General features: G+C 42.8%; 54 protein-coding genes (2 of these 54 cut by a window edge). 42 read left to right on the top strand and 12 right to left on the bottom strand.

What is annotated here, in order from left to right:
* Positions 1-909 carry the 3' portion of an assimilatory sulfite reductase (NADPH) hemoprotein subunit gene (cysI, locus tag MHI25_RS20625; protein WP_340394138.1) on the top strand. It extends 816 nt beyond the left edge of the window, so the window shows 909 of its 1725 coding nt (coding positions 817-1725); the start codon falls outside the window, past its left edge; the stop codon is at positions 907-909.
* A 1402-nt stretch (positions 910-2311) separates the two neighbouring features.
* Here cysI and MHI25_RS20620 read toward each other — a convergent pair.
* Positions 2312-3997, bottom strand: coding sequence for a cellulase family glycosylhydrolase (locus MHI25_RS20620; protein WP_340394136.1), 1686 nt, complete (start codon positions 3995-3997; stop codon positions 2312-2314).
* 399 nt (positions 3998-4396) lie between these two features.
* Here MHI25_RS20620 and map point away from each other — a divergent pair, with 399 nt between their 5' ends.
* Complete coding sequence (map, locus tag MHI25_RS20615) at positions 4397-5143, top strand: type I methionyl aminopeptidase (RefSeq protein WP_036685786.1); 747 nt, start codon at positions 4397-4399, stop codon at positions 5141-5143.
* Positions 5144-5197: 54 nt separating this feature from the next.
* On the opposite strand, the gene MHI25_RS20610 is transcribed toward map, so the two are convergent.
* The gene (locus tag MHI25_RS20610) at positions 5198-5602 is read right to left on the bottom strand and encodes a CBS domain-containing protein (RefSeq protein ID WP_038572361.1); all 405 of its coding nucleotides are present in this window, start codon (positions 5600-5602) and stop codon (positions 5198-5200) included.
* 178 nt (positions 5603-5780) lie between these two features.
* On the opposite strand from MHI25_RS20610, the gene MHI25_RS20605 reads away from it, so the two are divergent.
* From MHI25_RS20605 to MHI25_RS20580, 6 genes are all read left to right on the top strand, one after another.
* Positions 5781-7889: a methyl-accepting chemotaxis protein gene (locus tag MHI25_RS20605; protein WP_076129908.1), complete on the top strand. Its 2109-nt coding sequence runs from the start codon at positions 5781-5783 to the stop codon at positions 7887-7889.
* A gap of 682 nt (positions 7890-8571) precedes the next feature.
* Complete coding sequence (locus MHI25_RS20600) at positions 8572-8772, top strand: cold-shock protein (RefSeq protein WP_036685790.1); 201 nt, start codon at positions 8572-8574, stop codon at positions 8770-8772.
* Between the two features lie 64 nt (positions 8773-8836).
* On the top strand, positions 8837-9064 hold the full coding sequence (locus tag MHI25_RS20595) for a hypothetical protein (protein ID WP_038572358.1): 228 nt from the start codon (positions 8837-8839) through the stop codon (positions 9062-9064).
* A 208-nt stretch (positions 9065-9272) separates the two neighbouring features.
* On the top strand, positions 9273-10082 hold the full coding sequence (locus MHI25_RS20590) for a GNAT family N-acetyltransferase (protein ID WP_340394133.1): 810 nt from the start codon (positions 9273-9275) through the stop codon (positions 10080-10082).
* 8 nt (positions 10083-10090) lie between these two features.
* Positions 10091-11194, top strand: a complete 1104-nt coding sequence (locus MHI25_RS20585) for an LCP family protein (protein WP_340394131.1) — start codon at positions 10091-10093, stop codon at positions 11192-11194.
* 28 nt (positions 11195-11222) lie between these two features.
* The gene (locus MHI25_RS20580; protein ID WP_076307624.1) at positions 11223-11714 is read left to right on the top strand and encodes a DinB family protein; all 492 of its coding nucleotides are present in this window, start codon (positions 11223-11225) and stop codon (positions 11712-11714) included.
* Here MHI25_RS20580 and MHI25_RS20575 read toward each other — a convergent pair.
* Complete coding sequence (locus tag MHI25_RS20575; RefSeq protein WP_076100132.1) at positions 11711-11920, bottom strand: hypothetical protein; 210 nt, start codon at positions 11918-11920, stop codon at positions 11711-11713. The genes MHI25_RS20580 and MHI25_RS20575 overlap by 4 nt on opposite strands.
* 279 nt (positions 11921-12199) lie before the next feature.
* Between MHI25_RS20575 and MHI25_RS20570 the strand changes: the two genes are divergently transcribed.
* Positions 12200-12559, top strand: a complete 360-nt coding sequence (locus MHI25_RS20570) for a hypothetical protein (RefSeq protein WP_076129905.1) — start codon at positions 12200-12202, stop codon at positions 12557-12559.
* A 39-nt stretch (positions 12560-12598) separates the two neighbouring features.
* Here MHI25_RS20570 and MHI25_RS20565 read toward each other — a convergent pair whose 3' ends face one another.
* The gene (locus tag MHI25_RS20565) at positions 12599-13870 is read right to left on the bottom strand and encodes a serine hydrolase domain-containing protein (protein WP_340394130.1); all 1272 of its coding nucleotides are present in this window, start codon (positions 13868-13870) and stop codon (positions 12599-12601) included.
* 66 nt (positions 13871-13936) lie between these two features.
* Here MHI25_RS20565 and MHI25_RS20560 point away from each other — a divergent pair, with 66 nt between their 5' ends.
* The 4 genes from MHI25_RS20560 (at position 13937) to MHI25_RS20545 (ending at position 19174) form a co-directional block, all read left to right on the top strand.
* A complete protein-coding gene (locus tag MHI25_RS20560) occupies positions 13937-14620 on the top strand; it encodes a response regulator transcription factor (RefSeq protein ID WP_076301764.1) in 684 nt (227 codons plus the stop codon).
* A 2-nt stretch (positions 14621-14622) separates the two neighbouring features.
* Positions 14623-15897: a HAMP domain-containing sensor histidine kinase gene (locus MHI25_RS20555; RefSeq protein WP_076301763.1), complete on the top strand. Its 1275-nt coding sequence runs from the start codon at positions 14623-14625 to the stop codon at positions 15895-15897.
* 158 nt (positions 15898-16055) lie between these two features.
* Positions 16056-16829 (top strand): ABC transporter ATP-binding protein, encoded by a 774-nt coding sequence (locus tag MHI25_RS20550; protein WP_076183127.1) that lies wholly within the window; start codon positions 16056-16058, stop codon positions 16827-16829.
* A gap of 2 nt (positions 16830-16831) precedes the next feature.
* On the top strand, positions 16832-19174 hold the full coding sequence (locus tag MHI25_RS20545) for an ABC transporter permease (RefSeq protein ID WP_076301762.1): 2343 nt from the start codon (positions 16832-16834) through the stop codon (positions 19172-19174).
* Between the two features lie 64 nt (positions 19175-19238).
* On the opposite strand, the gene MHI25_RS20540 is transcribed toward MHI25_RS20545, so the two are convergent.
* The gene (locus MHI25_RS20540; protein WP_076183122.1) at positions 19239-19667 is read right to left on the bottom strand and encodes a VOC family protein; all 429 of its coding nucleotides are present in this window, start codon (positions 19665-19667) and stop codon (positions 19239-19241) included.
* A gap of 453 nt (positions 19668-20120) precedes the next feature.
* Here MHI25_RS20540 and MHI25_RS20535 point away from each other — a divergent pair, with 453 nt between their 5' ends.
* A complete protein-coding gene (locus MHI25_RS20535) occupies positions 20121-22769 on the top strand; it encodes a glycoside hydrolase family 6 protein (RefSeq protein ID WP_340395697.1) in 2649 nt (882 codons plus the stop codon).
* Between the two features lie 57 nt (positions 22770-22826).
* Here the strand turns inward: MHI25_RS20535 and MHI25_RS20530 are convergent, their stop codons facing one another.
* Positions 22827-23222, bottom strand: a complete 396-nt coding sequence (locus tag MHI25_RS20530) for a DUF2871 domain-containing protein (RefSeq protein WP_076129897.1) — start codon at positions 23220-23222, stop codon at positions 22827-22829.
* A 128-nt stretch (positions 23223-23350) separates the two neighbouring features.
* On the opposite strand from MHI25_RS20530, the gene MHI25_RS20525 reads away from it, so the two are divergent.
* The 13 genes from MHI25_RS20525 (at position 23351) to MHI25_RS20465 (ending at position 37589) form a co-directional block, all read left to right on the top strand.
* Positions 23351-23905: a GNAT family protein gene (locus MHI25_RS20525; protein ID WP_340394126.1), complete on the top strand. Its 555-nt coding sequence runs from the start codon at positions 23351-23353 to the stop codon at positions 23903-23905.
* Positions 23906-24030: 125 nt separating this feature from the next.
* The gene (locus MHI25_RS20520) at positions 24031-24714 is read left to right on the top strand and encodes an MgtC/SapB family protein (protein ID WP_244886359.1); all 684 of its coding nucleotides are present in this window, start codon (positions 24031-24033) and stop codon (positions 24712-24714) included.
* Positions 24715-25181: 467 nt separating this feature from the next.
* Positions 25182-26339 carry an ROK family transcriptional regulator gene (locus MHI25_RS20515; RefSeq protein ID WP_340394124.1) on the top strand — a complete coding sequence of 386 codons (1158 nt, stop codon included), beginning with the start codon at positions 25182-25184 and terminating at the stop codon, positions 26337-26339.
* Between the two features lie 28 nt (positions 26340-26367).
* A complete protein-coding gene (locus MHI25_RS20510) occupies positions 26368-27372 on the top strand; it encodes an asparaginase (RefSeq protein ID WP_339187756.1) in 1005 nt (334 codons plus the stop codon).
* A gap of 89 nt (positions 27373-27461) precedes the next feature.
* Positions 27462-29066 carry a glutathione ABC transporter substrate-binding protein gene (locus MHI25_RS20505; protein WP_076129894.1) on the top strand — a complete coding sequence of 535 codons (1605 nt, stop codon included), beginning with the start codon at positions 27462-27464 and terminating at the stop codon, positions 29064-29066.
* A 112-nt stretch (positions 29067-29178) separates the two neighbouring features.
* The gene (locus MHI25_RS20500) at positions 29179-30102 is read left to right on the top strand and encodes an ABC transporter permease subunit (protein ID WP_036689023.1); all 924 of its coding nucleotides are present in this window, start codon (positions 29179-29181) and stop codon (positions 30100-30102) included.
* A 66-nt stretch (positions 30103-30168) separates the two neighbouring features.
* Positions 30169-31080, top strand: coding sequence for an ABC transporter permease subunit (locus tag MHI25_RS20495; RefSeq protein ID WP_038572342.1), 912 nt, complete (start codon positions 30169-30171; stop codon positions 31078-31080).
* A 13-nt stretch (positions 31081-31093) separates the two neighbouring features.
* On the top strand, positions 31094-32095 hold the full coding sequence (locus MHI25_RS20490; RefSeq protein WP_076278748.1) for an ABC transporter ATP-binding protein: 1002 nt from the start codon (positions 31094-31096) through the stop codon (positions 32093-32095).
* Positions 32092-33084 (top strand): dipeptide ABC transporter ATP-binding protein, encoded by a 993-nt coding sequence (locus MHI25_RS20485; RefSeq protein WP_339187750.1) that lies wholly within the window; start codon positions 32092-32094, stop codon positions 33082-33084. Before MHI25_RS20490 ends, MHI25_RS20485 begins: the two co-directional genes overlap by 4 nt.
* Before the next feature lie 41 nt (positions 33085-33125).
* Positions 33126-34565 (top strand): leucyl aminopeptidase family protein, encoded by a 1440-nt coding sequence (locus MHI25_RS20480; protein ID WP_340394121.1) that lies wholly within the window; start codon positions 33126-33128, stop codon positions 34563-34565.
* 24 nt (positions 34566-34589) lie between these two features.
* A complete protein-coding gene (locus MHI25_RS20475) occupies positions 34590-35282 on the top strand; it encodes a copper homeostasis protein CutC (protein ID WP_340394119.1) in 693 nt (230 codons plus the stop codon).
* Positions 35283-35310: 28 nt separating this feature from the next.
* A complete protein-coding gene (locus MHI25_RS20470; protein ID WP_076190554.1) occupies positions 35311-36261 on the top strand; it encodes an ROK family protein in 951 nt (316 codons plus the stop codon).
* Between the two features lie 50 nt (positions 36262-36311).
* Positions 36312-37589 (top strand): alpha-L-fucosidase, encoded by a 1278-nt coding sequence (locus tag MHI25_RS20465; RefSeq protein ID WP_076190556.1) that lies wholly within the window; start codon positions 36312-36314, stop codon positions 37587-37589.
* 389 nt (positions 37590-37978) lie between these two features.
* Here the strand turns inward: MHI25_RS20465 and MHI25_RS20460 are convergent, their stop codons facing one another.
* Positions 37979-38974, bottom strand: coding sequence for a hypothetical protein (locus MHI25_RS20460; protein ID WP_076190558.1), 996 nt, complete (start codon positions 38972-38974; stop codon positions 37979-37981).
* Positions 38961-39308: a PadR family transcriptional regulator gene (locus tag MHI25_RS20455; protein ID WP_076301754.1), complete on the bottom strand. Its 348-nt coding sequence runs from the start codon at positions 39306-39308 to the stop codon at positions 38961-38963. Before MHI25_RS20455 ends, MHI25_RS20460 begins: the two co-directional genes overlap by 14 nt.
* 258 nt (positions 39309-39566) lie before the next feature.
* Here MHI25_RS20455 and MHI25_RS20450 point away from each other — a divergent pair, with 258 nt between their 5' ends.
* The 8 genes from MHI25_RS20450 to MHI25_RS20415 all read left to right on the top strand — a co-directional run bounded on the left by MHI25_RS20450 (position 39567) and on the right by MHI25_RS20415 (position 46649).
* Positions 39567-39716 carry a hypothetical protein gene (locus MHI25_RS20450; RefSeq protein ID WP_179089375.1) on the top strand — a complete coding sequence of 50 codons (150 nt, stop codon included), beginning with the start codon at positions 39567-39569 and terminating at the stop codon, positions 39714-39716.
* Between the two features lie 203 nt (positions 39717-39919).
* A complete protein-coding gene (locus MHI25_RS20445; RefSeq protein ID WP_076281473.1) occupies positions 39920-40615 on the top strand; it encodes a response regulator transcription factor in 696 nt (231 codons plus the stop codon).
* A gap of 1 nt (position 40616) precedes the next feature.
* Positions 40617-41957 carry a HAMP domain-containing sensor histidine kinase gene (locus MHI25_RS20440; protein WP_076183110.1) on the top strand — a complete coding sequence of 447 codons (1341 nt, stop codon included), beginning with the start codon at positions 40617-40619 and terminating at the stop codon, positions 41955-41957.
* A 98-nt stretch (positions 41958-42055) separates the two neighbouring features.
* Positions 42056-42769: a type II CAAX endopeptidase family protein gene (locus tag MHI25_RS20435; protein ID WP_340394116.1), complete on the top strand. Its 714-nt coding sequence runs from the start codon at positions 42056-42058 to the stop codon at positions 42767-42769.
* An 80-nt stretch (positions 42770-42849) separates the two neighbouring features.
* Positions 42850-43317 (top strand): MarR family transcriptional regulator, encoded by a 468-nt coding sequence (locus tag MHI25_RS20430; RefSeq protein WP_076129882.1) that lies wholly within the window; start codon positions 42850-42852, stop codon positions 43315-43317.
* Positions 43318-43404: 87 nt separating this feature from the next.
* Positions 43405-44376, top strand: a complete 972-nt coding sequence (locus MHI25_RS20425; RefSeq protein ID WP_076190569.1) for a ring-cleaving dioxygenase — start codon at positions 43405-43407, stop codon at positions 44374-44376.
* A gap of 26 nt (positions 44377-44402) precedes the next feature.
* On the top strand, positions 44403-45464 hold the full coding sequence (locus MHI25_RS20420) for an LLM class flavin-dependent oxidoreductase (RefSeq protein ID WP_340394113.1): 1062 nt from the start codon (positions 44403-44405) through the stop codon (positions 45462-45464).
* 90 nt (positions 45465-45554) lie between these two features.
* The gene (locus MHI25_RS20415; protein ID WP_339168675.1) at positions 45555-46649 is read left to right on the top strand and encodes a winged helix DNA-binding domain-containing protein; all 1095 of its coding nucleotides are present in this window, start codon (positions 45555-45557) and stop codon (positions 46647-46649) included.
* Between the two features lie 443 nt (positions 46650-47092).
* Here MHI25_RS20415 and MHI25_RS20410 read toward each other — a convergent pair whose 3' ends face one another.
* Positions 47093-49018 (bottom strand): FAD-dependent oxidoreductase, encoded by a 1926-nt coding sequence (locus MHI25_RS20410; protein ID WP_340394109.1) that lies wholly within the window; start codon positions 49016-49018, stop codon positions 47093-47095.
* 181 nt (positions 49019-49199) lie between these two features.
* Here MHI25_RS20410 and MHI25_RS20405 point away from each other — a divergent pair, with 181 nt between their 5' ends.
* Positions 49200-49721, top strand: a complete 522-nt coding sequence (locus MHI25_RS20405) for a PadR family transcriptional regulator (RefSeq protein ID WP_036688994.1) — start codon at positions 49200-49202, stop codon at positions 49719-49721.
* A 212-nt stretch (positions 49722-49933) separates the two neighbouring features.
* On the top strand, positions 49934-50185 hold the full coding sequence (locus MHI25_RS20400) for a hypothetical protein (protein ID WP_340394108.1): 252 nt from the start codon (positions 49934-49936) through the stop codon (positions 50183-50185).
* A gap of 237 nt (positions 50186-50422) precedes the next feature.
* Here MHI25_RS20400 and MHI25_RS20395 read toward each other — a convergent pair whose 3' ends face one another.
* Positions 50423-51691: an alkaline phosphatase gene (locus MHI25_RS20395; RefSeq protein ID WP_340394107.1), complete on the bottom strand. Its 1269-nt coding sequence runs from the start codon at positions 51689-51691 to the stop codon at positions 50423-50425.
* A 127-nt stretch (positions 51692-51818) separates the two neighbouring features.
* Complete coding sequence (locus MHI25_RS20390; protein WP_076129877.1) at positions 51819-52427, bottom strand: isoprenylcysteine carboxylmethyltransferase family protein; 609 nt, start codon at positions 52425-52427, stop codon at positions 51819-51821.
* Positions 52428-52534: 107 nt separating this feature from the next.
* On the opposite strand from MHI25_RS20390, the gene MHI25_RS20385 reads away from it, so the two are divergent.
* Positions 52535-53065, top strand: a complete 531-nt coding sequence (locus MHI25_RS20385) for a hypothetical protein (protein WP_076129876.1) — start codon at positions 52535-52537, stop codon at positions 53063-53065.
* On the opposite strand, the gene MHI25_RS20380 is transcribed toward MHI25_RS20385, so the two are convergent.
* Entirely contained in the window at positions 53035-53583 is a 549-nt protein-coding gene (locus tag MHI25_RS20380; protein ID WP_076190581.1) for a MepB family protein, read from the bottom strand. The two genes, MHI25_RS20385 and MHI25_RS20380, sit on opposite strands and share 31 nt — an antisense overlap.
* Positions 53584-53836: 253 nt before the next feature.
* Between MHI25_RS20380 and MHI25_RS20375 the strand changes: the two genes are divergently transcribed.
* The 4 genes from MHI25_RS20375 to MHI25_RS20360 all read left to right on the top strand — a co-directional run.
* Positions 53837-54028 (top strand): cysteine-rich CWC family protein, encoded by a 192-nt coding sequence (locus MHI25_RS20375; protein ID WP_076129911.1) that lies wholly within the window; start codon positions 53837-53839, stop codon positions 54026-54028.
* An 85-nt stretch (positions 54029-54113) separates the two neighbouring features.
* Positions 54114-54683: a hypothetical protein gene (locus MHI25_RS20370; protein ID WP_076129874.1), complete on the top strand. Its 570-nt coding sequence runs from the start codon at positions 54114-54116 to the stop codon at positions 54681-54683.
* 219 nt (positions 54684-54902) lie between these two features.
* The gene (locus MHI25_RS20365) at positions 54903-56603 is read left to right on the top strand and encodes a molecular chaperone HscC (RefSeq protein ID WP_076219594.1); all 1701 of its coding nucleotides are present in this window, start codon (positions 54903-54905) and stop codon (positions 56601-56603) included.
* Positions 56600-57671, top strand: the 5' portion of a protein-coding gene (locus tag MHI25_RS20360) for a J domain-containing protein (RefSeq protein ID WP_340394104.1). It continues 413 nt past the right edge of the window; 1072 of the gene's 1485 nt are visible here — the first part of the coding sequence; its start codon is at positions 56600-56602; its stop codon lies off the right edge, out of view. Before MHI25_RS20365 ends, MHI25_RS20360 begins: the two co-directional genes overlap by 4 nt.

Genomic DNA, 57671 nt, shown 5'->3' with positions numbered 1-57671 from the left:
TTGGGACGTATAATTGGTTTTTGCCGTCCGGAACAGTTGATTGATGTGGCAGAAAAGACCGTAACAATCCAGCGGGATTATGGCAATCGCTCTGTCCGCAAAAATGCACGGTTCAAATATACAATTGACCGCCATGGTCTGGAATGGTTCGTAGACGAACTGCATGAAAGACTCGGATGGCAGCTTGAAGCAGTACGTGATTATCATTTTGATCACAATGGAGACCGTTACGGCTGGGTGAAGGGTACCAACGGAAAATGGAATCTGACACTTTATATCCAAAGCGGACGGATTCATGACCAAGAAGGATACACCTTGATGACTGGCTTGCGGGAGATTGCTAAGATTCATACTGGAGATTTCCGTCTAACGCCGAATCAGAATCTAACGATTGCCAACGTCACTACTGCCAAAAAACGCAAAGTAGCTGAGCTGGCTAAACAGCATGGTCTAACAGATGGAGCACATCTTTCTGCATTGCGGCGCAGCTCCATGTCCTGTGTAGCACTGCCAACCTGCGGACTTGCGATGGCTGAAGCGGAACGGTACCTGCCTTCGTTGATAGATAAGCTGGAGCTTGTTATAGATAAGGCTGGTTTGCGTGACGAGGAAATTGTGATCCGAATGACCGGCTGCCCTAATGGATGTGCTAGACCGGCGCTGGGTGAAATCTCGTTTATCGGCAAGGCTCCTGGCAGATACAATATGTATTTAGGAGCAGGCTTTACGGGTGATCGCCTCAATAAAATGTATAAAGAAAACATAGATGAGAAGGAGATCCTAGAGACGCTTGAACCTATTCTTCACCGATATGCCAAAGAACGTCAACAAGGCGAGCATTTTGGAGATTTCGTGATCCGTGCAGACTATGTTAAAGCCGTTACCTCTGGACTTAATTTCCATGACTAAATGAAAGTAGATTTAAAAAATGTCCCGGGGCCAGTTGATGGCTGCCGGGATTTTTGTGGTTTGGTCGTAGTTAGATGCGCGGAGTGTCGTGTCGTAATGCTCCAGAGGTAAAGAACGGTAGGTGAGCGCAGACGAGCGCAGACGAATAGAAGATGAGTAGTAGATGAGGGGCAGATGAGTAGTAGATGAGTAGTAGATGAGGGGCAGATGAGTAGTAGATGAGTAGTAGATGAGTAGTAGATGAGTAGTAGATGAGTAGTAGATGAGCAGCAGATGAGGGGCAGATGAGTAGTAGATGAGCGCTGACGAGCGGCAGTAGACTAACAAGGTGACGGACTCAGGAGCCCTTATTTCCTGAAATCTTGCCAATTTGCCGAGTATTCGGACACCAGCGCCGTTATGGGGATGAAAAGAGGCCAAAATAGGCTTTTTTCAGAGGAATAGCGCCTCTCCAGTCCGAAAGTTGCTCAAAACGGCTCAAATCGCACAAATAGCGTCATCTGAGTCCGAAAATCATAACAGAGTGCTCCAAAGGTAAAGAACGGCAGATGAACAGTAGATGAGCATAGACGAGCGGCAGTAGACTAACAAGGTGACGGACTCAGGAGCCCTTATTTCCTGAAATCTTGCCAATTTGCCGAGTATTCGGACACCAGCGCCGTTATGGGGATGAAAAGAGACAGGAACAGGCCTTTTTCAGAAGAATAGCGCCTCTCCAGTCCGAAAGTTGCTCAAAACGGCTCAAATCGCACAAATAGCGTCATCTGAGTCCGAAAATCACGACAAAAGCGCTCCAAAGGTAAAGAACGGCAGATGAGCGCAGACGAGCGGCAGTAGACTAACATCAGAGTAGTAAAAGGGTCATATTAGATAGTGGGACAGAGTGATATTAGCGCAGTAGGAGCAATTGTAGAGTAATACGCAGAACAGCAGGAGCAATAGTGAAGTAACGCAGAACAGCCAAACAAAAGAGCAGTAACCGACTAGCGGCACAATAAACGAGCGGCAGTAGACTAACATCAGAGTGGTGAAAGGGTCGAATTAAATCGATAGTAAAATAACATTAGATGGTGAAATAGTAAAATTAGATTAGCTCAGCAGTAGCAATAGTGGAGTAGTACGCAGAACAGCCAAATAAAAGAGAAGCAACCGACTAGCGGAACAATAGACGATCGACAGTAGACTAACATCAAAGTAGTAACAGTCCAGCGGTAGACTAACATCAGAGTAGTAACATTCCGGGAGCAGGCTAACAGCAGTAGATCACCGTTGACTGACAAATCTAGCAACAGCCTTCATTTGATCTACAATAATCTAGTAAGATCCCAACATCTGCGCTACAACAGATTCAATTTAAAAACCAGCAAGTCTCCAATTCCGGGAGGCTCGCTGGTTTATGTGTTTAAGGAGCGATACCGGAGATCAGTACATCGTTTTGATACAGGGTTACTTTGTTCCAAGTGCTGAAGGAAACTTTGGTTGGATCGAACGAATAGTCATTTGCTTCATTGAAGTTAGACCAGTCGCTTTTGTGCACGCGTAATTGGATTTCTCCTGATTGTCCACCGGCAGGTATGGAGCCCGCGCTAGTATTGAAAGTAAGCTCAACGTAAGAGTCGGCGTTCGTCCCACTTGTGGACCCGAGGGCAACCGATATATTAGAAGCACCGACCTGCGCCCAATCGATTACTCCATTGAGAGATGCGCTTCCATCTTTAGTAAAGTAATAACGAATTTTCAGTCCATTTAAATTGACTGCCGTTGTTCCGTTGTTATAGATGTTGAAGTAGGGCTTGATTGAGTTATCGGTAGCATTGGTATCTGCTGCACGGTAGTAAAGTGCCAGATTACTGGATGGCGAGCCGGTAGGAGTGGCTGTAGGTGTTACTGTAGGTGTAGGTGAAGGTGTAGCTGTTGGTGTAGCTGTTGGTGTTGGTGTTGGTGTAGCTGTTGGTGTTGGTGTTGGTGTAGGTGTTGGTGTTGGTGTAGGTGTTGGTGTTGGTGTTGGTGTTGGTGTTGGTGTTGGTGTTGGTGTTGGTGTTGGTGTAGTGCCACCATCCGGCACAGGTTGGTAACCAGGTGTTGTGTAAATTTTATTAAGCACGGAGGTTGCTAAGGTTCCGTTTGCTCCATTAACGACTGTATTTCCCCAGTTGCTGAGTGTTCCTGCTGGACCGCTGGCTAGATCCAGATATTCAACGCCTCCGCCATTACCATACCAGGACCAGGCGAGCCAGCCCACCTTTTTTTCCTTCGTGTAGCTCATAATGGTGGCTTCATCGACATCTCCACCCGTGTGCTTGTCACCGAATTCGCCGATAATCACAGGGGCTCCAATAGCCAAGGCACTATCGATATTACTCTTGACTGTAGCAGCATTACCTCCAGCATATTCGTACATATGAATTGAGAAAATAGTGTTTTTTAAGGTATCTGAATTAAATAGAGCCTGACCACTAGTGAAAATAGATTGTGGGTATTGACCCCATCCCGCTGCATCTACAACTAAAGTGTTCTTAATGCCCGCATTTCTTAACGCAGGAATTGCCGCTTGGTATCCACTGGCCCATGTTGCAGTGTTCCAAGAACCGTACCATTCATTAGCAATATTCACAATGACACGATCTTCTTTACCGATCAAAGCATCCTTGATGCTTATCCAATAGTTTACTGCAGCGTTAAGGTCAGAGGTGTTGTCTGAGCCCGTAGCATCATGCACTTCCAGCATGGCAATCATTTTATACTGATCACAAAGCTTTAGAATATTTTGGACATCAGCTAAAGTATCGAGAGACCACTTGCTGCCATTAGAAAGTACAATTCTGACGGTATTGGAGCCAGTCGCTGCGATGGCCGGTATTGCAGTACCCAGATCGTTTTTGTACCAAGTGTGTGCATGATTCACCCCACGCATTACAAAAGGACTGCCGGTGGCATCGTATAAAGTGGTACCGCTTACATAAAAACCTTTAACAGAAGTGTTTGCTGCCGCTGCCTGCTGTTGAGGTAAAGAAATAGAAAGAGTAAGGATACTAATTAATACTAACAAACTGATTTTCCGGAACGAAAAATGCTTTCTGAATTTCATCAACATTTCCTCCTTAATCAAATAGGGTTGCTTCTTTGATTATGCGTATGCTCCAGGTGGTTGCAGTAAATGCACTCAATTACAGGCATGTATCACCTCCTCAGTTATTTTGAATATAACATATAAAGGAATTTTTAGGAATAATAAATAATTTAACGATAACAATAACTTTATGTTTTATTAGAAAGATAAGAGAAATTGCTGATAAGGCACTCGTCTTTCATCTAACATTCTCAAAAAAAATGATGTTATTTTTAGATTCAGGAAGGAAAATATAATTTTTTTTGCCTAATGATTTGGATTTCTCGCGATTTTCTTTCATAATATAAAGGGTAAACTAAATACAAAAGAAGAACCGTTGCCCGAGAGCGATGTGTTCTGTACAGAAGAGGCGATATTATGATTATCATGAAAACGATGGAAGAGATCGAAAAAATGCGTGCGGCGGGAAAAATTCTCGCTGAATGTCATCGTCAAATTGCGCAAATTTTGCAGCCTGGTATTACGACCTGGGAAATTGATGAATTTGCAGAAAAATTTATATTGTCTCAAGGAGCTACTCCTGAGCAAAAAGGATATAATGGGTACCCGTACGCAACCTGTGCATCTGTAAATGATGTAATATGCCACGGATTCCCGAAAAAAGAGCCGCTAAAAGACGGGGATATCGTAACCATTGACATGGTTGTTAACTTAAACGGCTGGTTGGCAGATTCGGCCTGGTCTTACGGGATTGGCAATATTAGTGAACAGGCGACCAAACTTCTAGACACTACTAAGGAATCTTTATTCCGTGGAATCGAGCAGGCGGTTGCAGGCAACCGTATTGGCGATGTTGCGCATGCCATCCAAGTTTATGCAGAGTCTAACGGGTTTTCTGTAGTGCGTGATTTTATTGGCCACGGGATCGGTTCAGAAATGCATGAAGCTCCGGAAGTACCTCACTATGGTCCAGCAGGGAGAGGGCCTCGTCTTAAAGAGGGGATGGTATTTACCATTGAGCCCATGCTGAACACAGGCAGTTACAGAACAAAAATTGATGCGGATGGTTGGACTGCGCGTACCATTGACGGCGGATTGTCAGCACAATATGAGCATACTTTAGCGATTACCCCACAAGGAACGATTATCCTGACTGAACTGTAATTTTGATGAAAAATAAAATGACCAGTCTCCGTAATGGAGATTGGTCATTTTTTATTAATCTGTAATGTTGCGAGTGTAATATTCAATGATATCTTTTCTCCTAATAATTCCAACAAATACACCCTCATTATCAATCACAGGAACGAAATTCTGATCCGCAGCAAGCGTCAGCATATCCTCCATTTCTGCATTAATGAGAACACTTTCGTTATGAACATGCTTTTGGATGTCGCTTACTGGAACTTCCCCTATATTGTCAAAGGTTAAATCTGCTGTGTTTTTCAGCTTCCACAATAGATCACCCTCCGAAAGTGTTCCTACATATTTTCCTTCATTATCAATAATAGGGATAGCCGTGTAATGGTGCTGTTCTAATTGTTCTAAGGCTTCCAGCATGGATAGTGAGTTAGTGATATAGGCGACTTGATCTTTTGGCAACAAAAAAGAGGATATTTCCATCGGCATGAACTCCTTTATATTAAGTTATTTTTTGATTAGGCTACTTTTATTTAAACATACTTTTGGAATGGATAGAATTTTAAATTTTCACCCCTTGAATTATAGGTAATAAGTCCTATTGAATAGAGGTCGTATTTTGTCGATTAAAGATATATTATCCTAGAGTGGAGTTGTTCAGATGGCATTGTATCGAAGGCTTTCATTAACGTTTAAATTTGTTATGGTGGTAAGTTTAGTAATTATTGTGATCTTTTTCTTTAGTTTAGTCGCAAACCTGGCTAATCTGCGTAGTGTGAGCATATCCAACGGTGAACTTCAGGCAGAGGTCGCAGGAAAAAGTTATGCGGAGACCATTCAGAATAGAATGATAGACATTCAGTCGACGGGTGAAGCGCTCGCTGAAGTACTCCTTGAATCAAGAGAACGTCAAACCTTGGACCGTGAAGATGTTGTTTCTACAATGAAAACTATGCTTGAGCACAGACCAGAAATTTTTGGGATGAGCATATTATGGGAACCCAATGCTTTTGATCAGAACGATCAGGCTAATATAAATAAGATGCCATATGATGATGGTACGGGGCGTTTTATTCCTTATGTCTTTAGAAATCAAGGTGCAATAAAGGTTGAACCCTTAAAGAATTATGATGTAGAAGGTGCGGGTGATTATTACCTTTTACCAAAAAAAGAGAAAAAACCGGTCTATATTGAACCCTACTCCTATGAGACGACTGGTGGAGCTATAGAGATGATTTCGGTCATGCTGCCAATTTTGGATAAAACGGGTGCATTTCTGGGGACTGTAGGGTTCGATGTTTCGTTAACCCAATTGCAGGAAGAAGCCGTTAACTATAAACCTCTGGGAGGTTATGTTTCTTTAATCACTGGTAATGGCAAATATGCAGCCAACCCAAATGATCCTCAAAGTGTACTCAAAGAATTCGGTGATACAGAAGATAAAACAGTACTGTGGAAGCGTGTGAAGAATGGGGAGGCCAAACTGGGATACACGATAAATTCCAAGGGAGAAGACGTGCTGCGGACTTTTGTTCCGATACCAATGCCTGGAAGTGACCAGGTCTGGTACACACAGACAGCGATCTCTAAGGATGTTATCATGGCTGATTATGAACAAGCTAAAACAGAATTTTTTATCATTATGATTATTGGGATTTTGATTTTAGCTGTTATTGTTGGTCTTCAACTATGGTTGATGGTAGTTAAACCGCTTCGTTTGTTATCTGAGAAATTGCAGCTGATGTCTCAGGGGGATTTGACTCAAACCCTGCAGGTTCGAAATGATGATGAATTCGGCAAAATGGCTACACATTTTAATCATATGACCCATAAGCTTCGAGAAATGTTTGGACTTGTCGCTGATCTATCAATGTCCGTGGGAGCTACCTCTGAAGAGCTGACAGCTAACGCTGAGCAGACTGGAAAAGCTGCTGAACAAATTGCTGTGGCAATTGGACGAGTAGCCGAAGGAGCGCAGCTGCAGAATGATTATGCGGGTGATTCTTCAATGGCGATGAGCGAGCTGAATGTTGGAGTGCAACGGATCGCTGACTCTTCGTCATCGGTGTCTGCGTCTGCAGATGAAGTTACCGATCAGACGAAAAAGGGCAGTGCCCAGCTGCAAATGGCAGTGAATCAAATGTCGGAGTTAAAGCTGTCTGTAGATGAGACAAGTCTGGCGATTGAACGTTTAGGCGAACGATCTGCTCAGATCAGCGGGATTATCGGCTTGATTTCGAACATAAGTAAACAGACCAATCTGTTGGCACTAAATGCGGCTATTGAGGCGTCCAGAGTGGGTGAACATGGCCGAGGTTTTGCGGTGGTGGCCTCAGAAATTCGCATGCTGGCAGATCAGACTAAAAAAGCTGCCGAACAAGTTACTGCTTTGGTTGAAGATGTGGTGCAAGATACTAATCAAGCTTCACAAGCGATGGCTGTCGGCAATGAAAAAGTAATTCTTGGTGTGCAGAGTGTATCTGATAGTGATCTTTTATTTACGTCGATTCTGACAGAGATGACACAGGTAACCGATCAGATCCAAGAGGTCTCAGCAGCTGCACAGCAGATGACCGCGGGAACGGAGCAAATTTCAGTTACCGTTAAACAATTAGCCGATCTTGCTTCGGAAGCTTCCTCGGACTCCCAAAGTGTGGCAGCAGCCTCTGAGGAGCAGCTTGCTTCTATGGAAGAGATCTCAGCCTCGTCGGAGTCACTCAGCTCAATGGTGCAAGACCTGTTGGATAAATTATCTTACTTTAAAATTTAGATTGCCTTTTCAAATATAGAGAAGGGCTGGCACCTAAAACTATGAAATGACTGCTGTGTCGAAAGCACATGCTTAGTCACTGGAAAATACGCTTAGTAACCTGCTAACGGACACAGTGGTCCTTAAACGTACGATTATCCGATATTTGGAATGTTATCGGACTCCAGTGCAGCTATTGGCCTAAAAAATGCTTATTATGAGCCTCTTTCCAAGGAATAGCGTCACTGGAGTCCGAAATCTAGCGGTAAAGAATTAAAACATGTAAATAACGTCTACCGAGTCCGAAAGCCCCGTAGGATAATGAATGTGTAGTCGTAGCAGGCCGCGAATGACCAAAAAACACCGAACAGCGATTCTTCGATAACAGAAGAATCGCTGTTTTGTTGATTTTAGGATTTTGAAAGTGAGGAGGTCAGTCACCGCTCGTAGAATCAATTATGGCACAGCTCCTTCTTACCTCCCATTTTCTTCATAATGCAGAAGAGTATCTATTTGGTGTTAGCTGTGTTATAATCAATCTATCGAAAGTATTTACCTGGCGAATTCACATAGCGTAGAGGGTTATTCTTTAGACGTTAATAACCTTGTACCATATGTGAATTTTTATTTTTTTAGAGATTTTGCAAGAGATTTTTTGAGGATAAGAATAACATGTAAATAAAAATAAGGTGGTAATTATATTATGCAAACAGGAACAGTGAAATGGTTTAACGCAGACAAAGGTTTTGGTTTTATCGAGGTTGAAGGTGGAGAAGATGTATTCGTACATTTCAGCGCAATTACTGGTGACGGATTCAAGTCCCTGGATGAAGGACAACGTGTAGAATTTAACGTAGTTCAAGGTAATCGTGGTCAACAAGCTGAGAATGTTGTAAAACTGTAAGTAGTAAAATGAATCCCCAAACGTATCGTTTGGGGATTTTTTTATAGAAAGGTGGCGGATGTAAATGCAGGTGTTTGAAGACTGGAATTTAAAAGTTAAGAAAACCTTTAACGCTACAAGTAACAAAGAAGTATTGACGGTGTCTGAAGCGGGAAGCTTGCTCGGGCTGTCTAAAGACCAAATGAAAAGTTATGTAGATCAGCATAAGTTGACTAAAGTTCCGATCATGAGAAGTGTCGTCAGATATCTTTTACTCAAGAGTGAGATCGATATGATTGTGAAAAAAACCTAAGATCATCATTAATAAATAGGGTAGACCAATCCTTGATAGGATATGGTCTTTTTTTGTCTCACAAATTTCTTATAAATAGAAACTTATCGACCCTAAGATCGTCTATAATAATGGGATATTTTAGGTAACAGTGTCATCCGGCAAAAAAATATCCTCACATACTGGTGGTTATCTATCAAAACATTACGTGATATCTAAGGAGAAAATTATGAAACGACTAGAGAGTAACGATTATTACAAAGCTATTGAGCCTTTAGGAAAAGTGAAAATAAATACGATGTTTGCTGAGTCAGTGGTTAAACAAGTCATACCTGGCAGCGTATATGTTGACGATATCGTTAACCCGCGTGCTTTTTACATTGCACACCCTTGTGGAATGTCTTTATTAATTGGAGAGTCGGATAATGAAGAGTTTAAGCGCGATCTTTTTGATTACATAACCAATAAAAATATGATTCGGCATCATCAAGAGTTGCTGCAGGCTGATCCAGCGGGAGGCTGGACGGAAGTTATCGCTCATTGGAGTGAACAGGAAATGCTCCATAGAAATACAAGGGTCAACTTCAGCTTTAACCGCGAGAAATATCTGAAACAGAAAGCTTCTTATCTTAACCAAGACCTTGAAGTGGTGCGAATGAACAAAGAACGGTTTTTGGCGGCAACAGGAGGTGTCAATCCTAAGGCGTTTTGGAGGAATGAAGAGCAATTTCTTGCTGAGGGGCTGGGCTTCAATATTCTTGACGCTGGGGAAATTGCCTCTACGGCATTTTCGGGTTTTGTTAATGAGCATCAACTGGAAATAGGCATAGAAACTTCAGAAGCACATCGGGGGAAGGGCTATGCCTACGCGGTCTGTTCAGCCTTAATAGAATACTGTCTAGAACATCAGCTTGAGCCGGTGTGGGCGTGTCGTCTGGATAACGAGGGTTCTTTCAACTTAGCGCATAAATTAGGCTTTGAGACAACCTACATGATTCCCTATTATCGGCTGGTAGAATCCGTCATCAGGAAGGGTTAAGGATCCGAATGAAAAATAAACAGACTACCCATTCAGCTTCTTCATTTTCTTTAAGTAGAATTGAGAAAAAAAAGGTGAAAAAGAAAACTAAGACCAGCAAGAAAAAAAAGATCTGGCTATTTACGCTTGCTATCGTACTTATTGCTGGGCTAGGATCTTATGTTTTTCGTAAAGAACTGCTGATTTTCGGATTTAATAATGTTGTGGCTCCGACTATTGAACACACGCTTGATGGATCATACGTTCCTTTGGAGAATAATGAAAACGCTGAAGCTCCCGGATTACAACCAACGGCGGATAACAAGGATCGTCCATTTTCTATCCTCCTATTGGGTACTGATCAGCGGGGAAAAGAGAACGGGCTTTCTGATTCGATTATATATACTGTGATCCGGCCACTTGATCATAAAGTATTGTTCGTGTCGATCCCTCGTGATTCCTATGCAGAAATTATCGGAGCGGAAAAGGTTAAAGGAGCTAGGAAAGAAACCAAGATTAATGCAGCTCATTCCTATGGCGGTCCTCAGATGAGTGTAGATACCGTTAAAAATTTATTAAACGCGCCTATCGAATATTACGCTACTATTAATTTTAACGGTCTTGTGGGCGTTACAGATGCTCTAGGGGGTGTTGAACTTCCGATTACCAAGGTGATTGAGAACAAGAGCCCGGATCATGAGAAATTAAGAATTGAACCGAACAAACCGATTTATTCTGGCGCTGAAGCATTAATGTATGTAAGATACCGGGAGGATTCTGATTTTAAACGAACGGAGCGGCAGCGGATCTTTTTGAAATCTGCGCTTGAACGGATGAAGAGAGTAGATAATATCCTTAATATACAGAAAATCATCGAAATAGCAGGCAGTAATTTCCAAACCAATATGAAGTCAGACTTTATTCTTGATTTGGCGAAAAGAGTAATTCTTGAAGGAGGTACTCCTGAGATCACAAGCCATATGTTGCAGGGTGAAGGCAGACGGAAGGATCAATGGTATTACATGCTTGACGAAAATGATGTGAAGCGTACTCATGAGTTGATTGAGATTTGGCTGAATCCTGACTCTAACGATACGGATCTGGCCGCAGCTTCTGCGGATGACGCAGCATAGATGTTGTGACTGAATTATTTTATTTTTCATGTGGAGGTTGATCTCTCTGGCTGCAAAAACAAATGAGCAAATGTTACTCGAATTTAAGTCCCTCATCCCGTTCGTTGAATCTTTAGGTGAAGTATCAGACAAACATTGGAATCAGCCTATTGCAGCTGGTAAATGGACTTTAAAGGATATCATCTGTCATCTCATGTTATGGGATAAATATTTTTATGAAGGTGCGATTAAGAAAATAATTCTCCGGGAACCGATCACAACCAAGCAGTTGGATTTTAACGAGTTTAATGCTAACGCTGTAGAATATGCTAAATTATTATCTGAACAAACATTAATTGAACAATTTGTACGTTATAGAACTAAAATCATAGATGTAGCTGCAGGGTTAACGGAAGAGGAATTCAATCAGGAATATAAGGATGGAGATCGCAAAAAATTCAGCGTTCGCAAGTACTTGAGAAGTTTTATCCCACATGATAAGCATCATAAAAAACAGATTGAGCAGTTCTTAAAACCTTAAAACTTGGCGCGATTTTGAACTAACTTCATGGATTGGCGTATGAGGATAGGACCAAACATGCTTCCGGCAGAGGCGGCAATTAAGGAATGGAAGGGGAATTTTATAGCAAAATAAAAGACCCATCCAGCAACAATATCAATAAGGATGAACTTCTTGATCTCGGATAATGGTATGGTCACGAAGACAATGGATTGTTTGTTTCTCACAGCAATGACCTCCTAATTTTAAGAAAACATCTTATAAATCCACTGTTCATTCTATTTTGGAACTAAGATGTCCCATTCCGTCTAAATCTACAATCGCATCGTAAAAAAAGGAAGTATGCCTTGCGGATCTTTTTCGCAAAGTGTACTTCCTTTTTTGTATGTGAGGATATTATCTGACTAATATTTGGCAGGGTATGGAAAGTCACAGAAGATATATTCAATCACTAGTACAATGTAAGCGTTATCTTTTGCGAAATTATATCCTAAAGGAGCTAAGCTATGAGAGTGAAGAGACTATCTTTTAACCAGCTTGTGTTTATCTGTTTAGGTTTTCAATACTTGTTAATGCGTTTGTTCTCTGCCGGCGAGGCGATCGTTATCACATCGATAGAGCTAGTAATATATATTGTTTATACTGTCGCCACCCTTGCCGGATTGTTTCTCCGGAGCAGACGAATTGATAGTGAAGCTGTATCCGGGTTGTCGTCGTTATTTTTCAGCGTGTTATGGACGGTATCTTTGTTCTCACAGTTTCGGAAAGAAAGTTATCCAAATGCTTTAACAATCATTAATTCGCTGGGGGTGTCTGCAGCGGTAATCGTGATGCTCACACAATTTATTATTTTGGCTAAGGCTTAGGCTTTAGCTGAAAAAAAGGCGGGTGCCCCAGCAGCCATTTCATGGCTTATGCGGCACTCGTTTGTTTTTTTTCATCCCCAGAAATGAAAGCTCACCCTGTTCATTCCGTTTAAATTCAAATTCACTGTCATGCTTGGTATGATGGAATCTTTTTTCAGAGATAGGATAGAACGGTGTAACCTCATCATCATTCCAGACAAAATAATATTCCTGGCCCCTACGCTCCACGCTCGCTTTGCAGCCAAATCCCTCATAGGTCCCCATATATTCAGCATACATGCTATCATCAAGTGGAAAGGCTCGCGGGAATATCGGCATTTCGGCAGGCTCACCGAATACTAATCCAGATAGAGATTCCGTTAACTTGGTAATGGGGACACAATCATAATTGGTCAACATGATGACGGTTGTCTGCTCTTCTGGATATCTGTGCATTTCACTTCGGAAGCCGCGATAAGCGCCACCATGATACATTCTTTTGCGATCATATCGTTCGTCCAAAAACCAACCAAATCGATATTTGAGATTACTTGAATGAAAAGCCATCTCCAGAGTATCGTGGGATACTAATTGATCGGAGTATAACGCTTGGTCCCACAGGAAAAGATCAGCAGCCGTCGAATACATGGCACCCGCTGACAGGATAGAGCTCATATGTATGTATTCACCCTGAGTATACTCTCCCCATGAGGAATGATAAGGTGAGGCTAATTTTGAAATGATTTGCTGATTGTTATAAACTCCTGTATTTACCATGCCAAGAGGCTGTAATATAAAAGTAGTGATATAATCTTCAAATGTCATGCCAGTAATCTTTTCAATGATCATCCCCAATAAATAATAGCCTGAATTATTATAGGAAAACGATGTGCCAGGCATAAATGCAGGCGGTTGACTCACAAATAGCTGTAACATCTCCAGTGGAGTCAGCTTAAGCTTATTTAATTTTTGATTATATTCGGGTAGAGAAGTGTAGTTGGCTATACCCGAGGTATGCCCCAGCAGATGAAGGATGGTCATCCCCTCGAATGCATGCTGTTCAGGAAGATATTTTAGGATCGGATCTTCCAGTCGCAGACGTTTTTGTTCTTTTAGCATCAGAATCGCCATGCCAGTGAATGACTTGGTTAGTGACCAGATCCGGAATTTGGTATCTATAGCGTTCGGGACCTGATGTTCAAGATTCGCATATCCATATGCTTTTTGTAGCTTGATTTCTCCATGCTGAGCTATCAAGACTGTGCCGCTCAATGGCCAGCTTTGTTCGTATTTATCTAAAAATTGCTCCAGACGCTGGGATTGTTTATCCACAGGTAACCCCTCCTTAAAGGCATATTCTAACATAATACTAAATTCTGTTGAAGCGGAGAGAAATCCATGAGATATGATTGTTTAATTATTGATGATGAAACTGAACTTGCGGAGACCACTTGCGAATATTTTAATTTGTTCGATGTTCAAACCGCGTTTGTTACAAGCGCTGATGCCTGCCGGAGCTTTTTGCGTGAGCATCAGGTCTCAATGTTACTGCTAGATATTAATTTAGGCGGTGAATCCGGCTTCCAGTTATGCAAAGAGCTGCGTCAGACGATGGGGATTCCTATCTTGTTTATTAGTGCCCGCTCCAGTGAAGATGATGTATTGATTGCTCTTGATATCGGAGGAGATGACTATATTCATAAGCCGTATACCCTGCGAGTGCTGCTCGCAAAAGTGAAGGCGGTGCTTAAACGCCACAATAACGAAGTTAGAGCTGAGGCAGCTATCCTCCAAGCCGGCCCTATCCAGATAGACCCCGAACTTAGGAGGGCAAGCCTTAATGGCGTAGCTCTCAAGCTGAAAACGATGGAATATAAATTGCTCAGCTATTTGATTCAGCAGAAAAATAGGGTAATCCCCAAAGAGGAGTTATTTACAGAGGTATGGGGAGATGTTTTTGCGGGGGATGGCACCCTAAATGTACATATCCGTCATCTACGTGAGAAGATTGAGCAGAATCCTAATGATCCTCAGTACATCCGTACAGTATGGGGCATCGGTTATGCTTTTGAGGACAAATAGTTATGACAAAAAAACTGCTGTTGGCCCTTCTGTTTACTATATTTGCCGCAAGTTTAGCGCTCACCTTCCTAATTCTTAATTTGCAGGTGGAGACAGGAACAGATAGAGTGGCGATCAATACCATTGTGAAGCTCACGGAACAGAACTGGGACAAGCTTGATCCGAAGCTGTACAAGGAAAGTCCTTATGAATTTGCCATTATCGATACCGCGGGAGTACTTAAATATCAGACGGGAAATGCGATTTCCGTTACTGTTAACGAAGCCATCAATAATCGGGATACTCTAGTGGACGTTTTTGATCAGGATAAGATGGTGGGGAAGGTGATTATTAATAATGATTACCGTGCGATCTTTATACATATGAAAAAACAATTTATACAAGTTTCTATTGTGATGCTGCTTCTGCTTACGGTTCTAGGCGTTCTCTATATTTGGTTCCTGAATCGATCGGTTCTCCGTCCGTTCCGCAAAATGCAGCAATTCGCGAAGCATATCGCGAGAGGTGATCTGGAAGTGCCGCTGGAGATGGATCGTAATCATCTGTTTGGTGCTTTTACCGAAAGCTTTGATATGATGCGGGAAGAGCTTGCAGCGGCTAGACACAGCGAATATTTGGCGAATAAAAGTAAAAAGGAACTGGTTGCTAGTCTCAGTCATGACATTAAAACACCCGTTGCTTCGTTAAAGGCGATCACGGAACTGATGTTATTAAGCGCAAGGGATGAGAAGACCGGCAGACAGCTTAACACTTTGTACTCCAAAGCAGATCAGATTGATCGTCTGGTGACTGATATGTTCCATTCGACCTTGGAGGAACTAAATGAACTTAAAGTCAGCTTAACGGAAGAGCAAAGCCACCTGCTGATCCAAATTATAAATAATGTAAATTTCTATGAACGGATTTCAGCAGCATCTGTGCCTGACTGTCTCATTACGGTGGACCCCTTGCGGTTGCAGCAGGTGATCGATAATGTTGTGAATAATTCCTACAAATATGCCTACACAGACACACCCATAGATATTAAGTTCGAGATCACGGATCATTATCTGGAGGTAGATATTCTGGACTATGGTCCCGGGGTTCCTGAAGAGGAGCTGCCTTTAGTATTCAATAAATTTTTTCGGGGCAGTCTGGCCGTGAGCCAGAATGGTGCAGGTCTAGGCCTGTACATTTCCCGTTATATGATGCAAAAAATGCAAGGCGACATTCTGTGCTCCAATCGGGAGGACGGATTTACAGTCAAACTGCTAATTCCCTTAGTAGGACAGAATTAAGAATTAGCTAAGGATTGCACAAAGACATGTTAAGAACATTTAACGTACGATAAGGTTGCAATTACGAATGAGCTTGTGATTGCAGCCATTATATTTCGCGTAGAGCTATGATTTTTTTAGCGCAATTAATGAGCATGAATGTAAATGGAGTGTTCAACATGAGCGAAGTGAATAATAAAGTGCTGATGCAGACTAATAAGCTTGGAAAAACCTTCTCCCATGGAGGAACTCAGCAGCATGTTTTGAAAAATCTGGATCTGACCTTATATCATGGTGATTTTACGATTATCATGGGCAGCTCTGGTTCTGGTAAATCAACACTGCTGTATGCCATTTCGGGTATGGATAAGCCAACACTTGGAGAGGTTCTATTTGAAGGTCAGGATATCACAGCCATGAGTAATGATCAGCTTGCGATATTCCGGCGGAAGAATTGTGGGTTCGTGTTTCAGCAGATTCATCTGCTGGATACGATGAGTGTCCTCGACAATGTATTATCAAGTGCTTTTCTTGTACAAAAGGATAGAGCAGGTGCTGTAAAAAAAGCCAAAAAGCTACTCTCTGATGTAGGTCTGGATGACTCTGTCTGGGGCAAGTTTCCGGCGCAAATCTCAGGTGGCGAAGCTCAGCGGGCGGGGATTATCCGGGCATTGATCAACAGTCCAAAAGCGGTTTTCGCCGATGAGCCGACGGGTGCGTTAAATAGTTCAGCAGGAATAGGTGTACTGCGCGTCCTTACTGAGGTGAATAGACAAGGGCAAAGTATAATTATGGTTACTCATGATCTTAAAACCGCGTTGCGTGGAAATCGGATATTGTATTTGCGGGATGGAGTCATCGTGGGAGATTTGCGTCTTACCCCTTATAGCGAAGATAACGGACCTGAACGGCAGCAGCAATTACAGTCCTTTCTAACCGAATTGGGGTGGTAGGGATGAGCAGCCTAATAGGAAAATTAGCTTGGTCCAATATTCGTAAAAGAAAAAGTGCTACGGTTACGCTCTTCATTCTTATCATGATAGCTGTGCTGCTGCTGAACATTGGTCTTACGGTCATTTTGAAGCTCAATTCCTTCCAGCAAGAAAAAATGACTGAATTAAGGACTCCAGAAATAAGTGCATATTTTCCAAAAGATGATTATCTAGAAGAGTATGAGGAGCTTGTGGATAGTTATTCATATACAGAATCCTGGGAGAATGAAGCAGCAATTCTGTTAGCAGATGCTAAAATGAAGTACGGACAAACGGACACTACGGTAGCTTTTATAATTCTTAACATGGATACACCGCGGACCAAGGGACTGTTCAAGACAACGACTCCACCAGGATCTAAGGATGCGAATATGATCTATCTGCCTTATTTGTTCCATGTTGGATCGGGGTATAACCTTGGGGATACTTTTACTTTTGTATACGATAATAACTCATTTTCTTATACCATAGGTGGCTTTATTGAGGAGCCGTTGCTAGGGACGTTAACTAATGGAGCTTTAAAAGTATTTTTGAATGATGAAGGTTATAAACAGTTGGAGGAACGTCTTGGAACTGAAGCTCAGTACAGCTTTCTATCAGCAGATTTAACCGATCCTTCAAAGGATGTAAAGCTGGAGCAAATGCTTAGTGAGCGGATTTTTGCCTCAGGAAGTACGGATCAATTTCAAGTCATGCGGGCAGAGGTTGGGCTCGAAGGGAACCGTGTTTTTGTTAATCTTTTAGCAGCCATTTTAATCGTATTTGCACTGATTATGGTTCTAATCTCGCTTATTGTCATCAGGTTTCAAATATTGGGGCATATTGAAGACAATTTAACGAACATCGGTATTTTAAAAGCTAACGGTTATACTTCATGGCAGATTAAAAATGCGCTTCTGCTACAGTTCACCTCAGTTTCCATCATTGCAGCTATACCGGGAGGCGGGTTATCTGGGCTGGTTATGCCGTTGGTAGGGAATATGATTTCGTCTTCAATCGGACTTCTGTGGCCAATATCCTTTGAAGGGGTCAGTGCAGTACTGAGTTTGGTTATTGTCTCTGGACTAGTGCTACTTGTTACCTATCTGTCGAGCCGGCGAATTCGGAACATTACTCCGATTACAGCTCTGCAGAGCGGAATCCTCACTCACAATTTTAAGCGGAACCCAATTCCACTCGAAACATCCCGGATGAATCTGCAATTCAGCTTAAGCCTTAAAGCTTTAGTAAGGCAGGCAAAACAGAATATGATGATCGTATTGATCGTTGCCGGATTAACCTTTTCTAGTATTTTTTGCTCTATATTGAATTTCAACTTTAAGGGAGATACCTCCGCCGTTATAGAACTGGTAGGTATAGAACGCAGCGACTTTTTGTTATTGCCGAAAAACGGTGACCTACAGCAGGGGAAGTTTACAGAATTAGAAGCCATGCCAGGGGTTGAAAAGTTGACTGTATTGGATAGCATGGTCGCTTCGATTAAAAACACCAGCTTTATGCTCCGGGTATCTGACGATTATAGCAAGCTGGAGACACAAACCATATACAAAGGGCGAGAGCCAATTTATGATAATGAAATTGTGATTTCCGGTGTTATTGCAAAGTTGGAAAATTCAGAAATAGGGGACGAGGTCCCGATCACTTTTAATGGTGTGACGGAGAATTATTTGGTTACTGGCTTAAGCCAGCAGATTAGCCAACTTGGAATGGTGGCGAGTATGACCGGTGATGGAATGAGAAGACTTCAACCGGAGTACACCCCTCTGTCCATCAATGTGTATCTGAAAGAGGGGGGAGATGCGCAAGCTTTTGTGAAGGATCTGGAAGCACGCTTCCCTAAGCAATGGAACATTACTAACATTCGAGAAACGGTTGATAGTACGCTCAGTACATTCACTGCCGCAGTATCTTCTATGACAGCAGTCATCACTGTGGTGACGATTATAGTAGTCAGTCTGATTTTGTATTTAGTGATTAAGACTTTGATTCTGAAGCGGAAACGTGAGTTCGGCATTCTTAAAGGAATGGGTTATACCACTTTTAATCTGATGACGCAGATTACCTTTAGTCTGTTTCCGGTGATTGTGGTGGGAGTAGCTTTGGGGAGCATAGGGGGGTATTTTTTCTCAGACTCAGCGTTTGTACTATTGCTCTCGAGTTTAGGGATTTATAATGTCCAACTGGCGGTTAGTTTGCCTCAAGTATTGCTATTGTGTGCAGCCATTCTAGTAGTAGCTTATGCGGTGTCTATGCTTGTTGCCCGGCGAATTCGGAAGGTTAGTGTGTACGATTTGATTATGGACTAATTTAAGCGAAAAACAAAAAAACAACGAGCAGGAGGTTAGTTACTCCATGCCCGTTGTTTTTTTATTACATATTTATTCGTCCGTCATCATAATTGAATTGCCAGTCGATGCCGAATTTATCTTTTAGACTACCATAACAAGAGCTCCAGAAGGTTTCTTGCAGTTCCATAACTACTTTACCGCCCTCTTGAAGCTTATCGAAATATTTCTTTATGTTATCTAAATCCTTACTAACTACGGAAAGACTAATATTGTTTCCTTCGATAAAAGGCATGCCTGGAAAAACATCAGAAAACATTACATTACTGCCTTCGATATTCAAGCGGGTGTGCATAACCAAATCTTTAGCTTCCTCAGGAAGAGTGAAATTGGGATCGGGTGGTGTTTCACCAAAGGTCATGATTTGTGGACGTTCAGTGCCAAACACCTCTGCGTAAAACTCTGCTGCGTCACGACAATTCCCATTGAAATTAAGATAAACATCGATAGACATTTTTTCCACTCCTTAAAGGTTTGTTAGCGTTACTTCGAAAATACTTAAAATTCAAAATACCTTGTCACTTCCACATTGTATCATTTACCAGTTTATAAACAAATATTCTTATAGTCTCATTATTAAACTTTTATTTCATCTACTATCTTCTAATTAAAAATAGGATATGGTAGTATTCAAGAAAAGGGATAATTTTCTATAAATTAAATAAAATTATATTTATGTTAAATAGTTAGGGAATTTAGGCTCTTGTTAGATCTTTAAAACGGAGAGGAGGTGATGATGAGTGCGGGTAAGGCATAGAGGAGGTGACCATTCTTTAAAGGAGTGAATACTGCAATTGTAGCATCGCGTGGCTATTAATAAATTATTTGCGAATTTATTTAATTGTCGAAAGGAGAATAATAAATGACAAAAGCACTAAGGAAGCAAATGTTGTTATTGCTTACGATCATGGCTTTAGTTATCACCGGATATGCTCCTTCTACCACGTATGCCAGTGAGGCGCATGTTGACAATCCGTTTGTAGGAGCTACAGCATATGTTAATCCTGATTATGCCGCACTGATTGATACCTCTATTGCTCAGGTTACCGATAGTACTTTAGTTTCCAAGATGGAGACCATTAAAAAATATCCGACAGCCGTATGGCTGGATCGAATTGCTGCAATTTATGGCGGGACAGAAAACGGAGGCAGAAAAAGTCTTGAGGAAACATTAGATTCCGTACTCGCGCAAAAGCAACCAAACACGCCGATTACAGCCACATTCGTAATTTATGATATGCCTGGGCGGGATTGCCACGCTTTGGCCTCCAATGGCGAGCTGCCACTGACAGCAGCGGGTTTGACAACCTACAAATCAGATTATGTTGACGTAATCGCCAGTATTTTTGCAAAGCCCAAATATAGTGACATTCGGATAGTGACTATCGTAGAGCCGGACTCGCTTCCGAATCTAGTTACTAATCTCAGCACACCACAGTGTGCTCAAGCTAACTCCACGAATATTTACCGTGATGCTACACGTTACACTTTAAATGCTCTCCATGCCATTCCAAATGTGTATACTTACATGGATATTGGTCACTCTGGCTGGCTCGGATGGGATACTAACCGTGGCCCCGCTATCGACCTCTTTACTTCGGTTGTGTCAGGCACTACAGCTGGACTTGCTAGTGTCGATGGATTCATTACGAATACAGCCAATACCACTCCACTAGTAGAACCTAATCTTCCAGATCCGAATCTTACGATAGGCAGCCAGCAGCTTCGTTCTGCAAGTTATTATGAATGGAATCCGTATTTTGATGAAGCTGATTTCACAGCAGCTTTGTATTCAGGTTTTGTAGCAAAAGGTTGGCCTTCCACGATCGGCTTCCTTATTGATACTTCCCGTAACGGGTGGGGAGGAGCAAATCGTCCGACTAGTGCAAGCGGAACAACCGTTAACGCTTATGCGGATTCCGGTCGGATTGATAAACGTCTCCATCGCGGCAATTGGTGTAATGCCAGCGGCGCCGGAATTGGAGAAGTTCCACAAGCAGCACCCGCAGGTTATGCAGCCTCACATTTGGATGCATTCGTCTGGGTGAAACCTCCGGGAGAATCTGACGGCTCCAGCAGTGCCATTCCAAATAATGAGGGCAAGGGCTTTGACAGAATGTGTGATCCGACTTATACCAGCTCAAGCGGCACACTGACCGGTGCATTACCTAATGCGCCTGTATCAGGCCACTGGTTCCATGATCAATTTGTTCAGCTGGTACAGAATGCTTACCCTGTAATTCCTCTGAGTAACGGAGGGGGTACTGTAGTTCCTGCGGCACCCACTAATTTGGTAGCGACAGCGGGAGATGCAAAAGTAAGCCTGAGCTGGACGGCATCCAGCAGTGCGATTAGTTACACCGTAAAACGAGCGACCACAAGCGGAGGGCCGTACACCACTGTAGCAACCGGGCTAACGGCAACGAGCTACACCAACACAGGCTTAACGAACGGAACAACCTATTACTATGTTGTAAGCGCAACCAATAGTGTAGGAGAGAGTGTGAATTCGGGACAAGCGAATGCGACCCCAGCGGCGGTGGCGACTGTTCCGACGGCACCCACTAACTTGGTAGCGACAGCGGGAGATGCGAAAGTAAGCCTGAGCTGGAGCGCATCCAATGGTGCGACTAGCTACACTGTGAAAAGTGCAACCACAAGCGGAGGCCCGTACACTACTGTAGCAGCAGGGCTAACGACCACGAGCTACACTAACACCGCCCTAACGAACGGAACAACTTATTACTATGTTGTAAGCGCAACCAATAGTGTGGGAGAGAGTGCGGATTCTACACAAGCGAGTGCGGCTCCAGCAGCAGTGGCGACAGTTCCAGTGGCACCAACTAACTTGGTAGCGACTGCAGGAGATGCAAAAGTAAACCTGAGCTGGAGCGCATCCAGTGGTGCGACTAGCTACACTGTGAAAAGTGCTACCACAAGCGGAGGGCCGTACACCACTGTAGCAACCGGGCTAACGGCAACGAGCTACACCAACACAGGCTTAACTAACGGAACAACCTATTACTATGTTGTAAGCGCAACCAACAGTGTAGGAGAAAGTGTGGATTCGGCACAAGCAAGTGCTGTTCCACAAGTTCCGGCAGCAACTAGTCTGACGTTGCAGTATCGGGCAGGAGATACTAATGCGACAGACAATCAGATCAAACCTTATTTTAATATTAAAAATAACGGCACAACCGCAGTGAACTTAAGCGATCTTAAAATCCGTTATTATTTCACTAAAGATAGTAATCAGACGTTAAATGGCACAATTGATTGGGCACAGATCGGCAATAATAATGTTCAAGTCGCCTTTGCAGACTACACTGGCACGAATGCAGACACTTACGTTGAACTTTCGTTTGCTTCTTCGGCTGGTTCCATTCCAGCTGGAGGCCAGTCCGGAGATATTCAACTCAGAATATATAAATCAGATTGGACTAATTTTAACGAAGCCAATGACTACTCCTTTGATGCTACTAAAACTGCTTATACTAACTGGGATAAAGTGACGCTTTATCAAAGTGATGCTCTCGTATGGGGGATTGCTCCGTAACGGAAGCAGGGGATATTTAAAAGAGCCGCTGGAGTGATCCTGGCGGCTCTTTCTGTATTATTTAATTCGTTTACCGAGTAGCACAAGCAGCCAGATGATTCCAGCCCCAACAATGGCGTGACCAAGACCCGCAATATGGGGCAGGAAGCTAATATCACTGCCGTTAATTTGCAGCATTCCGCGTGTAGCCATTGCACCAATCGTGATTAGAAGACCAATGTTATAGACAATGTACCATGCACCAAAAGATTTAGCCTCATGGATATTAAATAACTTGTCTAAGATCATAGCAATAATAAAGAAAAAGAATCCTAAGACTAGAATGTGAGTGTGAAGCGCAACTAATATAGTATCTCCTGTGAAATCATTCATTTTAGTAATTTCGCGATAGGCCACTCCGGCTATCAAACCAAGAATTGCATAGAAAAAAGACGTGTAATACAATTTTTTCATAAGAATATCTCCTTCGTAGGTATCGTTATGATTGAAGTGTATCAAGCAATTAAGAACGCAATATGAACAAATGATTACAAGGTGAAAAAAATCACTAGTTTATAAATGAGAGGAGACTTAAGGAAAATATGATCGATAACGTTGAAGGATTTCCTGTGCTCGAAACAAACCGCTTTATTTTGAGAAGAATTACACTGGATGATGCTAAAGAAATATATAATTATTTTTCAAAAGATGAAGTGACCCAGTATTATGATCTGGATAGCTTTACCGATATACAGCAAGCGATCAACCTTATCGAAAGATGGGATGAACGTTTCAAAGGCAAACAAAGCATTCGCTGGGGAATAGCCAGGCGTGAGGATAATATAATGATTGGTTCGTGCGGATATCATAACTGGGCGCACAGAAATTTCAAAGCAGAGATTGGGTATGAATTATCTCCACTTTATTGGCGGCAGGGTGTGATGACGGAAGTCCTGACAGCTATTATTGCGTATGGCTTTGAGCATATGAAGCTCCATCGAATTGAGGCGCTTTATGATCCGGCTAATATTGCCTCCAAGAAGTCTCTTTTGAAAGCGGGCTTTAAGTATGAGGGATTGTTGCGCGAATCTTTTTTTGAAAAAGGTAGATTTGTAGATGCGGAGATTTGCTCTTTGTTAGCTTCCGATACGAACTAAGAAGTATAAAATTAAAAAAAGCGAGTTAACCATAATGCGAGAGGACGTATTATGGTTTTTTGTTTGTGATACAATAAATAGATTATTGAATTTATCCTACGTGGTACTAATCCAACATACATATCATGATGAAAGAAGGTGAAGGTATGGAGTTTGAGTATTTGCTTCGTGTAATTGGCGCGGGAATTTGTGGCGTATTAGTTGGATATGAACGCAAAAGCCGGATGAAAGAAGCTGGAGTTAGAACACATTTTGTTGTGGCCTTAGGTGCTGCACTCATGATGGTCATCTCCAAATATGGGTTTCAGGATCAAGCGGATTGGCCTAATCTTTCTCTTGATCCCGCTCGGATAGCTGCTCAGGTAGTAAGCGGAGTAGGTTTTTTGGGCGCAGGAATGATTTTTATGCAAAGACACACAGTCAAAGGGCTCACTACTGCTGCAGGGATTTGGGCAACAGCCGGAGTGGGCATGGCTATAGGGTCTGGTCTTTATATTCTTGGCGTAGGAGCAACGATAATCATTTTACTTGGGCAAAAGATCTTACACAGTCGTAACAGCTGGCTGGCCGCACCAAAAACCCAACAGCTCGTTATAAGTCTAGCTAACACAGAAGGCGCTATGGGCCGAATTCAAGAGTTGCTTAAAGAACACAAAATCGCTGTTCTAAGTTTTCATGCTGAAAATAACAGTGTAGAATCCGAATTAAACGTAGAAATCGTTGTAAGATTGCCTGAATCATTTAATCCAGTACAATTGTTATCGATGATCCAAGAGGACGCAGCGGTTAAGACCGTTGAGTTTCAATGATTTTTTAGCACCTTCGATGTAACTAACTTACTTCGCATCAAAAGCTACCTCCTTTTTGAGAGTTTCCTTTTGATGCGAGTGTTACCTTCAATTTACCATCGATTCACACACCCTCACATTAATCCAAGCAAAATACCACTTTCAGTCTTTCTATTCCAATTAATAGGTTCAAGATTCAAATTAAATGCTAATTCATGGGCTTATATGTTATGTCTGTGTTATATATTGAGTGGTTTTTGTGTTGGTTATCTTTCGTTAACCGCTTACATTTATTTTTAAATAAAAAATATGTCATTTATATTGACACATAAACCATGACCCTTTATTATTAATCCCATCACTGGAGAAACTAAATTAAAATTTAAATCAAAGAATACATTATCAGCGCTTTATTTGCAAATAATTTCTTGTTTTTGTGGTTTATTAATCCAATTAATGCACTGGAGAAAATAATTAGGAGAATGCCCGTGAAAAAGCACGATCAGGATTTTATGAAGCGACAAAATCGTTTAACGGTTTTCGAAATTATAAAAAATCAACAACCGATTTCTCGCGCTTCTATTGCTAAACAGACTGGTATGAGTCCTACGACTGTAAGTCGAATTGTCGGAGAGTTGACGGAGGAAGGATATTTACTCGATTCAGAGCAGGTATCATCAGGATTAGGTCGGAAATCAACGTTAATAGGTATGATGGACGCTTCTGTATTATCGGTTGGCGTTGAACTGGATCGCAGTCTTATGTCTATAGGAATTGTGGACTTACAAGGACAGCTTATCTGCAGTAGTCAATTTCCCCGTACACCAGACGAAAGCCCGAAACGAACGCTGGAACGGATTCATGAAGCCATTGAGCAATTGTTCCAGCAGCATGTGATTGACAGAACACGTATCGTGGGGATTGGCGTTGGACTTCCCGGCATTGTGAATAACGAAGAAGGAATTGTTGTCTTCTCTGTTCAGCTAGGATGGAAAAATGTGCCGTTAGCCAAACGCTTGAAAGAGCTGACAGGTTTTGAAATCGCTGTGGACAATGAGCTGAAAGTAAGGGCTCTTGCTGAACATCTTAAAGGAGCTGCAGTCGGCTCCAGCCGTACGGCATTATTGGGTTTCGGTCAAGGCGTGGGCTCTGCGATGATTCTCGAGGGAGAGATTTATCGAGGGGTGATGAACAGTGCGGGTGAAATTGGGCATACGACAGTAGATCCTAACGGAATGATGTGTGAGTGCGGCAAAGCGGGCTGTTTACAGACCTATATAAATATCAGTTCTTTATTATCTGAAGCTAATCGGATTCGCCCGATCCGTACGATTGAGGAGTTATTCGCAGCAAAACATGCAGGAGAACAATGGGCGATTCACTTGATCGACCGTGCACTCATGTATATGGCCATCACCATTAATAATGTCGTATGCATGTATAACCCCGACAGCGTGATTTTAAGTGGAGAACTCGTGGACAAATTCCCGGATATATACGAAGAAGTTGAGCAGCTGTACCTCTCGCGCTTTACATGGGAGCCGCTTCGTGGTTCCTTTACGATTCATCGCTCTTTGCTGAATGAGAAGGGTGTAATTATCGGATCGGGACTTTTATCGCAGAATCGATTTTTTGCCTTAGATTAAATTAACTACTGCTGGGGAGGTTGTACAGATGGGATTTACAACATTGGTAGAAGAATATCGTGGGGGCCTGTTGGAGAATGTGCATTATGGTGCAGTTAGTGTAGTTGATGAGAAGGGCAACATTTTGTACAAAGCAGGCGATCCGGAGCATATGACTTATCTTCGCTCTGCTGCTAAGCCATTCCAAGCTTTGCCGGTAATGAAACGCCGGATCGATGAAGTATATGGTTTGACAAGTAAAGAAGCTTCGCTGTTTACCGCTTCACACCGGGGAGAAGCCTTCCATATTGAAGCGCTTGAAGCTCTTTTTCAGAAAATGGGATTAAAAGAAGAGTCACTTCATTGCTGCTCTACATACCCGCTGAATGATGAAGCCAAAGCAGAACGTCACCGGGCAAATGAGCCCACTCGTAAAATCTTTCATAACTGCTCAGGCAAACATGCAGGATTAATGGGCCTTAGCAAATATATGGGTTGGGATATAAACACTTATTACGATCCTAACCATCCTGTACAACAGGAGATTCTTGAGATGATGGCTTATATCGCTGAAGTTCCCAAAGCGTCCATCCCGCAAGGTATTGATGGCTGTGGACTTCCTATCTTCGCACTTCCGCTTCATAAAATCGCTTATTCCTATCTAAAGCTAGCGTGTCCCGATTTAATTGAGGATACGGATATACGTAACGCAGCCGCTGCCATTGCAAAACTTATGAATGATAACCCGGTTATGATTGCTGACACGAAATTTGTATGCTCAGAGCTCCTGAAGGATGACAATCTGACGGCTAAGGGTGGAGCAAAAGGGGTATACGGTATCGGACTCCGTAAGGAACGAATGGGTATATCACTGAAAGTATCCGACGGATCAGAACAAGTCTGGCCATGTATTATCGCATCGATTCTAGAACGTATTGGTTACAGCAATCAAGACACAATTGATCGCCTATATGCACTCGTGCCTAACACGATTGTTAATGATGGCGGTACTGTAGTCGGCGAACGCCGTGCTGTATTTCAATGGGAGATCTAGAGCATAAGGTCAAGAATAATCTTCAAGTTTGGAGATTAATCGGACTAGAAGCTTTTCTAATACATCGTTTGAATAGGGGAGTGTAAAAAATGAAAGCAAAAGGAAAAGTATGGTCAATGTTCATGCTGCTGCTTATTACAGTAGTAGTGACTGCAGGGTGCGGCAACAAAGCGAGCAACGAGGGACAAAAAGGCAATACTGCTGGTGGAACTGAAACTAGCACCCCAACTACAAAGAATGATAAAGACATTGTAATTGCCATCAATTCTAACTTTATTACGCTGGACCCTCATAACGCAAGCGATACGCATTCAATCAGCGCTGCCAGAACGATGTACGAAGGTCTGATGGGTTTTGACGAGAATATGAACGTGGTTCCTGTTCTTGCCGCAAGCCATTCCATAAGTGAAGACGGGTTGGTCTACACGTTCACGCTGCAAGAGAATGTTAAATTCCAAGACGGTACTGACTTTAATGCTGAAGCGGTTAAAGTAAACATCGCCCGTATTCAAGATGAGAAGAACAATCTGAGACTGCGCAAAAGCTTCGCAAAGGTAGCGAAAGTGGAGACTCCTGATGCTAAAACCGTGGTTATTACACTCAGCGAGCCGTACAACGCATTTTTAAATAAAGTAGCTATGGCACCTATTATTAGTCCGAAAGCTTTAGAAGAAAATGGCACCGATATTTCAAAAAATCCTGTAGGGACGGGTCCATTTAAGTTCAAAGAATGGGTGCAAGGCGACCGCTTGGTTGTCGTTAAGAACCCTGATTACTGGCAAGCGGGGTTGCCAAAAGTGGATAGTGTGACCTTTAGACCTGTACCAGAGAATGGATCACGGATAGCCATGCTAAAAACCGGCGAGGCGGATTTCATTTATCCAATGCCAACGGAGCAAGTATCTGAGGTTGAAGGTCTTGAAGGAATTACTGTAGATACCATCGATTCGACAATCGTCCGTTATGTAACGTTGAATACGATGAAAAAACCTTTCGATGATGTGAAGGTTCGTCAAGCCATTAACTATGCTATCAATAAAGAAGCTTATATCAAAGTTGTGAAATCGGGTCTTGGTGCTAAGCTTGATTCCACGATGTCTTCCAAAACACAATACTATTCCCCGCAAACAGGTTATGACTATGACATTGAAAAAGCTAAACAATTGCTTGCTGAAGCGGGTTATCCTGATGGATTCGAAACCGAAATTTGGGGTGAAAATGAATCCGAAACTATGAAGGGTATGCAATTTATTCAGCAACAGCTAGCACTTGTAGGGATTAAGGTAGACGTGAAATCCATGGAAGGCGGCACATTGTCCGACCAAATTAACTCTGCTAAGACACCTGAAGAAGCAAAAATTCAAATGTGGTATGTCAGCTGGTCTCCGTCTTCAGGAGATGCAGATGGTGCAACCAGAGGGTTGTTCAGTAGTGAAATGTTCCCGCCTGCTGGCTCAAATACAGCCTATTACAAAAATGAAAATGTAGACAAATGGATCGCTGAGGCGAATAAATCTGTTGATCCAGAAGCGGCTAAATCCATCTATGGCAATATTCAAAAAACAATTTGGGAAGATGCTCCATGGGCATTCATGGGCGTCGACCAAATCATCTCAGGCAAAAGATCGTATCTGGAAGGAGTTAAGGTCTTCCCGGATGGTTCCATTAATGTCCTGAATGCAGAAGTGAAATAATGCTAAACAAACGTTAGGTTTAATATCCCAAGAAATGAACGAGGCCGCTTCTGTAGTATGGTGGGAAGCGGCCTCACTAAATCATTTGTCGATACTGAAGGGGGCTTATGAGTTGGGTAGATATGCTTTACAAAGACTCCTCGGGGTTATTCCGCTGTTGTTCATTGTATCGGTGCTTGTCTTTTTGTTTATTCACTTAATCCCAGGCGATCCAGCCCGACTTATTGCCGGTAAAGATGCCACGCTTGAAGAGATTCGTGGAATTCAGGAGCAGCTGGGTCTCAATCTGCCTTTGTGGAAGCAATACATAAACTACATGGGTGATCTGCTAAGTGGGAATCTGGGCAATTCGATCCGTTCAGGGATCCCGGTTACTGACATGCTGGAAAGCAGAGTAATGCCTACGTTGTGGCTGACTTTTCTTAGTATGGCCTGGGCTCTAATTATTGGTCTTCTAATTGGCGTGGTTTCAGCCGTTTATCGCAATCGGTGGCCGGATCATTTAGGGACGTTGACAGCCATTTCAGGGATGTCTATTCCTGGATTTTGGTTAGGCTTGGTACTCATTCAAATTTTCTCGGTAGAGCTTGGTTGGTTTCCAACGGGTGGTGTTGATTCCTGGAAGTCCTATATTCTTCCTTCCATTACACTCGGGATGGGAATTATGTCTATGTTGGCCCGTTATTCTAGGTCATCTATGCTGGAGACTCTTCGGGAGGATTATATCCGTACAGGACGTGCAAAAGGCTTACGCGAGTATGTTGTTATCGGCAGGCATGCGCTGCGCAACTCTTTGATTCAGGTGGTTACCGTAGCTGGACTTCAGTTTGGGTTCCTGCTCGGCGGCTCTGTAATGGTTGAGACGGTATTCAGTATTCCGGGTCTTGGCAGGCTGCTAGTAGACTCCATTTTGTTCCGGGATTATACAGTCATTCAAGCCTTACTGCTTCTGTTTGCTACACAATTTATTCTTATCAATCTATTAGTAGATTTATTGTATGGCGTACTTAATCCGAAAATAAGGTTTTCTCAGTAGCTAATGCGACTAAGAAGCAGAATTTCAATAGATTTATAGGGTGAATTTAGGATCAGGAGGGATATCATGAGTGACAATTCGGCGGTGATGGGAGCAAAATCTCCATTACCCGGAGAGGTACTGGCCCCGGAGAAAACAAAAGGCCGTATGGGTGTTTTTTTACGTAAGTTCAGTAAACAAAAGATGCCCCTTGTGGCCGCATTTTTTATTATATTGCTATTCTTAATTGCAATTTTCGGGCCATTTCTGACCCCGTATAATCCTGATGAACCAAACTACGATGCTCTTATGGCAGGTCCTTCTGCTGCACATTGGGCCGGGACAGACGAATATGGCCGTGATATTCTAAGCCGTTTGATTGATGGTACTCGCTTAACCTTAGCGGTCAGTCTCAGTTCCGTCTTAATCGCAGGTGTACTTGGAACTATCCTAGGTCTGTTAAGCGGATATTATGGCGGTTGGCTAGATCGGATAATTATGCGTGGCAGTGATGTACTATTTTCTTTTCCTGACTTGCTGCTTGCCATTGGGATCGTCGCCATTCTCGGTCCGGGTCTATCCAACGTTGTTATCGCAGTTGCAGTTTTTGGTACTCCATCGTTCGCCCGAATTATTCGGAGCGTAACGCTGTCTGCGAAAGAAACATTGTTTGTGGAAGCGGCTCGTTCCATGGGAGCGAAGCATCGCCGGATTATTTGGCGTCATATTTTTCCTGAGACCGTGCCCAGCATTATCGTTAATCTATCCATGAAGATTGGCGGAGCGATCTTGGCCGCTGCTTCATTGAGCTTTCTCGGAATGGGTGCAAAAACAACAGAGCCCGATTGGGGCGCAATGTTAAGTATGGGACGTGATTATTTAAGTATTGCTCCACATATCGTTTATTTTCCGGGGATAGCCATCTTTTTAACAGTACTTGCATTTAACCTGGTCGGGGACGGACTGCGTGATGCTCTTGATCCCAAAATGAAAAACTAAGGAGGGACAAGACATGACTCAACATTTGTTGGATGTACAAGGGCTGAAAACGGAGTTCAAACGCGGCGATGGAAGTATAACTGCGGTTGCGGGGGTAGACTTTGCTATTAAAAAAGGCGAAGTGTTAGGCCTGGTTGGTGAATCTGGTTGTGGCAAAAGTGTAACCTCATTATCGATCATGCGGTTGCTTAAAGATACGCCGGGCAGAATTTCTGAAGGTTCTGTGCGTTTTGAAGGAAAGGATTTGACGAAGATTTCTGAGAAGGAGATGCGCCAAATCCGGGGAAATGATCTGGCAATGATTTTTCAGGAGCCGATGACCTCTCTTAATCCAGTGCTGCGGATTGGGCTGCAATTAACAGAGCCGATTAGACTGCATTTGGGTTATGGACGCAAGAAGGCTCGTGAGCATGCGATTCATATGTTGCGGCTTGTAGGTATCCCTCGCGCAGAGGAATTAATCGATGAATATCCGCATCAACTATCCGGCGGGATGAGACAGCGGGTTATGATTGCAATGGCCATGTCTTGTCATCCAAAGCTGTTGATTGCCGATGAACCCACGACCGCACTCGATGTAACGATTCAAGCGCAAATTCTTGATCTGATGAAGCAGTTGAAAGATGAACAGGATATGGGAATGCTGCTCATTACCCATGATCTTGGAGTAGTTGCGGAATTATGTGACCGGGTAGTTGTTATGTATGCTGGTCGTGTGGTGGAAGAAGCCTCTGTTCAGGAGCTGTTCGCCAGACCGCAACATCCGTATACCAGGGGATTGATTCAATCGGTACCTAAGCTGCGCCAGAATGTACATCGCTTGGAGTCTATAAAAGGGAATGTGCCAGACCTTTCACAAATGCCTGCCGGCTGTAAGTTTGCGCCACGCTGCGAATTTGCCATGGAGCGTTGTCTGTCGCAAGAACCTGAGCTACTTCCGATTGAGGGGCTAGAGCGCAAAAGCCGTTGTTGGCTTACACAGCAGGAGGACACGGAAGGAGCGGGATGTTTATGAAAGAGACTTCATTAATTGAGGTTAAGGGTTTGAAGAAGTTGTTTTCTGTGAAGAAGGGCTTCTTCGGAACGACTAAATATTTACACGCCGTTGATGGGATTTCATTCGCCATTCGTAAGGGAGAAACGTTCAGTCTTGTAGGTGAAAGTGGCTGTGGGAAATCGACTACGGGCAGGCTGGTGACTCGCTTACTGGAACCCAATCATGGAGAAGTATGGTTTAAGGGACAAAATATTAGCCATATCTCAGACAACCAGATGCGGCCTCTGCGCAAAGATATGCAGATGGTGTTTCAAGACCCTTATGCTTCACTTAATCCCCGCATGAAGGTGAAGGATCTTGTCGCCGAACCCCTGCTTATTCATACAAAGCTGTCCTCTAAAGAACGGGATAAACTAGCTTGCGAACTGCTAGAGACCGTTGGATTGAACAGTTTCCACGCCGAGCGATTCGCGTTTGAGTTCAGCGGTGGACAGCGGCAACGGATTGGGATTGCCCGGGCTCTGTCCGTTCGCCCAAGTCTAATTGTGGCGGATGAACCCGTGTCAGCGCTGGATGTATCGATTCAGTCCCAAGTGTTGAATCTGTTACAGGACTTGCAGGAGGAATATGGCCTGACGTATTTATTCATCTCTCATGATCTCAGTGTGGTCGAGCATATTAGTGATCGAATTGGGGTTATGTATCTGGGTTCTCTTGTGGAGACGGCTGATAAGGATACATTGTATGACCGTCCCTTGCATCCTTACACCCAAGCGCTGCTATCTTCAGTTCCCGTGCCCGATCCAAGCTTGAAGAAGGAACGCATTATTCTAAAAGGGGATCTTCCAAGTCCCGTTGATCCGCCGACGGGCTGTCGTTTTCATACAAGATGCCCTTCCTGTATGGAAATCTGTAAGCAACATGTGCCTGTATTCCGGGAAGTTGAACCAGGTCATGAGCTCGCTTGTCATCTCTTTGATGAAGAAATGTTGAAACTAGAACGATAATTTAAAATGTGAGTACACTTTACGGAAAAGAAGGGACAGCTATGAATATCTTGTTCGATTCCGCTAATGGGGCGGATACGCTTATCTACTTAGCCTATGAAGAGGAGGCTTTTCCTCTTCGGCTGGGAGAAGCTCACAAACAGAGTGGCAGTGTGACATGGTTATATGCTCGCTCTGAGGAAGAGTCCGATGTGATAGCTATTGGAATGGGAAAACGCCGGGCTCTTACGCTTGAGAAAGTTCGCCGAGCAGCGGGATCTGCCGCCCGTACAGCCCTAAGAGAAGGAAGAAATTCAGCTTCATTTGTTCGTAGGACAGCAGAAAGTAATATTTCCGCTGCGGATGAGCTTCAAGCATGGATTGAAGGCTGGCTTCTCGGATTATATCGTTTTCAAACCTATCGTGGTGTTACTAAAATAGACATTTCAGTTGATTTGCTGCTCCAGACAGCTGATTGGCCTGAACTGACTAAGCTTGAACTGGAAGTTGTACTAAGTACTGGCCGCATGCGCGCTGAAGGAGCAGTGGTTGCTCGCGATCTGGTGAATGAGGTGCCCGGGACTCTAAATTCGGATCGGTTCGCAGAATGGATGGTCGAATATTTCGAGCGTGATAACGCAGCAGTGAAAGTTCATGTCTACCGGGGGCAGGAGCTGGTTGACCTACAGATGAATGGGTTGCTGGCGGTTGGAGCAGGCAGTAAACACTCCCCAGCCCTCGTTGAAATTCGCTATGAGAGTAACCCTGAATTGCCAATGCTGGCATTGGTGGGTAAAGGTGTTACCTTCGATTTGGGTGGGATGAATGTTAAGACCGCAAGTGATATTAGCGATGCACGTATGGATATGGGTGGCGCAGCAGCTGTTATTGGCGCGCTGGATATTTTAGTACGGAATCAAGCTCATGTAAATGTGACCGCATTGATCCCAGTTGTTGATAACGTACCTGATGCTGAAGCAATGCTGCCATCGTCTGTTATACGCTATCCTAATGGGCTGACGGTTCAGGTTGCAAATACGGATGGCGAGGGGCGGCTTATTATCGCGGATGCTCTTATTCATGCAGCAAATATCGGGGCAACTAAGGTCATTGATATTGCAACACTTACTGGAAATGTTGGCGCAGCGTTAGGATTAGGTATCGCCGGCATATGGGGTGATGGAGAGATGACGCAGAGCCTCGTCGAAATCGGTGAGCGCAATGGAGAACGACTGTGGCCCATGCCGCTTATGGATGAATACGAAGTCGATCTTCGAAGCAATTACGCTGATCTGCGCAACGTTAGTACTTCACCTTTTGCAGGTGCGATTACAGCAGCGCTTTTTATACGGCGCTTTGTAGCGGAATCGCTGAGCTGGGTCCATATTGATATGGCTGGGACGGTTCAGTACAAACAGGATGTGGGGTATTCAGAAGCTGGAGCAACGGGCTATGGTGCTCGACTGCTCGCTGATTATGTTATGAAACAGGCACAACAATAACAACCGGAAGAGTGGAGGAAAGTTATGAGATTGGAAGTCATCGCTACTTGTATGGACGATGCTCTTACAGCCGAAGCGAATGGGGCTGACCGCCTGGAGCTCATTACTGCGATTACGGAAGGCGGATTAACACCAGGGATAGGATTGGTGCAACAAGTTGCCAAATCGGTTAACATTCCTGCGTTTGTTATGGTTCGCCCGCACAGCCGTTCTTTTTGCTATTCAAAGTATGACATTTTGACGTTGGCAGCAGAGATAAAGCAAATTGCAGCCAGCGGTGCGGCGGGGATTGTGCTTGGTGCGTTAACTCCGGAAGGGACTATCGACGAGCGAGCGCTTGAAACATTATTGCCGTTGACCGAGGGATTGCAAGTAACCTTCCACCGTGCTTTTGATGAGTTGAAGGATCAAATAGAAGGTTATCGAACGCTTTGTAAGTATCCGCAAATTACGCGTGTACTCACTTCTGCCGGGCCAGGTCCGGCACCTGAAGCTATTCCTGCTATGCGGAAGCTAGTCGAGGAATCAAGGGGTAAAACGGTAAGTATACTGGCTGGAAGCGGTCTGAAGCCGGAAGGTATTACTTCATTTATACATCAGACTGGAGTAACAGAAGTGCATTTTGGGTCGGCTGTTCGTTATGATAAAGACGCTTTGTCGCCAATCGATCCAGCAGCCTTACGGGCGTTAGCGGAGAGTATTCATTCTAACGGCTAATAATAGATAGTGAAAAGGTGAATGGGTTATGCAGAAGGTTGAGAGCTACGTAGTTGGAATCGATTTAGGAGGCACAAAAATTGCCGCAGCATTGTTCGATTCAAAGGGGACCGTGTTGAAACGGGAATTGATGGAAACGGCTGGGGCACGTACCGCTAAAGAAGTGGTGCAGCGAATGATCGATATGATCCGCTCCGTATCCGAAGGGCGACCACTCACAGGAGTGGGTCTGGCTTCTCCCGGAGCTGTAAATAGCCAGGACGGGATCGTTATTCACGGCACCAATCTTCCGGAGTGGGATAATGTCCCACTGAAGCACTGGATGGAGTTGGTGCTAGGCGTTGAAGTAAAGGTAGTGAATGATGCGAACGCTGCGGCTTGGGGCGAGTATGTCCGAGGTGCTGGCAAAGGTGCAGACAACATGGTTTATGTTACCTTTAGCACAGGGATTGGAGCAGGTATCGTCATTGACGGCAAGCTGCTTCTTGGCAAAAATTCATTTGCTGGTGAACTAGGTCATAATATTATTGACCCGAACGGAACGGAATGCAGCTGTGGAAGATTCGGCTGCTGGGAAGTTTTCGCTTCGGGCACAGCGATTCGGGATATGGCGCTGCGAAGTATGGAGAGCAGCCCGTCGATGATTACGGAACTGGCTAATATAAATGGAGAAAAAATTACTTCGCGGCACGTATTTGAAGCCATGGCACTTAACGATCCCGTGGCCGTCGAGGTTATTGACCGGAGTATTCATTATATGGCACTAGGTCTAGCCAATGCAGTACATACGTTCAATCCTGATCGGATCGTGATCGGTGGAGGCGTGAGTAAGGCTGGAGATTTGTTATTCCCTGCACTGGTGGAGAAGACGGATCTATTTGTCATGGATCCTTATAAGGGTACTTTTACAATTGAACCTGCCGCTCTCAAAGATGATGTAGGCCTAATTGGAGCAGCAGCATTATTCCATACCGCTTAGGTGGAGTGAAAGATTGATTCACAGCTTTCATTAACGGAGGAGTTGGAGAGATGGGTACAAGAGAAGAAAGAACGAAATGGTTCTTACAGGATAGGTTCGGGATGTTTATCCATTGGGGTTTATATTCAATTCCTGCTAGAGGGGAATGGATACGCGGCAACGAGCGGATGAGTAGAGAGCATTACATGACGTATTTCGATGAATTTGACGCCTCACGATATGATCCGAAGAAATGGGCAAGTGCAGCCAAAGCTGCGGGTCAGAAATACGCTGTGCTTACGACCAAACATCATGACGGGTTCTGTCTGTTCGATAGTAAGCTGACTGATTTCAAAGCGACTAATACGCCCGCTGGGCGTGATCTAGTGCGGGAATATGTAGACGCTTTCCGTGCTGAAGGTATTGCAGTTGGTCTATATTACTCTATCATAGACTGGCACCATGAGGATTATCCCGGTTATGGAGATAAGGCACATCCTGATCGGGATAACGAAGCGGTCAAAGATAAGCCGATTGATTTCGATAGATACTTGGAGTATATGCATGGGCAAGTAAAGGAACTGCTCACCAATTACGGTAAAATCGACATTATGTGGTTTGACTTCTCCTACGATAATATGACAGGGGAGAAGTGGAAGGCGACGGAGCTTATCCGGATGATTCGTTCCATACAACCTGATATTATTATCGACAATCGATTAGGTGGCAATATTCGTGCGGCAGAACCTGAGGAGTATGCTGGAGATTTCTTCTCCCCCGAGCAGATCATTCCGCCTGGCGGCATTGTTGACGTAAACGGCCAATCCATCCCTTGGGAAGCCTGCATTACCCTGAATGACAACTGGGGTTATCATTCCGAGGATAAGAATTATAAATCGACCAAGCAAGTCATCCGTACGATGGTCGAATGTATCAGTAAGAATGGTAACCTGCTCCTCAATGTTGGACCAGATGCCAAAGGTGAAATGACGCGGGAATCACTGGTTATCCTTGACGAAGTTGGGGATTGGATGCGCCTTAATGGAGATAGTATTTATGGATGCGGGAAGTCTTTGCTACCTAAGCCAGAGTGGGGACGTTATACGCAAAAGGGCAATAAATTGTATGCGCATGTCTACGACCGTGGAATTGGCCCGATCTATTTCCAAGGTCTGAAAGGGAAGATTAAAAAGGCAAGATTACTACGTGATGGTACCGAGCTAAAGGTGGAGGCGCCGTGGATGGCTGAGGAATATTCGGATGTTGACGGTGGAGCTTTTATTACATTAAAAGGCGCGATGTTACCTGATGAGATGGATACGGTTATCGAGCTTGAACTATTTAATTAAATCAGAAGGAGTTGTCCCATATGCCCTGAATGGCTGCTGAGACAACTCCTTTTTTTCGTATTCTTCGCCAACATTTGCACATACGAAACACCTATCGGACACAGATGACTCTAAACCCAGAAATATCGCACTTTTGGGATGCCAACGGACCGCATAGCCGCTATTGCCTTGAAACACCCCCGATATGGAGCTGATTCTAGGGAATAGCGTCATTGGAGTCCGAAGCCCTGTTCCAAAGGCAGAAAATGTGCAAATAACGTCATCTGGGTCCGTAACTCTCAGAGGGGGCTGACAATGTTGAAGTTGTTGCATTTGAAGCAGGCATTCAACGAGTCAGAAAACAAAGCGGCAATTCTCCAAATAACAGGAGAATCGCCGTTCTGTGAATACTAGAGGCGAGCCTTGCGGAAGCCTTCATATATATTGAGGACCGCAACTAAAATCAAGACTGCTATACCTCCACCTACTAGCCCCGTTTCAAATTGGTTAGCTGTAGTGGTTAATAAATTAGACATGTAGTTAATGAATTCTTGGTTAAATACATTCGGATTTATAAGGATAACAGCGAATACAATAAGCACAATGAGCTCAAGGGCCGTATTACATAATGCTAATTTTCTAGTCCATTGTCTCTTGATTAATTTATATATAGTTAACGCGACTTCTAATCCGATCACAATAAGAATAATAGGCCAATAATCAAGTAATACATGCTGATTAAAAGCTGGGGCCACGAAGTTAAGTGCGCCTTCACCGCCTCTATAGACTCTGATCAGGTGTTCAGCATTAAAATAAACAGTAGCCCAAATGGCAGTCCACAGTAAACTTCCGAACACTTCGAAGCTTGTAATTGCTTTTTTCTTATGGACAAGCGCGATATCCTTCAAATCATCAGGAGTCCATTTCCTTAATTTTGTAGTAAGAGGATGACCTTCCTTTCCTTTATCCGCCCGTTCGATAATAGCGAACACAACAGTTATCCAGAAAAAGACTTGGATGCCTACTTCAAGAAAGGTTCCAATTCCTGTACTTATAACTGCAGTAACAATATCCGCAACTGTTTTATCGCCGCTGTAGCCAATCAAGTAATCAGCAACCAGAGCGATTAAAGAAACAACTACAGCGATGGGTATAATCATTTTTAATAACGTAACATATAAATCGAAATAGCGTGGGCCGATGAGATACATGGGCTGATCGCGGTACTCACTAGCTAAAATAGCTGGATTGCCCAATTTTGCAAGGACGGCTTTTACCTCTTTTTCGTCATAATCATCCGGTAACATATCCTCGATGGTTGATCGTAATTCTAATGCGATGTCTTCCCGATTTTGTTCTGGTAACCTCCGAGTAACTTCATGAATGTAAATCTCAATCAGCTTCATGGTCATCCTCCCCTTGTAATAGGCCGTAGAGTTCTTTCGAATTCTTAAGCCATTCTTCCTTTAGCTGTAAAAAAATCTCTACGCCATAGTCACTTAGAACATAATACTTACGGGGTCTGCTCTCGGATGTGTCCCAGCTGCTCGTCACTAATTCCTGTTTCTCTAATCGGCGAAGTAATGGATATAGGGTGCTTTGATCGATGATGATGCTGGATTCCTCCAACAATTGAACGAGCGAATATCCATACTGGGGCGTTCGTAATTGACTTAAAACGGCTAGCGTTAACGTACCTCTTCTAAGCTCTGTGATTAAAGTATTTAATAAAGTACTCATTCACCCACCTCATTATTTAAAATATAAGAATTTATAATCTCTTATAAATTGTTCTTATATTTTTGGTTTAAACGCTTGCTGTCCTTAAGAGGACGTCGAAGTCGTTTATACTTACTATGTGTCATACAGTATTCGATCTATACTATGCATCATACACTATTGTTGTTCCAACATCAATTGAATAAAATAATCTTCTGAGAAATAAATAAGAAAATTTTTCTATTTTGTGAAGCAGTTTGATTAAAAGGAGGTCGTGAAATGATTCCATTTTTTAGTGACATCCCGAATGCTTCTACATGGGAGGGAGTTGAACCGGTTCATAAGGGCTGGTCAAAGGACAAGAAATATTACATTAGGACCTGCGACGGCAGAGAGTTATTGTTGAGAACGGCGGAATTCCCATTATGATCAGAAAAAACGGGAGTATGATCATTACGAAGTCGAGGAACTTGGAATTATTGATTTTAATAGATTTGATTATGGTGATCCATGGGTATTTTAATCATGATGTTCCAGATGTATTCTTTAGGCTTTATATACCGAAGTGGTATTGGCAAGTTATACTGAGTGAAAAGACTCAGCTATTTGAGAATAGTTAGGGGAATTAAGCGATGAATATACTGATTGCTGAAGATGAAACTGATATAAGAAAACTAGTGAAAATTCATTTAGAAGATCGATCCTATCGAGTATTCGAAGCCAAGGATGGCATTGAGGCTTTAGAGGTTGTTAATCAACATGAAATAAATCTTGCCATTCTGGATATTGTAATGCCCAGGCTTGATGGGCTTAATCTGCTGCGACGGATAAGAGAGAAAAGCCATATTCCGGTTATCTTGTTAACTGCCCGCGGTGAAGAAATTGATAAGATAGTGGGCTTAGGCCTTGGAGCAGACGATTATATGGTGAAGCCATTTAGTGCTTCAGAGCTTGTGGCTAGGGTTGAGGCGCAGCTGAGACGAAGAAATGTATACGATCTTAGCCAATCGATAACTGAAGAAACAATCCAACATAGAGAATTGAAGCTGAATTTAAAGGAATGTATGTTGTACATAAATGAAAGTCCAGTTCTTCTAAATGCCAAGGAATATAAGGTGTTACAATGTCTGATGCAGAGTCCTAATCAAATTTTTACGCCCAAAAAGTTATATGCAGCGGCGTGGGAAGAAGATTTCTATAGTGATAATAATACGATTATGGTTACCATCAGCCGTCTAAGGAATAAGATCGAACGGGACCCGCACCATCCCGAATATATCGTTACAGTGCGTGGACTAGGTTACAAATTCTACAACCCAGGTAAATAAGATGAGAAAACAAAATATATCCTATCAATTGTTAAAAAACTATATCGCGATCTTTCTTATAACAACGGTTATAACGATATTGGTGATTGTTGCTTTGTTTTGCATGAACAGGCTGGGATCTAAGGACATTATTTATAATCAGTTAACGGCTGCTAAGCTTATGCAAAATGACTATCAAAGAATTGACACTAGTGTTGTTAATGATGTTGGGGGCAGTTTACAGGTTGTAAATTCCAATTACGAAGTCATACACTCCATTGGCAACAATCCATTTACGTCCAAGCAGATTAGTGTCAAAGAATTTACGGATTTTCTAATGAATACTGGCGCTAACAAAGATATGATCACTGTTGAATATAATGAGCATGAACAATTTTGGCTGATCGTCTCTTTACCTATACAAGTGAAAATGACAGGCAGTTTCCATTGGAATTCAGATTCACCTATGCAGGATCATACCCTTCAAATGCTTGGGTTTATTGGGTTAGGTTATTTGTTGATTCTGATTCTAAGCACGATGATTTATGCGAGAATTACGGCGGTTAGTTTCATTAAACCCTTAGACCAGTTGTCCGCTGCTGTTAAAAAGGTTAAGAATGGGGATTATTCAGTAAGAGTGCAGGTAGGCGGGAATCGGGAGTTTAGTCAACTGGAGCAGGCTTTTAATCATATGGCAGAAGTGATTCAGATCCAGACCTCGTTAAAAGAACAGAGTGAAAACAATCGAAAAAATCTAATATTGGATATATCCCATGATTTAAAAAATCCATTAACAAGTATTATGGGTTACGCAGAGCTTGAACTAAAAGAACAGGGGAGCGGTCGGATAGAACATTTGGAATTTGCCAAAATAATATACGAAAATAGTATCCGTGCCAATGTATTGATTCAGGATTTGTTTGAATTATCGAGAATGGAAAGTCCCGAATTCCGCTTGGATGTTACAACAGATGATTTCTCAGAATATTTGAGAGAAGAAATGATACATATGTTGCCCGAGCTTGAGGCTGCGGGTATGATCCCTGATTTTGTAATCGAGCCAGAAGAAATAATTCTACAGTTTGATAAAAAAAGAATGAATCGAGTATTCTCAAACCTGCTTTATAATGCCATCGCTTATCAGGAGCAAGGTTCTACGTTTCAAGCTGTGCTGGAAAAGGTGAATGATGGAGCCAAGCTTACTTTTATTAATTACGGCCAACCATCAGCCTTGAACCCGGCAGGTTCTGGATTAGGGTTACTCATTGTTCAAAAAATAATAGCTGCTCATGGAGGGACTGTTCAGCTGAATACGCAAGATAACCAGTTTGAAATTATAATTGAGCTGAACCGGCAAATTTAAGGTCTATGTAAGATTACATTAAGTCATATGAAATTTCCCAATGCTAAAATGGTTGATATTCAGTCTATTAACAATTTTACTTGGGGGAATAGATTATAATGATTGATGAAAAATTAAGTAAAAGGCAATTGATCTTAGGCGTTATATTAGCAGTAATGTACTTTTTAGGGTTGTTCTCTATTCTCTTGATCAGGCCGGTTATGGGGATTCTCAACCATGTTTTTATTTGGCAGCCAGAACAACAAAATCGAATGGCCTTAATGTTGAATAGTCTGATCTACATAGGAGTGATTATAGGTTTTAGGGGATTCTATAAACAAGCTATTTATGATTTCAGACAATACTGGGTCCGTAATATGTTATGGATGGTTTGGGGACTTTGTTTGATTATTATCATCGGAAGTATGTTAATCCCCACACTAATTTCCATTTTTCATCCTATTACAAAGTCTGTTAATGAGGTGGATTTACGGGCAATGTTGTCCTCGTATCCATTTATTTTTACAGTGAACGTGGTATGGATTGGCCCCTTGATTGAAGAATTAGTATATCGGGTTACCATTTATAGAACGATCCGCAGGAAGAGTCGTCTTCTGGCTTATCTGATATCCTCCTTTTTATTTGGCTTTCAACATGTCTATAGAGCCGTGGTGTTCCAGAGTAACTATAACGAAATGTGGAATATCTTCTCCTATATGGCTGCTGGATTAATCTTTGCCTACCTATATGAGAAAAGAAAAAATATATTAGTGCCTATAGGCGCGCACATGTTTAGTAATGGTTTATCTGTGCTTCTCTATTTCTTAAGTTAATACGAAACTTGACTTCATATCAGATTACTAGTAAACTGATAATCAAATAGATCCAATTCCAAAGTAATGGATGTGGCATAATGCGAGACAATGGATTCACTGAAGACAACAAACTAAGCTTATTGATCTGGCTGCGGCTGGTAAGAGTTTATGACAATAGTAACGATCTTTCCAATGAGTTCTTGAAGCAGTTTGATTTAACGGTCAGCCAGTTTGATGCGTTAGTACAAATACTATTACATCAGCCTGTGACACAAATGGATATTGCCGAGCATTTAACCATTACTAAAGGTGGAGTATCACATATGCTTGGCAGATTAGAAAAAGAAGGATGGATTGAACGCAAGCAGGATTGGAAGGTGAAGTATATTTCTTTAACTGAAAAGGGCCAGGCGCTTATCGAGAAGGTGCTTCCTTTGCAATCGGATTTCCAAGCTTCGTTATTCGATCCACTGACGGACGACGAGAAGAAAGTATTTTACAGCATGCTTAAGAAGATTCACCGCCATAGCCTGAATGAGAATCGAATTCCACGAGGAGTTCAGTAGTATTGTAAAAGCTTTATTCTGAATAAAGCTTCCTTTTTTCAGCATCAGTTTACTAGTAAACCATAATTATATTAGGAGGAAATTAAAATGAGCCAACCACAAATAACCGGACAACATCATGTATCAATGATTACTAAAGACGCTAAACAAAACCTATGGTTTTATACAGAAGTACTGGGACTAAGACTTGTCAAAAAAACCGTAAATCAGGACGATCCAACCATGTACCATTTATTCTATGGCAACTCTAATGGCGCTCCAGGCACCGAGGTATCCTTTTTTGAAATGCCAAATGCAGGCCAGACCCGGAAAGGAACGAACAGTATTTCTGCAATCTCTCTTCTCGTTCCTAGCGATGAGGCTTTAGTATATTGGGCTAGCAGATTAGATACATTTGAAGTCGCTCATGAAGCAATCGTAAGTATAGAGGAGCGCAATTCGCTTACTTTTCAGGATAGTGATGAATTAACGGTTCATCTGGTGTCCGCAGAAAAAGATAATGTGACTCAGCTGGTAGAACCTTGGATTACTGATGATATTCCACCACAATATGCCATTGTTGGATTGGGTCCCGTTGAATTGACTGTTCGTGAGGCTAGCCGTACAAAGGCTGTTTTGGAGGATATTTTAGGCTATACACAAGTTCGTAGAGTGCCATCCATGGGTGACCCGAAGGTAATGGTGGATATTTATGAAACAGCTAAAGGCGGCTTGTACACTGAACTTCAGCTCAAAGAAGTTAATGATCAAGACCGGGAAAGACCGGGAAGAGGGAGTATCCATCATGTGGCTATAAGAGTGAAGGATCTGGAAGAATTAACCGCATGGGCTGCTAAAATCACAGCTGCAGGGTTCAAGAACACAGGGGTCATTGATCGTTATTACTTCCATTCCTTGTATTTCCGTGATCCGAACCATATTCTTTTCGAGCTTGCTACAGATGGTCCAGGGTTTGAGATTGATGAATCTTTTGACACATTGGGCGAGAATTTGACCTTGCCTTCTTTTCTGGAAGAACGCCGGGAAGAGATTGCATCAAAGCTTCATCCTATCCAATAATACAGCGAAGAAAGTAGGACATCATCATGATGGAACAATATAGAATCGACGAGAATAAGGGTTTAGAAATAGGTTTATACACTTTAGGTGATCATGTTGCAGATGCCTTAACAGGTAAACCAATCAGTGAACGACAACGGATTCAAGAGATCATTACTGCCGCCAAATTAGCAGAGGATGCTGGATTAGATGTATTTGGAGTGGGGGAGAGTCATCAGCCGAAATTTATTACTTCAGCAGCATCGGTCGTACTTGGAGCTATAGCAAACGCAACGGAACGAATCAAGCTTATCAGTTCAGCGACTGTATTGAGCACAGCGGATCCTGTACGTGTACATGAAGAATTTTCGACATTGGATTTGTTATCCGAAGGCAGAGCAGAAATTGTTGCTGGACGTGGATCACGATTAGGAGCTTATGAACTGTTCGGATATGACGTGAGGGATTATGAAGAATTGTTTGAAGAGAAGATTGAATTGCTTATGAAAATAAATAACGAAAAAAGAATTACCTGGGAAGGGCAATTCCGTCCTGCTCTGAATGATATGGAGATTTTTCCGAAGCCACTGAGTGGTAAACTGCCCATCTGGAGAGCGGTTGGTGGACCTCCGGCAAGTGCAGTTAAGGCAGGAAGAATGGGCATCCCGATGATGCTGGCTGTTCTAGGTGGACCTGCTTCAGCGTTCAAGACCTCTGTGAATATGTATCGTCAGGTTGCCGCACAATCAGGTTTTAATCCGGCAGAGCTGCCGGTGGGTACAACCACCCTTTTATATATCGATAAAGATTCACAGCAAGCATTCCGTAACTATTACCCATATTTAAATCACATGATGAAAGAGCTTCGTGGATCAGCGTACCCTAAAGACCAATTTGCTGAAGCCATGAGTGTGAGAAATGCGCTGCTCGTAGGCAGCCCACAACAGGTTATTGAAAAAATCCTTTATCAACATGAGCTGTACGGACACAATCGTTTTCTGGCTCAGATTGATATTGGTGGTTTACCTTATGCTCAGGTTGAGCAAATCATTGATTTGTTGGGATCGGTAGTCGCACCAGCCGTAAGACGGGCCACAGCTAAGAAATAAGAAAAACTATGAGATTGGAAAAAATTATATTAAAATTATTCCAATAAGGTTAGACGATGGTTTGAGAAGGATCACTTAAGGAGGCGAAGTGTGACGAATAAAATGATAGCTGCGCAACGTCTATATAACCAGAAGATCGTTGATTACAAGCTAATCAAGCCTGAACAGGTCGTTAAAGAATTAGGGGCAGTACAGGCGCAGGATTACATGCAGGCGATGTGGGCGATCGGGTTACGTACTCCATCTTCGAATTTAGCTGATATAGAGCGTGCTATCGCTGATCGTAAGATGATTCTGAATTGGACGCTGCGAGGTACGCTTCATTTTGTCCCACCGGAAGATGTAAAGTGGATGCATCAGCTATCTGTGCCGCGTTTAGCGGGACAAACAAAGCGGCGGAATGCAGAGCTTGGGCTAGATGATCAGACACTAGAACGTTGTAGACATATTATAGTTAATGCTTTACAAGGTGGAAAGCAGCTAGATCGTGCACTTCTACTTCAGCTTATAGAAGAAGAAGGTATTCACACAGGGAACCAGCGTGGTTATCATATGTTGTGGAATGTTGCGTACCAAGGGTTGATTTGTTTCGGACCGATGAATGGTAAGCAGCAAACGATTGTTTTGTTAGAGGAATGGGTGCCACAGTTTCGAGAACTTTCTTACGATGAGTCATTGTATGAACTCGCTCGGAGATATTTCACTGGACATGGTTTAACAACTGTTCAAGATTTTGCTTGGTGGGCAGGCATAACCCTTACCGATGCTAGAAGAGGTCTGGAAGCGGCCAAAAGTCAACTGCAATCAGAGGTTATTGATGGCAGTGAGTATTGGGTGTCTGCTGATCGGCTAGAGCCAACTGCTGAGGACTCGGGCGTTCACCTGCTTCCGGGTTTTGATGAGTACATTCTGGGTTATAAAGACCGAAGTGCCGTTCTAGAGCCCAACGTTGCTCCTTTGATAGTTCCGGGGAATAATGGTGTTTTTCTTCCAACGATTGTTGTGGAGGGTCAGGTTGTGGGTACATGGAAAAGAACCCTAAAGACCAAGGGGATTGAGATTATGATCCATCCTTTTGCCGAGCTGGGCGATACGGAAAAGTTGGTACTTAAAGAAGCTGAGCGATATGCGGCATTTATTGGGCTGCCAATACTCAAAATGAATGTGAGTGGTTCATTGAGATGAGTATTTCACTATTCTCACCAATCTCATCATTCTTGACATTCTCACCATTTTCATCTTTCTTACCATACTTTTGTGCGCATCTCTCTCGCTAACGGACACCGTTGCACTTATTAGCACCTAAATGCTGATTTGCTGAGCTTTTCGGACTCCAATGCAGTTATTCCCGTCGCAGCACCTCTTTTGACCCCTATTTTTGCGGAATAGCGGCATCTAGGTCCGATAGATTCGTAAAAAGGCTATTTTTAGCTCAATAGCGTCTCCTGAGTCCGAACGGCATAATGGGTGAAGGGTGAAGGGTGAAGGGTGAAGGGTGAAGGGTGAAGGGTGAAGGGTTGAATGGATACCGATTACCGAATAACATTTCACGAATGCACTCTGAGTAAAAAATAACCCGGCAGGGCGGACCTGCCGGGTTATTTTCATGAAGCATATAGTTAGCTTAATTAGATTCGTCTAGCTAATTCAGCGCCTTCCCAAATTGCATTCAGCGCTCTTCGCGCTTGCACCGCATCGCCAATTTCATGATAAGGGATGGAGCTTTCCTCCAAGAAGTCCTGAAGGGGTTGTTTGTTAAGGGCGCGTGAACCTACAGCAATTACTACATAATCAGCAGGTAGGCTGTGACGTTCGCCGTCTTTTTCAACAATTACGCTATCCCCTTGAATCGCCATACATTTGCTGTTGGTCATTAATTCAACGCCATGTCCATATAGACTTTCCATGACACAGATTTTCCGCAGAAGCCCTAGATCATTAGCAACATCAGCTTGCATTTCAACTACAGTGATTTGATGTCCGCGCTCTACAAGCAGTTCTGCGACCTCAAGCCCCACTAAACCACCGCCGATAATAACGACTCTTCCTTCTGGATGAACCGTTCCCCATAACACATCATGTGAATTGACCACATGTGAACTGTCGATGCCTTCCACAGGCGGAATAATAGGAGAAGATCCGATTGCAAGAATGACCTCATCTGGCGCAATTTCTTGGATTAATTCAGGTGTAACCTCTGTATTCATTCGAATGTCTACACCTTCACGTTTAGCGGTTTCTCCCATATTCAGAGCGGCTGCAGCCATTTCCTCTTTACGTGGTGCGGCACCGGCAATATAAAGCTGTCCGCCCAGAATGTCATTTTTTTCGCATAATATTGGATGATGCCCACGTCGTTTCAGGGTGACAGCTGCTTCTAATCCGCCAGGGCCACCACCAGCAATAAGTACTTTTTTGGGGATACCCGTTTGCTGCAATTCATATTCACTTTCACGGCCGGTTGCAGGATTAAACACACAGCTGATAAATGGAACATTAGGATTCACGAATCCATCGAAGCAGCCTTGATCGCAACCCACACATTTAACGATCGTGTCTGCACGTCCGGCTAAAGCTTTATTGCAGAATTCCGGATCTGCCAGCTGCGCACGCCCAATGGCTACAAAATCAGCCAAACCCTCCGCAATAATCCGGTCTGCAATTGCTGGATCATTAATACGGCCTACGGCAATAACAGGGATGTTAACCACAGATTTAATTTGTGCTGCGTTATCTACATTGAAGCCTACAGGTAAATCGATCGGTGGTACTTCATATTTAATTGCAGCGCCAGCAGGGACCCCACGAGATACATTAATAGCATCAATTCCAGCTTCTTCAGCGAGCTTTGAGAAGAGCTTCATATCTTCCAGTGTAAGTCCGCCCGGTAGATCCTCAATCGCAGAGATTCTCATCAAGATAGGGAACCCAGGTCCAACCGCTTTCCGGATAGCCCGGATACAAGACAGCGGGAAGCGGCAGCGATTCTCCCAAGAACCGCCGTACTCATCCTGACGAAAATTCATTGCAGGACTTAGAAATTGTTGGGGCAAATAACCATGGCCGGCATGGAATTCCACACTGTCAAATCCGGCTTTCTTCGCACGTAATGCTGTATCTGCGTAAGCTTGAACCATCTCACCGACTTCATGATGCGCTAGTTCACGTGGTATATGAGTCACGCCTTCAAACGGAACAGGTGAAGAGGAGACCTGAATTAGGTTGGGAGTTACTTTACCTCCATGCCATAACTGTAGACAGCTTTTTCCTCCTGCCTCTCGAATAGCTAATGCTAATTGAGCCATACCTGGAATGAATTTATCATCATAAAGGGCAGGAGCATCATCGGAGGCCGCCGTTGGGTGAATAGTTGTTACTTCTACAGTATTTAAGCCGTTGCCGCCTTTAGCTCGTGCTACATGGTAATCAATCAGACGATCACTGACGTATCCACCCGGCGCGTTCATTTTCGTGCCCATCGCTGGTAAAATGACCCGGTTCTTAAGCTCCATATTTCCGATTGTGCCCTTGCTAAATAGATGTGTGAATTCCATACGATAACTTCCTCTCTACATATAGGTTAAAAATATATAGGTTATTTTAACCTATATTAGCGAAAGAGCAGGGTGAAAGTATGTGCAAAAAATCACGAGTGATTTGGCAGGAATGTAGTAATTGAGGTAATATAAGAAAATGATGAACCGGATACGTATTCCGGAAGCCCGGAGGATGATTATGGATATTGAAGTTTTGATTCTGGCCCAATTAATGAAAGGGGCCAAACATGGTTATGAAATTAAAAAAAACATTATTTTTGTAATGGGCAATGATAAAATCGTAAACAATAACTCGCTTTATCCAAAGCTGAAATTATTTGAAAAGCGAAAATGGGTAATCAAAAAAACGGAAATTCAGGAACGCCGGCCTAAACGTTATGTATATTCTATAACTACTGAGGGTGAGGAGCGGTTTAACACCTGCTTAACAGAATTTACGCTGGAGACTATTCGAATTGATAATGAATGGTCTATTCGTCTTGCTTATTATGAGCTTTTGGATCAGGAGACACGTAGAAGATTGCTTGATTACAGAGAGACTTATATGAACGAAAAGCTGGACCATTTACAGCAGTTATCCAAAGTAGTTGGCAATAGTGAGGATATGGATTACTCTGAGGAGCTCTATTTTTACACCCGAAGTATGGTTTTACGAGAGATCGAGTTAATTAAGGAGCTGTCACGTAAATTAGAAGCATAAGGAAACCGTTGGATTAGCTATAAAAATAGAATTTTATAAACACACCTCGCTGTAATCGTTAATTAACGGTATATTTGTAAAATCGATTCATAGTTTAGCTTTAGGTTTTCCGCTTGTGATTGGTATCATCATCTTTATTTTGGGTTTGATCATATTGGGAATCGAATATTTCACATCAGATTAGTTGAACAATGGGAAGAAGGGGTGTCTTCTTGAAAAGAATATACATCGCAGTCCTAAGTTTTGTACTTCTGCTTATATTAACCATTTGTGATCGTGAGGAAGTCAGCAGCACGGCGATGCCAGAGATAACCATTCATATGGATGGAAAAGTGATTCAATCTCAGACCCTCTCCAGAGAGGTGGGCATAGAACTGGATGATGAGAGTGCGCTTTTTCAAGCACAAATGAAGGATTCTGCGGCTTCTATTCCCTATGTAAAGCTTGGTGAAACCATCCACTAATTCGCAGATCGAAAAGCAACGTTTAAACTTGAGTCTAATCTGGCAGCCTTTTTGAGTTCAAATAGTAAAGATTATGAGCCTGGAGCAACGATCAGAGGATTTCATCTGACAGGTAAATGGGCGGATCAGACTAAGGATATCCTTTTTGTTGTGCGAACAGATGCTAAGTAAATACTGTATTTTCAAATAAAAAAGACTACCCAGAAAAAAATCTGGCTAGTCTTTTTTTACTCGCTTTTATTTATTGGCTTTAAAACCTGATGCTTGCATAAGCTTGGTGAATACTTCGGTGTTTTCGTAGATTCCAGTAAATAATTGTGCATTTTTGCCCATAGCTGTAATTGGAATATCAACCGCAGTATGGCCTGAGGTCGTCCAGTCCACTACAAAATTGTGTTTGGAATTGGCGATGGCGAAAGGACCGTCTTCTTTGGATATGCCGTCACCGGACTCATCATCTGCGTCAACTGCTTCAATAGAAAATCCGCCGGTCTCATGGTCGGCAAGCACTAGAACCAGTGTATCTGGATTCTTTTTGGCGAAGTCTTTGGCTACTTGCACGGATTTGTCCAGTTCTTGACCTGATTTAATCGTCATTTTAGCGTTGTTTTGATGTGCAAATTCGTCAGTGCCTTCTTCTTCCACCATAAGGAAAAATCCTTTTTTATTTGTTGCTAGCGTATCTATAGCTTTCTTAGTCATCTCGGGCAGCGATACCACCGGATTATAAATATCTCCTTCACCCTCAGGCTTTTGCTGGAACATTTCCTCGTTTGCGAATATTCCAAGCAGCTTGCCGTCTTTTGCTTTTTGCATATCCGCTTTGTTCGTTACATAGGTGTAGCCCAATTGTTTAGCTTTATCCACAAGGTTACCTTGCGTTCCTTTGCTTTTTTCTGAAGGATCTTCAGCGGGTTCATCTGGGAATTTGCCGGGATTGCCTGCCGGGTACCAGAAATCCTCACCCCCACCGAGCAGAACATCAACCTTGCTCTTTGTCAGAAGCTGAAGAGCGATATCACTTTGCTTTGAGCGGTCTTCAACGTGAGCACCAAATGCGGCGCCAGTCGCGTCTGTAATCTGACTAGTAGTAACTACACCTGTTGATTTCCCGGCAGCTTTAGCATATTCCATAATGGTCTTAACACTTTTTTTATCGGCATCCATTCCGATAGCACCATTATAAGTCTTCACACCGCTGGCATAAGCAGAAGCAGAAGCAGCCGAATCTGTAACAGGGACAGTGGAGCTTGTATGAATTAATCCAACGTATGGCATGGAATCCATTGCTAGATTTCCTTTTTCACCTACGGTGGCAAGCCGGATGGCATCACGCTGAGCAGCACCCATTCCGTCTCCAATAAACAGAATTACATTTCTTGTGTTCGAAGATGCTGCGTCTGCTTGATTAGGTGCATTTGTAGTGACTATGCTGGATACAAAAAGAGCAGTTGCCGCTGTCGCTACAATTGCTGTTCTGACGCCATACTTTTTCGGTGATTTCATAATTTCCCTCCTAATGTATGTTTACAGTCTCATATTATAGTAGTTGCATTAAGAGAATGTTTTCTGGACTTGTAAAAAATGTAAAATGATATAGCGAATATAAATTATCGGGCTGTGATAAAAGATTTTAAAATAAAAAATATCTGGGTGTATTATTGGCATATTGGATATATTCGTCTCCGAATACGGACTTTAAATGTTGCTCTTCTTGAAGAATTAGTAAATGAATCGCGGCAATGTTAAGAATGAATATTAGGAGTGTTAACAGATTGGGGTACATCAGATACAATCCCAAAAACATGAGATCAAACCCGACAAATGCAGCGTTTCTACTATATTTATAAATACCGTGTGTGATGAGTTTGGTTACAGTAGTCTTATCAATCCCAACTCTCCATGAAGTGCGCATAGCAATCATAGCTTGAATGAAAATGGAACACCCGAGGGCAGCTACACCCACACCGCTAAAGTGAATTACAGGAATATCAAACGTTTTGTCTACAAGTGTAACCATAAAGGACTCTGCTACGGAAAAAACAAACCATGCTGCGCCCCATAAAAAAGTAGAGGTTTTTACCAATAGCTCGGTATAATGGATCTTAGATAGTTTAGCGCCTTTAGCCAGAACGTTTCCTTTAATGTGGTTTTTCTTGTAAAGTATAAGGAGCTTTAATAGATAAGAAATTAGGAAGATGCAGAAAAGAAGTAGAGATAGGATATTTTTAAGATCGCTCATTTTAATTTCCTCCTCACTAATACATATGAATGATTGCTCATATGTTTGTTTATATCTTATTTCCTAATATTGTACATGTCAACTAATTATTGATTTAGGGGGATATCGTGAAAATAAGAGTATACAAAAAACGGTGGCTATGGGTGTTGGTTATCGCGGTTATTGTACTTGCAGGTACTGTAATCGGTATGCTGGTTACGCAAACTGGGCTTGCAACCTTTACTTCCAATGCTTATGGAGTCTCTTTGAAGTATCCAACGGAATGGGTCGTAGATTCAGCAGATGATAAGAAGGGTCAGGGGGAGGATGGTTTTTTTCAATTATCCGCTATGTCTGGAGAGGGACAATCAATAGATGAAGTTGCTGAAATCGTTGCCTCCCATCAGCTGAAGCCTTATGGGTCCAATCCGCAAATTACTGAACTGACATTAGAGAGGTTGAAAGAGGAAGAGAAGGCAAAGTTGATTATGCCTTCTGCTGACCAAGGGGAGGAATGGAATCATCAAGCGGCGCTTATAATTAAATATCCCGAAGCGGTGAAAATAGGAGATGATGTATACTATTATTTTATTTTGCAGGGCGATAAGGAACATGTGGAGGAGATAGGTCAGACCGTAAGATTTACGGGTAAACCGTAAAGTGCTTGCGCACGAAGGTAGTCTACGGGTTTATTTGCAGGGATATCCAAGAAATATTCCGACTGCCATGTTTGCGTTTTTTGAGCTTGGCGACTCGTGGGATTGTCCCAAGGCGGGTAGACTCGAAAAGCTCTTTTTCCACCTTCACCTTTATCAGATAGAATATCTTGTTCTCTTAGGACAGCTTTTGGAAAAATAAATTGGCCAAAGTGATTCCCATTTCGTGTACTTATAACGAAGAGATCAGCAGGATCTGAGATGTCATAGGGTTGGATGGGATGATCTCCAATTCGCTCCCATAGTGTCACAAATTGCCCGACTTTAGTGGGTGTGATTTTAGCCACCCGGAATCTAATGGCCAGTGCATTTAAGGTAAAGATATATGCTCCGTATTCTGCATTTTGCGGTTCAAGAATTGGATCGGAGCAATCAAACCTGCAAGGATTATATACTTCTTCCATGGTAGCAAGTAAGTCACTATGTAGGGTATCTAAAAAGCTCAGCTTCTTATCATTCATCTGTTATTCTCCCATTTGAGTTCGTAATGTTCACTATCTTAATGCAAGTGAACCGAGTTCACAAGTGTAGGAATAATAGAGAAATTGAAGTTATACTAAAGTTGGAATCTTTATAAATGGTTATGGCGGTAACCTATTCTGGGAGTTGTTTGTTTTACTTACTGGCGTTTTGTCATTTGTTGGATTTATTTTATTGATATGGTTTTCCAAAGAAAAATAGTTTTTGATTTTTGGGGGAGTAGAAATTTTGGATATGATGAACATACTGGTTGAAGAACGCCATTGTCCTTTATGTAAAGAATTGAATCGTTGTGGCGCTGAAGGCGGTGACTGTTGGTGTTTCCATACAGAAATTCCACTCGAATTGCAAGAACAGATCCCGGAAGAACTGAGAGGGAAAGCTTGTATCTGCCAAAAATGCGTAGAAGCATTTAATAAACATTAACCGGGATTTTAATTAACTCTCGACGAAAACCGTAATTTCATTGTATATAATTAAAGTGTAATCTAAAAAAATAATGGAGGCGCAGATGAGGAAGCCAATAATTGCAGTAGATATGGATGATACAATTTGCCATCTAGTGAAGCGAGCCATATACCATAATAATAATGATTTTCCCACGCATCTGCTGCGGTATGAGGAAATGCTTGATTGGAATACGGATCATTTACGTCATCCGGATTGTACACAAGAGATTTTCTATGGGCGGCCCGGTCTGTATGAAGAGCTTGAACTGTTTGACGAACATGTCGTAGGAGAAATGGAGAAGCTGCATAACGCTTATGATGTAATTATTGTTACGGCAGCCCAACCCCAGTCGGTGGTGGAAAAATGGAACTGGCTGCAGAAGCATATGCCGTTTATTCCGATTGAAAATTTCTTTACCTGTAAGCGAAAAAATCTTATTAACTACGATCTATTGATCGATGACGGGGTGCATAACCTGGTTCCGGCATTGCAGGAGGGAAGAAAAGTGCTTTGTATTCCGCATCCATGGAATTTGCGGGCCCGTGAACAATATGCTTTTCCATTATTGACCTCATGGGAAGGTGCAAAAGAGAAGATAGATCAGATGTTAGGACGTCCAGAGAACGAATGAGACTGTTTTTTTATAGATGATGTACAGAAAAATATCCTCCGCCAAAAAATGAAGGTATCCCATTAGCCATTGTGGCTTTTGAGATACCTTTTTTATGTCTATTGCAGAAGCACAATTTCATTATTATGCTCTGGATGTAAATATGTTGAATTAGTGACATTTCGATTCTTGGACTCTTTTCTTTGTATATTATTGTATATAAAAGGAGTGGAGATAGTAGTGAGAACAATCGGAATTGATTTAGGAACGACCTATAGTCTTGCTGCTTATTGGGACGGCAGTCAGGCTGTAATTATTCCCAATGTACTCGGGGAGCATGTAACACCCTCGATTGTTAGTGTAGATGCAGGGGGAGAAGTATTGGTTGGAAGAATCGCACAGGAACGACTGATTACACATCCACAGCTAACCGCCTCGACTTTTAAGCGCTTTATGGGATCAGCAAAGAAATACACGCTAGGTACGATGACTTTTACTCCTGAAGAGTTATCTTCTTTTGTTCTGCGGTCACTGAAAGAGGATGCGGAAAATCATCTAGGTGAGTCCGTAACGAACGCTATAATCAGTGTTCCGGCTTATTTCAATGATGTTCAGCGGAAAGCAACTAAGAAAGCGGCTGAGATGGCTGGCTTACAAGTAGAGCGGCTTATTAGTGAACCTACGGCGGCAGCACTCGCTTATGGCCTGCATCAGAATCAGGAGACTTCATTTCTTGTTTTTGATTTGGGTGGAGGAACCTTTGATGTGTCAATCCTGGAGCTTTTCGAAGGGGTAATGGATGTTAAGTCGATTGCCGGAGATAACTATCTTGGTGGGGAAGATTTCACAGAGATACTAGTGGCCTATTTTATCCAAAAGAATAAGCTGGACGCTGAATCGTTAACACCAATAACGAGGTCGATGTTGTATAAGCAGGCTGAGCAGAGTAAACGAATTCTTGGTACAGAGTCTGCTGCGACTATGCGGATAGTTATTAAAGAGGAAGAATACGTGCTGACTATAGAACGCTCAGAGCTTGAGCAATTGGTACAACCATTACTAATACGTCTAAGACAGCCGATAGAAAGAGCATTGCGGGATGCTTCTCTGCAGCCTTCCGATCTGGATGGGATTGTGATGATTGGGGGTGCGACTAAAATGCCTCTGATTAAGCAAATTATCAGCCGTATGTTCGGGAAAATGCCTTATGCGAATATCAGCCCAGATGAGACCGTCGCACTGGGAGCTGCGGTTCAGGTGGCGCTGAAGCAGCGTGATCAAGCGCTGGATGAAATGATTTTGACGGACGTTTGCCCCTATACATTAGGAACCAGTGTTCTGCGTAGAGGTTCAAGCGGACAAACGTCATCTGGACATTACTTTCCGATCATTGAACGTAACACTCCGATTCCTGTTAGCCGGGTAGAACGTCTATATACAGCCGCAGATAATCAAAAGATCATAAGTGTGGATGTGTATCAGGGGGAGAGTCCTCGCGTTGAAAATAATCTTTTCCTGGGAGAAATGGAGTTTCAGATTCCGCAAGCACCTCGGGGAGAAGAAAGTATAGATGTCAGATATACATATGATGTGAATGGGATTCTTGAGGTGGAGGTTACAACCGTTTCAACAGGTCAGAAGCATCAGATGATCATTGAGCAAAATGCTGGTGCAATGACGAAAAAGCAAATTGAAGCTCGTTTACTGGAACTGCGGAGTATCAAAATTCATCCGCGTGAGCGTACCGAGAACAGGCTTCTGCTTGCTAGAGGTGAGCGTTTATATGAAGAGGTGCTTGGGGACCAACGGAAATTTATCGCACAGTGTCTGAAAGTATTCGAAGATGCTTTATATACTCAGAACGAGAAAGTGATTGAAAAAGCGGCACAAGCTTTCAATGAGCAATTGGCGGAAATTGAAGGGTGGTCATACTTCACATGACAATCTGGAGTATGTTGGAGATTGAACCCACAGATGAACTAGCTATCATCAAGAAAGCCTATGCCAAAAAACTGAAATCGCATCACCCCGAAGATGACCCTGAAGGATACCAACAGCTTAGAGAAGCTTATGATACAGCTGTGAAATGGGCCCGCTCCGGGCAGCGTATAGCAAGCACTGTCCCTTCATTTATAGGTGAGGATAAGAAAGAAATAGCAGAAGCAATATCAAAAGAAATAGAAAAAATGGTGATACAAGCAGAAACAGTAATACGAGTAGATGAAGCTGAGGAGGAAGAAAGCGAGGAGGAAGAACAAGAAGTTGCGGAGGAAGACACCGAGGAAGAAGTAGAAGGGGCTACTACTATACCGCATGAAAACGAGTGGGCGCTGTTTCGCCCACTTCCCATTCAACTTGATGCTGATCTTCAAGAACAGCCAGCAGATATTTTTGACAGACAAATTAGGGAACTGTATGCGGATTTCTCGCGGCGGATTCAACAAGCTTCGTGGCATTCACTTTTGAATGAAGATTTCATGTGGAGTATAGAGCATCGTGATCGGCTAAGGGATAAGCTTATGTTGTTCCTTGATCAGCATCGGAATTTGCCTCATGCCGTATGGGAGGCGTTGGATTCATTTTTTCATTTTCGTGAGGACAAGGAAATATTTCTTCAACGTTATGATAATAAGTTAGTCGAGTACATACTGGGGCAGGTCGACGGAAGCATGGAGATGCGTTATGAGTGTTTCCTTTTGCAGGAGTCTCTTGAGTTTGACATAGAACACTATCTAAATCTGAGGCAATCCGCTCAATTCATGCTGATGGAGGATAAACATACTGAAGCGGGTCAACTGCTCGACGAAGCAAATAAGCTGTTTCAGTATGATCCTGATCTGCAATTATTGCGAGCTAAGTATTGTCTGGATACTGCTGATTATATGGAAGCGCTGGTGTGTTTGGACCAAGTAACCGCTATGTGGCCTAACGAAAGAGACGGTTACTTATTAAGAGGCCGGCTTCTCTACTATTTGCAGCGTTATGAGGAAGCGATGAAGGATTGTGAAT

Source organism: Paenibacillus sp. FSL E2-0177 (genome assembly GCF_037992975.1).
GTDB classification, from domain to species: domain Bacteria; phylum Bacillota; class Bacilli; order Paenibacillales; family Paenibacillaceae; genus Paenibacillus_AQ; species Paenibacillus_AQ odorifer.
The sequence above is the reverse complement of the archived record's forward strand: the minus strand, read 5'-3'. Positions and strand labels throughout refer to the sequence as shown.

Bases quoted from the DNA above. Each gene is read 5' to 3' on its own strand.
- MHI25_RS20435 (WP_340394116.1), top strand. From the start codon at position 42,056: ATGATTGATGAAAAATTAAGTAAAAGGCAATTGATCTTAGGCGTTATA.
- MHI25_RS20485 (WP_339187750.1), top strand. From the start codon at position 32,092: ATGAAAGAGACTTCATTAATTGAGGTTAAGGGTTTGAAGAAGTTGTTT.
- MHI25_RS20480 (WP_340394121.1), top strand. From the start codon at position 33,126: ATGAATATCTTGTTCGATTCCGCTAATGGGGCGGATACGCTTATCTAC.
- MHI25_RS20445 (WP_076281473.1), top strand. From the start codon at position 39,920: ATGAATATACTGATTGCTGAAGATGAAACTGATATAAGAAAACTAGTG.
- MHI25_RS20545 (WP_076301762.1), top strand. From the start codon at position 16,832: ATGAGCAGCCTAATAGGAAAATTAGCTTGGTCCAATATTCGTAAAAGA.
- MHI25_RS20470 (WP_076190554.1), top strand. From the start codon at position 35,311: ATGCAGAAGGTTGAGAGCTACGTAGTTGGAATCGATTTAGGAGGCACA.
- MHI25_RS20460 (WP_076190558.1), bottom strand. From the start codon at position 38,974: ATGAAGCTGATTGAGATTTACATTCATGAAGTTACTCGGAGGTTACCA.
- MHI25_RS20395 (WP_340394107.1), bottom strand. From the start codon at position 51,691: ATGAAATCACCGAAAAAGTATGGCGTCAGAACAGCAATTGTAGCGACA.
- MHI25_RS20525 (WP_340394126.1), top strand. From the start codon at position 23,351: ATGATCGATAACGTTGAAGGATTTCCTGTGCTCGAAACAAACCGCTTT.
- MHI25_RS20390 (WP_076129877.1), bottom strand. From the start codon at position 52,427: ATGAGCGATCTTAAAAATATCCTATCTCTACTTCTTTTCTGCATCTTC.
- MHI25_RS20420 (WP_340394113.1), top strand. From the start codon at position 44,403: ATGATGGAACAATATAGAATCGACGAGAATAAGGGTTTAGAAATAGGT.
- MHI25_RS20455 (WP_076301754.1), bottom strand. From the start codon at position 39,308: ATGAGTACTTTATTAAATACTTTAATCACAGAGCTTAGAAGAGGTACG.
- MHI25_RS20610 (WP_038572361.1), bottom strand. From the start codon at position 5,602: ATGGAAATATCCTCTTTTTTGTTGCCAAAAGATCAAGTCGCCTATATC.
- MHI25_RS20620 (WP_340394136.1), bottom strand. From the start codon at position 3,997: ATGAAATTCAGAAAGCATTTTTCGTTCCGGAAAATCAGTTTGTTAGTA.
- MHI25_RS20540 (WP_076183122.1), bottom strand. From the start codon at position 19,667: ATGTCTATCGATGTTTATCTTAATTTCAATGGGAATTGTCGTGACGCA.
- MHI25_RS20590 (WP_340394133.1), top strand. From the start codon at position 9,273: ATGAAACGACTAGAGAGTAACGATTATTACAAAGCTATTGAGCCTTTA.
- MHI25_RS20490 (WP_076278748.1), top strand. From the start codon at position 31,094: ATGACTCAACATTTGTTGGATGTACAAGGGCTGAAAACGGAGTTCAAA.
- MHI25_RS20440 (WP_076183110.1), top strand. From the start codon at position 40,617: ATGAGAAAACAAAATATATCCTATCAATTGTTAAAAAACTATATCGCG.
- MHI25_RS20560 (WP_076301764.1), top strand. From the start codon at position 13,937: ATGAGATATGATTGTTTAATTATTGATGATGAAACTGAACTTGCGGAG.
- MHI25_RS20555 (WP_076301763.1), top strand. From the start codon at position 14,623: ATGACAAAAAAACTGCTGTTGGCCCTTCTGTTTACTATATTTGCCGCA.
- map (WP_036685786.1), top strand. From the start codon at position 4,397: ATGATTATCATGAAAACGATGGAAGAGATCGAAAAAATGCGTGCGGCG.
- MHI25_RS20425 (WP_076190569.1), top strand. From the start codon at position 43,405: ATGAGCCAACCACAAATAACCGGACAACATCATGTATCAATGATTACT.
- MHI25_RS20595 (WP_038572358.1), top strand. From the start codon at position 8,837: ATGCAGGTGTTTGAAGACTGGAATTTAAAAGTTAAGAAAACCTTTAAC.
- MHI25_RS20430 (WP_076129882.1), top strand. From the start codon at position 42,850: ATGCGAGACAATGGATTCACTGAAGACAACAAACTAAGCTTATTGATC.
- MHI25_RS20380 (WP_076190581.1), bottom strand. From the start codon at position 53,583: ATGAATGATAAGAAGCTGAGCTTTTTAGATACCCTACATAGTGACTTA.
- MHI25_RS20495 (WP_038572342.1), top strand. From the start codon at position 30,169: ATGAGTGACAATTCGGCGGTGATGGGAGCAAAATCTCCATTACCCGGA.
- MHI25_RS20510 (WP_339187756.1), top strand. From the start codon at position 26,368: ATGGGATTTACAACATTGGTAGAAGAATATCGTGGGGGCCTGTTGGAG.
- MHI25_RS20410 (WP_340394109.1), bottom strand. From the start codon at position 49,018: ATGGAATTCACACATCTATTTAGCAAGGGCACAATCGGAAATATGGAG.
- MHI25_RS20530 (WP_076129897.1), bottom strand. From the start codon at position 23,222: ATGAAAAAATTGTATTACACGTCTTTTTTCTATGCAATTCTTGGTTTG.
- MHI25_RS20585 (WP_340394131.1), top strand. From the start codon at position 10,091: ATGAAAAATAAACAGACTACCCATTCAGCTTCTTCATTTTCTTTAAGT.
- MHI25_RS20550 (WP_076183127.1), top strand. From the start codon at position 16,056: ATGAGCGAAGTGAATAATAAAGTGCTGATGCAGACTAATAAGCTTGGA.
- MHI25_RS20450 (WP_179089375.1), top strand. From the start codon at position 39,567: ATGATTCCATTTTTTAGTGACATCCCGAATGCTTCTACATGGGAGGGA.
- MHI25_RS20465 (WP_076190556.1), top strand. From the start codon at position 36,312: ATGGGTACAAGAGAAGAAAGAACGAAATGGTTCTTACAGGATAGGTTC.
- MHI25_RS20475 (WP_340394119.1), top strand. From the start codon at position 34,590: ATGAGATTGGAAGTCATCGCTACTTGTATGGACGATGCTCTTACAGCC.
- MHI25_RS20600 (WP_036685790.1), top strand. From the start codon at position 8,572: ATGCAAACAGGAACAGTGAAATGGTTTAACGCAGACAAAGGTTTTGGT.
- MHI25_RS20370 (WP_076129874.1), top strand. From the start codon at position 54,114: ATGAGGAAGCCAATAATTGCAGTAGATATGGATGATACAATTTGCCAT.
- MHI25_RS20580 (WP_076307624.1), top strand. From the start codon at position 11,223: ATGTGGAGGTTGATCTCTCTGGCTGCAAAAACAAATGAGCAAATGTTA.
- MHI25_RS20375 (WP_076129911.1), top strand. From the start codon at position 53,837: ATGATGAACATACTGGTTGAAGAACGCCATTGTCCTTTATGTAAAGAA.
- MHI25_RS20520 (WP_244886359.1), top strand. From the start codon at position 24,031: ATGATGAAAGAAGGTGAAGGTATGGAGTTTGAGTATTTGCTTCGTGTA.
- MHI25_RS20535 (WP_340395697.1), top strand. From the start codon at position 20,121: ATGGCTTTAGTTATCACCGGATATGCTCCTTCTACCACGTATGCCAGT.
- MHI25_RS20570 (WP_076129905.1), top strand. From the start codon at position 12,200: ATGAGAGTGAAGAGACTATCTTTTAACCAGCTTGTGTTTATCTGTTTA.
- MHI25_RS20505 (WP_076129894.1), top strand. From the start codon at position 27,462: ATGAAAGCAAAAGGAAAAGTATGGTCAATGTTCATGCTGCTGCTTATT.
- MHI25_RS20405 (WP_036688994.1), top strand. From the start codon at position 49,200: ATGGATATTGAAGTTTTGATTCTGGCCCAATTAATGAAAGGGGCCAAA.
- MHI25_RS20605 (WP_076129908.1), top strand. From the start codon at position 5,781: ATGGCATTGTATCGAAGGCTTTCATTAACGTTTAAATTTGTTATGGTG.